Annotated in this window: 52 protein-coding genes, 1 tRNA gene and 1 riboswitch (2 of these 54 running past the window's edge); of the genes, 39 read left to right on the top strand and 14 right to left on the bottom strand. The window is 71.8% G+C overall.

All coding sequences use genetic code 11. The features are described 5' to 3' along the window. Window positions 1-1,381: the 3' portion of an NAD-dependent malic enzyme gene (locus tag ACGFZF_RS30135; protein WP_356604988.1), read on the top strand. The gene continues 56 nt to the left of window position 1, outside the view; 1,381 of the gene's 1,437 nt are visible here — the last part of the coding sequence; its start codon lies off the left edge, out of view; it ends in the stop codon at window positions 1,379-1,381. A gap of 310 nt (window positions 1,382-1,691) precedes the next feature. Then, window positions 1,692-1,973, top strand: a complete 282-nt coding sequence (locus tag ACGFZF_RS30130; protein ID WP_017237029.1) for an HU family DNA-binding protein — start codon at window positions 1,692-1,694, stop codon at window positions 1,971-1,973. Window positions 1,974-2,066: 93 nt separating this feature from the next. Here the strand turns inward: ACGFZF_RS30130 and murA are convergent, their stop codons facing one another. Further along, window positions 2,067-3,407: a UDP-N-acetylglucosamine 1-carboxyvinyltransferase gene (gene murA, locus ACGFZF_RS30125; RefSeq protein ID WP_356604986.1), complete on the bottom strand. Its 1,341-nt coding sequence runs from the start codon at window positions 3,405-3,407 to the stop codon at window positions 2,067-2,069. Window positions 3,408-3,672: 265 nt separating this feature from the next. Here murA and ACGFZF_RS30120 point away from each other — a divergent pair, with 265 nt between their 5' ends. The 16 genes from ACGFZF_RS30120 to ACGFZF_RS30045 all read left to right on the top strand — a co-directional run bounded on the left by ACGFZF_RS30120 (window position 3,673) and on the right by ACGFZF_RS30045 (window position 21,897). After that, entirely contained in the window at window positions 3,673-4,233 is a 561-nt protein-coding gene (locus ACGFZF_RS30120; protein WP_393559243.1) for a YqgE/AlgH family protein, read from the top strand. 74 nt (window positions 4,234-4,307) lie between these two features. Then, entirely contained in the window at window positions 4,308-4,598 is a 291-nt protein-coding gene (locus tag ACGFZF_RS30115) for a DUF3039 domain-containing protein (RefSeq protein WP_147978194.1), read from the top strand. 229 nt (window positions 4,599-4,827) lie between these two features. Next, entirely contained in the window at window positions 4,828-6,135 is a 1,308-nt protein-coding gene (locus ACGFZF_RS30110) for an extracellular solute-binding protein (RefSeq protein WP_393559240.1), read from the top strand. 2 nt (window positions 6,136-6,137) lie between these two features. Beyond that, entirely contained in the window at window positions 6,138-7,178 is a 1,041-nt protein-coding gene (locus ACGFZF_RS30105; RefSeq protein WP_393559237.1) for a carbohydrate ABC transporter permease, read from the top strand. Next, complete coding sequence (locus tag ACGFZF_RS30100) at window positions 7,175-8,023, top strand: carbohydrate ABC transporter permease (RefSeq protein WP_393559235.1); 849 nt, start codon at window positions 7,175-7,177, stop codon at window positions 8,021-8,023. The genes ACGFZF_RS30105 and ACGFZF_RS30100 overlap by 4 nt, the downstream gene beginning before the upstream one ends. A gap of 101 nt (window positions 8,024-8,124) precedes the next feature. Then, window positions 8,125-9,786 carry a beta-N-acetylhexosaminidase gene (locus ACGFZF_RS30095; protein ID WP_393559233.1) on the top strand — a complete coding sequence of 554 codons (1,662 nt, stop codon included), beginning with the start codon at window positions 8,125-8,127 and terminating at the stop codon, window positions 9,784-9,786. A gap of 223 nt (window positions 9,787-10,009) precedes the next feature. Further along, window positions 10,010-10,885: an FAD binding domain-containing protein gene (locus ACGFZF_RS30090; RefSeq protein WP_393559231.1), complete on the top strand. Its 876-nt coding sequence runs from the start codon at window positions 10,010-10,012 to the stop codon at window positions 10,883-10,885. Then, the gene (locus ACGFZF_RS30085) at window positions 10,882-12,147 is read left to right on the top strand and encodes a 2Fe-2S iron-sulfur cluster-binding protein (RefSeq protein ID WP_393559229.1); all 1,266 of its coding nucleotides are present in this window, start codon (window positions 10,882-10,884) and stop codon (window positions 12,145-12,147) included. The genes ACGFZF_RS30090 and ACGFZF_RS30085 overlap by 4 nt, the downstream gene beginning before the upstream one ends. Then, a complete protein-coding gene (locus ACGFZF_RS30080; RefSeq protein WP_393559227.1) occupies window positions 12,144-14,453 on the top strand; it encodes a xanthine dehydrogenase family protein molybdopterin-binding subunit in 2,310 nt (769 codons plus the stop codon). The genes ACGFZF_RS30085 and ACGFZF_RS30080 overlap by 4 nt, the downstream gene beginning before the upstream one ends. A gap of 123 nt (window positions 14,454-14,576) precedes the next feature. Further along, window positions 14,577-15,068 carry a hypothetical protein gene (locus ACGFZF_RS30075; RefSeq protein ID WP_393559225.1) on the top strand — a complete coding sequence of 164 codons (492 nt, stop codon included), beginning with the start codon at window positions 14,577-14,579 and terminating at the stop codon, window positions 15,066-15,068. Between the two features lie 102 nt (window positions 15,069-15,170). Next, window positions 15,171-16,670, top strand: a complete 1,500-nt coding sequence (locus ACGFZF_RS30070) for a hypothetical protein (RefSeq protein WP_393559223.1) — start codon at window positions 15,171-15,173, stop codon at window positions 16,668-16,670. A 14-nt stretch (window positions 16,671-16,684) separates the two neighbouring features. Next, window positions 16,685-17,908 (top strand): type VII secretion-associated serine protease mycosin, encoded by a 1,224-nt coding sequence (gene mycP, locus ACGFZF_RS30065; RefSeq protein WP_393559221.1) that lies wholly within the window; start codon window positions 16,685-16,687, stop codon window positions 17,906-17,908. Window positions 17,909-17,918: 10 nt separating this feature from the next. Continuing rightward, window positions 17,919-18,488, top strand: coding sequence for a hypothetical protein (locus tag ACGFZF_RS30060; protein ID WP_393559219.1), 570 nt, complete (start codon window positions 17,919-17,921; stop codon window positions 18,486-18,488). Between the two features lie 108 nt (window positions 18,489-18,596). Next, entirely contained in the window at window positions 18,597-18,974 is a 378-nt protein-coding gene (locus ACGFZF_RS30055) for a hypothetical protein (RefSeq protein WP_393559217.1), read from the top strand. 23 nt (window positions 18,975-18,997) lie between these two features. Next, window positions 18,998-21,271: a DUF6571 family protein gene (locus tag ACGFZF_RS30050; protein WP_393559215.1), complete on the top strand. Its 2,274-nt coding sequence runs from the start codon at window positions 18,998-19,000 to the stop codon at window positions 21,269-21,271. A 2-nt stretch (window positions 21,272-21,273) separates the two neighbouring features. After that, complete coding sequence (locus ACGFZF_RS30045) at window positions 21,274-21,897, top strand: hypothetical protein (RefSeq protein ID WP_393559213.1); 624 nt, start codon at window positions 21,274-21,276, stop codon at window positions 21,895-21,897. 118 nt (window positions 21,898-22,015) lie between these two features. On the opposite strand, the gene ACGFZF_RS30040 is transcribed toward ACGFZF_RS30045, so the two are convergent. The 4 genes from ACGFZF_RS30040 to ACGFZF_RS30025 all read right to left on the bottom strand — a co-directional run bounded on the left by ACGFZF_RS30040 (window position 22,016) and on the right by ACGFZF_RS30025 (window position 27,636). After that, entirely contained in the window at window positions 22,016-24,109 is a 2,094-nt protein-coding gene (locus ACGFZF_RS30040) for a serine/threonine-protein kinase (protein WP_393559343.1), read from the bottom strand. A gap of 80 nt (window positions 24,110-24,189) precedes the next feature. After that, window positions 24,190-26,376: a PQQ-binding-like beta-propeller repeat protein gene (locus ACGFZF_RS30035; RefSeq protein WP_393559211.1), complete on the bottom strand. Its 2,187-nt coding sequence runs from the start codon at window positions 26,374-26,376 to the stop codon at window positions 24,190-24,192. A gap of 3 nt (window positions 26,377-26,379) precedes the next feature. Then, entirely contained in the window at window positions 26,380-27,261 is an 882-nt protein-coding gene (locus ACGFZF_RS30030) for a serine/threonine protein kinase (RefSeq protein WP_393559209.1), read from the bottom strand. A gap of 303 nt (window positions 27,262-27,564) precedes the next feature. Next, window positions 27,565-27,636, bottom strand: a tRNA-Cys gene (locus tag ACGFZF_RS30025). 191 nt (window positions 27,637-27,827) lie between these two features. On the opposite strand from ACGFZF_RS30025, the gene ACGFZF_RS30020 reads away from it, so the two are divergent. From ACGFZF_RS30020 to ACGFZF_RS30000, 5 genes are all read left to right on the top strand, one after another. Then, entirely contained in the window at window positions 27,828-29,294 is a 1,467-nt protein-coding gene (locus ACGFZF_RS30020) for an MFS transporter (RefSeq protein WP_393559207.1), read from the top strand. Window positions 29,295-29,317: 23 nt separating this feature from the next. Continuing rightward, a complete protein-coding gene (locus ACGFZF_RS30015) occupies window positions 29,318-29,506 on the top strand; it encodes a hypothetical protein (protein WP_393559205.1) in 189 nt (62 codons plus the stop codon). A 108-nt stretch (window positions 29,507-29,614) separates the two neighbouring features. After that, entirely contained in the window at window positions 29,615-31,405 is a 1,791-nt protein-coding gene (locus tag ACGFZF_RS30010; protein ID WP_356604947.1) for a DEAD/DEAH box helicase, read from the top strand. 426 nt (window positions 31,406-31,831) lie between these two features. Continuing rightward, window positions 31,832-32,473 (top strand): helix-turn-helix domain-containing protein, encoded by a 642-nt coding sequence (locus tag ACGFZF_RS30005; RefSeq protein ID WP_356604945.1) that lies wholly within the window; start codon window positions 31,832-31,834, stop codon window positions 32,471-32,473. Window positions 32,474-32,712: 239 nt separating this feature from the next. Further along, window positions 32,713-33,507, top strand: coding sequence for a S16 family serine protease (locus ACGFZF_RS30000; protein ID WP_393559203.1), 795 nt, complete (start codon window positions 32,713-32,715; stop codon window positions 33,505-33,507). On the opposite strand, the gene ACGFZF_RS29995 is transcribed toward ACGFZF_RS30000, so the two are convergent. The 4 genes from ACGFZF_RS29995 to ACGFZF_RS29980 all read right to left on the bottom strand — a co-directional run bounded on the left by ACGFZF_RS29995 (window position 33,440) and on the right by ACGFZF_RS29980 (window position 36,316). Then, window positions 33,440-34,759 carry an MFS transporter gene (locus ACGFZF_RS29995; RefSeq protein ID WP_393559201.1) on the bottom strand — a complete coding sequence of 440 codons (1,320 nt, stop codon included), beginning with the start codon at window positions 34,757-34,759 and terminating at the stop codon, window positions 33,440-33,442. The genes ACGFZF_RS30000 and ACGFZF_RS29995 overlap by 68 nt on opposite strands. Continuing rightward, complete coding sequence (locus tag ACGFZF_RS29990) at window positions 34,756-34,941, bottom strand: hypothetical protein (RefSeq protein ID WP_393559199.1); 186 nt, start codon at window positions 34,939-34,941, stop codon at window positions 34,756-34,758. The genes ACGFZF_RS29995 and ACGFZF_RS29990 overlap by 4 nt, the downstream gene beginning before the upstream one ends. Before the next feature lie 176 nt (window positions 34,942-35,117). After that, the gene (locus ACGFZF_RS29985; protein WP_393559197.1) at window positions 35,118-35,699 is read right to left on the bottom strand and encodes an ArsR/SmtB family transcription factor; all 582 of its coding nucleotides are present in this window, start codon (window positions 35,697-35,699) and stop codon (window positions 35,118-35,120) included. Window positions 35,700-35,839: 140 nt separating this feature from the next. Further along, window positions 35,840-36,316: an Lrp/AsnC family transcriptional regulator gene (locus tag ACGFZF_RS29980; RefSeq protein ID WP_393559195.1), complete on the bottom strand. Its 477-nt coding sequence runs from the start codon at window positions 36,314-36,316 to the stop codon at window positions 35,840-35,842. A gap of 136 nt (window positions 36,317-36,452) precedes the next feature. Between ACGFZF_RS29980 and hppD the strand changes: the two genes are divergently transcribed. Then, the gene (hppD, locus tag ACGFZF_RS29975; RefSeq protein ID WP_393559341.1) at window positions 36,453-37,592 is read left to right on the top strand and encodes a 4-hydroxyphenylpyruvate dioxygenase; all 1,140 of its coding nucleotides are present in this window, start codon (window positions 36,453-36,455) and stop codon (window positions 37,590-37,592) included. Window positions 37,593-37,694: 102 nt separating this feature from the next. Here hppD and ACGFZF_RS29970 read toward each other — a convergent pair whose 3' ends face one another. Then, window positions 37,695-39,317: a tetratricopeptide repeat protein gene (locus tag ACGFZF_RS29970; protein ID WP_393559193.1), complete on the bottom strand. Its 1,623-nt coding sequence runs from the start codon at window positions 39,315-39,317 to the stop codon at window positions 37,695-37,697. Window positions 39,318-39,425: 108 nt separating this feature from the next. On the opposite strand from ACGFZF_RS29970, the gene ACGFZF_RS29965 reads away from it, so the two are divergent. Next, window positions 39,426-40,805: an FAD-binding oxidoreductase gene (locus ACGFZF_RS29965; RefSeq protein WP_393559191.1), complete on the top strand. Its 1,380-nt coding sequence runs from the start codon at window positions 39,426-39,428 to the stop codon at window positions 40,803-40,805. A 10-nt stretch (window positions 40,806-40,815) separates the two neighbouring features. On the opposite strand, the gene ACGFZF_RS29960 is transcribed toward ACGFZF_RS29965, so the two are convergent. After that, the gene (locus ACGFZF_RS29960; RefSeq protein WP_393559339.1) at window positions 40,816-41,286 is read right to left on the bottom strand and encodes an SsgA family sporulation/cell division regulator; all 471 of its coding nucleotides are present in this window, start codon (window positions 41,284-41,286) and stop codon (window positions 40,816-40,818) included. A 566-nt stretch (window positions 41,287-41,852) separates the two neighbouring features. Between ACGFZF_RS29960 and ACGFZF_RS29955 the strand changes: the two genes are divergently transcribed. Together ACGFZF_RS29955 and ACGFZF_RS29950 are read left to right on the top strand one after the other, a co-directional pair. After that, a complete protein-coding gene (locus ACGFZF_RS29955; protein ID WP_393559189.1) occupies window positions 41,853-43,313 on the top strand; it encodes an RDD family protein in 1,461 nt (486 codons plus the stop codon). Window positions 43,314-43,436: 123 nt separating this feature from the next. Beyond that, a complete protein-coding gene (locus tag ACGFZF_RS29950; RefSeq protein ID WP_393559187.1) occupies window positions 43,437-44,216 on the top strand; it encodes an RDD family protein in 780 nt (259 codons plus the stop codon). A 13-nt stretch (window positions 44,217-44,229) separates the two neighbouring features. On the opposite strand, the gene ACGFZF_RS29945 is transcribed toward ACGFZF_RS29950, so the two are convergent. Further along, complete coding sequence (locus ACGFZF_RS29945; RefSeq protein ID WP_393559185.1) at window positions 44,230-44,517, bottom strand: hypothetical protein; 288 nt, start codon at window positions 44,515-44,517, stop codon at window positions 44,230-44,232. 414 nt (window positions 44,518-44,931) lie between these two features. Here ACGFZF_RS29945 and ACGFZF_RS29940 point away from each other — a divergent pair, with 414 nt between their 5' ends. Both ACGFZF_RS29940 and ACGFZF_RS29935 read left to right on the top strand, forming a co-directional pair. Beyond that, window positions 44,932-47,361, top strand: coding sequence for an immune inhibitor A domain-containing protein (locus tag ACGFZF_RS29940; protein WP_393559183.1), 2,430 nt, complete (start codon window positions 44,932-44,934; stop codon window positions 47,359-47,361). A gap of 122 nt (window positions 47,362-47,483) precedes the next feature. Next, window positions 47,484-47,789, top strand: a complete 306-nt coding sequence (locus tag ACGFZF_RS29935) for a hypothetical protein (protein WP_356604916.1) — start codon at window positions 47,484-47,486, stop codon at window positions 47,787-47,789. Window positions 47,790-47,857: 68 nt separating this feature from the next. Here ACGFZF_RS29935 and ACGFZF_RS29930 read toward each other — a convergent pair whose 3' ends face one another. Together ACGFZF_RS29930 and ACGFZF_RS29925 are read right to left on the bottom strand one after the other, a co-directional pair. After that, window positions 47,858-48,454: an isochorismatase family protein gene (locus ACGFZF_RS29930; RefSeq protein ID WP_147978170.1), complete on the bottom strand. Its 597-nt coding sequence runs from the start codon at window positions 48,452-48,454 to the stop codon at window positions 47,858-47,860. Window positions 48,455-48,577: 123 nt separating this feature from the next. Continuing rightward, the gene (locus ACGFZF_RS29925; RefSeq protein ID WP_356775840.1) at window positions 48,578-49,906 is read right to left on the bottom strand and encodes a nicotinate phosphoribosyltransferase; all 1,329 of its coding nucleotides are present in this window, start codon (window positions 49,904-49,906) and stop codon (window positions 48,578-48,580) included. A 102-nt stretch (window positions 49,907-50,008) separates the two neighbouring features. Here ACGFZF_RS29925 and clpS point away from each other — a divergent pair, with 102 nt between their 5' ends. The 10 genes from clpS to ACGFZF_RS29875 all read left to right on the top strand — a co-directional run. Further along, window positions 50,009-50,314 carry an ATP-dependent Clp protease adapter ClpS gene (gene clpS / locus ACGFZF_RS29920; RefSeq protein ID WP_147978168.1) on the top strand — a complete coding sequence of 102 codons (306 nt, stop codon included), beginning with the start codon at window positions 50,009-50,011 and terminating at the stop codon, window positions 50,312-50,314. Continuing rightward, complete coding sequence (locus tag ACGFZF_RS29915) at window positions 50,314-50,892, top strand: DUF2017 domain-containing protein (RefSeq protein ID WP_393559179.1); 579 nt, start codon at window positions 50,314-50,316, stop codon at window positions 50,890-50,892. Before clpS ends, ACGFZF_RS29915 begins: the two co-directional genes overlap by 1 nt. Window positions 50,893-51,330: 438 nt before the next feature. Then, window positions 51,331-52,767, top strand: a complete 1,437-nt coding sequence (locus ACGFZF_RS29910) for an amino acid permease (RefSeq protein ID WP_147978166.1) — start codon at window positions 51,331-51,333, stop codon at window positions 52,765-52,767. A 77-nt stretch (window positions 52,768-52,844) separates the two neighbouring features. Then, entirely contained in the window at window positions 52,845-53,285 is a 441-nt protein-coding gene (locus ACGFZF_RS29905) for a Mov34/MPN/PAD-1 family protein (RefSeq protein WP_147978165.1), read from the top strand. Between the two features lie 28 nt (window positions 53,286-53,313). Beyond that, a riboswitch (cobalamin riboswitch) is annotated at window positions 53,314-53,451 on the top strand. Between the two features lie 41 nt (window positions 53,452-53,492). Continuing rightward, the gene (locus ACGFZF_RS29900) at window positions 53,493-54,461 is read left to right on the top strand and encodes an ABC transporter substrate-binding protein (protein ID WP_393559337.1); all 969 of its coding nucleotides are present in this window, start codon (window positions 53,493-53,495) and stop codon (window positions 54,459-54,461) included. Beyond that, window positions 54,458-55,567 carry a FecCD family ABC transporter permease gene (locus ACGFZF_RS29895; RefSeq protein WP_393559176.1) on the top strand — a complete coding sequence of 370 codons (1,110 nt, stop codon included), beginning with the start codon at window positions 54,458-54,460 and terminating at the stop codon, window positions 55,565-55,567. Before ACGFZF_RS29900 ends, ACGFZF_RS29895 begins: the two co-directional genes overlap by 4 nt. After that, window positions 55,564-56,346, top strand: coding sequence for an ABC transporter ATP-binding protein (locus tag ACGFZF_RS29890; protein WP_393559174.1), 783 nt, complete (start codon window positions 55,564-55,566; stop codon window positions 56,344-56,346). Before ACGFZF_RS29895 ends, ACGFZF_RS29890 begins: the two co-directional genes overlap by 4 nt. 60 nt (window positions 56,347-56,406) lie before the next feature. Beyond that, a complete protein-coding gene (locus tag ACGFZF_RS29885) occupies window positions 56,407-56,580 on the top strand; it encodes a putative leader peptide (protein WP_315986594.1) in 174 nt (57 codons plus the stop codon). A gap of 103 nt (window positions 56,581-56,683) precedes the next feature. Continuing rightward, a complete protein-coding gene (locus ACGFZF_RS29880) occupies window positions 56,684-56,962 on the top strand; it encodes a MoaD/ThiS family protein (RefSeq protein WP_147978162.1) in 279 nt (92 codons plus the stop codon). 5 nt (window positions 56,963-56,967) lie between these two features. Next, on the top strand, window positions 56,968-56,990 hold the start of the coding sequence (locus ACGFZF_RS29875) for a PLP-dependent cysteine synthase family protein (protein ID WP_147978161.1). Its footprint extends 928 nt past the window's final position; 23 of the gene's 951 nt are visible here — the first part of the coding sequence; the start codon lies at window positions 56,968-56,970; the stop codon falls past the right edge of the window.

Raw genomic sequence — 56,990 nt, 5'->3', positions numbered from 1 at the left:
GAGCGGGACCGCGGTCTCCCAGCTCACCACGGCGGTGGAGTCCCACGGCGGTTCCGTCACCGGCCTCGATGTGACCGCCTCCGGCCACGAGAAGCTCCGGATCGACGTGACCATCGCCGCGACCTCGACCGGGCACGCCGACGAGATCGTCGAGCAACTGCGGGGCATCGAGGGCGTCGTCCTCGGCAAGGTCTCGGACCGTACGTTCCTGATGCACCTCGGCGGCAAGATCGAGATGGCGTCGAAGCATCCCATCCGCAACCGTGACGACCTCTCCATGATCTACACCCCGGGCGTGGCCCGGGTGTGCATGGCGATCGCCGAGAACCCCGAGGACGCCCGGCGCCTGACCATCAAGCGCAACTCCGTCGCAGTCGTGACGGACGGCTCCGCGGTCCTCGGCCTGGGCAACATCGGCCCCATGGCCGCGCTGCCCGTCATGGAGGGCAAGGCGGCCCTCTTCAAGCGCTTCGCCGGCATCGACGCCTGGCCGATCTGCCTCGACACGCAGGACACGGACGCCATCGTCGAGATCGTCAAGGCGATCGCCCCCGGCTTCGCGGGCATCAACCTCGAGGACATCTCGGCGCCCCGCTGCTTCGAGATCGAGGCGCGGCTGCGCGAGGCCCTGGACATCCCCGTCTTCCACGACGACCAGCACGGCACCGCGATCGTCGTCCTCGCCGCGCTGACCAACGCCCTGCGCGTGGTGGGCAAGGGCATCGGCGACGTACGGGTCGTCATGTCGGGCGCCGGAGCGGCCGGTACGGCGATCCTGAAGCTGCTGATCGCGGCGGGCGTCAAGCACGCCGTCGTCGCCGACATCCACGGCGTGGTCCACGCGGGCCGTACGGACCTGGTCGACGCGGCCCCCGGCACCCCGCTGCGCTGGATCGCCGACAACACCAACCCCGAGGGCGTCACCGGCACTCTCAAGGAGGCCGTGGTCGACGCGGACGTCTTCATCGGCGTCTCGGCCCCGAACCTCCTGGGCGCGGACGACGTCGCCGCCATGGCGGAGGGCGCGATCGTGTTCGCGCTCGCGAACCCGGACCCCGAGGTCGACCCGGCGATCGCCCGTCAGACGGCCGCCGTGGTGGCCACCGGCCGTTCGGACTTCCCCAACCAGATCAACAACGTGCTGGTCTTCCCGGGTGTCTTCCGCGGTCTGCTGGACGCTCAGTCCCGGGCCGTCAACACGGACATGATGCTGGCGGCGGCCACCGCCCTCGCCGACGTCGTGACCGAGGGCGAACTGAACCCGAACTACATCATCCCCTCGGTGTTCAACGACAAGGTCGCGGGCGCCGTCGCGGGTGCCGTCCGCACGGCCGCGAAGGCGGCCGGCGCGGGTGGGGAGACCTCCTCGAACGGGCTGTGACAGGCCCCACGTCAGCCCGGTGGACGGCGCGTCGCGAGTCGCCGCGCCGTAAACCCGCCTTTAGGGTGGCTGTTCGGCTCCAAAGAGTTTCGGCGGAGTCGACGGAACGTCACCATGCCGGAGGCCGTGGCGCTTTTCGTGTGACCCCAGAGGGTGCCGGATTGGCGTTCCCGCCGCTGGTGGGGGCAGGATGCCTATTCGGGCGCGAGGGTCTGTACAGCAGACCCGGGTCCGGGGACTGTCCGAGGGCCCTGGCAGCATCGGCTTCGATCTCACGCCTCACAGGCAAGAAGAACACGGGAGTAACAACATGAACCGCAGTGAGCTGGTGGCCGCCCTGGCCGACCGTGCCGAGGTGACCCGCAAGGACGCCGACGCCGTGCTGGCCGCTCTCGCCGAGACCGTCGGCGAGGTCGTCGCCAAGGGCGACGAGAAGGTCACCATCCCCGGCTTCCTGACCTTCGAGCGCACCCACCGTGCCGCTCGCACCGCTCGTAACCCGCAGACCGGCGACCCGATCAACATCCCGGCCGGCTACAGCGTGAAGGTCTCCGCGGGCTCGAAGCTCAAGGAAGCCGCCAAGGGCAAGTAAGTGCCCGAGGGCCTCTGAGCGGGTCTGAAGGCGACGGAAGGGCGGCCACCCTGTCAGGGGGTGGCCGCCCTTCCGTTCGTCCGCGTACGGGCCCTACACCAGGGCGCTGCCCGGCAGCTCGACCTTGGCGCCGAGCTCGACGAGCTTCTCCATGAAGTTCTCGTAGCCGCGGTTGATCAGTTCGATCCCGTGGACGCGGCTCGTGCCCTGCGCCGCCAGGGCCGCGATCAGGTACGAGAAGCCGCCGCGCAGGTCAGGGATGACCAGGTCCGCGCCCTGGAGCTTGGTCGGTCCGGAGACGACCGCCGAGTGCAGGAAGTTGCGCTGGCCGAAGCGGCAGTCCGAGCCGCCCAGGCACTCGCGGTACAGCTGGATGTGCGCACCCATCTGGTTGAGCGCCGAGGTGAATCCGAGCCGGGACTCGTAGACCGTCTCGTGCACGATGGAGAGGCCGGACGCCTGGGTCAGGGCCACCACGAGCGGCTGCTGCCAGTCCGTCTGGAAACCGGGGTGCACGTCCGTCTCCAGGTGGATCGCGTTCAGCGAGCCGCCCGGGTGCCAGAAGCGGATGCCCTCGTCGTCGATCTCGAAGGCGCCACCCACCTTCCGGTAGGTGTTCAGGAAGGTCATCATCGAGCGCTGCTGGGCGCCGCGCACGTAGATGTTGCCCTCGGTGGCCAGCGCCGCCGACGCCCAGGACGCCGCCTCCAGGCGGTCCGGGAGCGCCCGGTGGGTGTAGCCGTCGAGCCGGTCGACACCGGTGATCCGGATCGTCCGGTCGGTGTCCATCGAGATGATGGCGCCCATCTTCTGCAGGACGCAGATCAGGTCCTCGATCTCCGGCTCCACCGCCGCGTTGGAGAGCTCGGTGACGCCCTCCGCGAGGACGGCCGTGAGCAGCACCTGCTCGGTCGAGCCGACCGAGGGGTACGGCAGGCGGATCTTGGTGCCGCGCAGTCGCTGCGGGGCCTCCAGGTACTGGCCGTCCTCCCGCTTCTCGATCGTCGCGCCGAACTGGCGCAGCACGTCGAAGTGGAAGTCGATCGGCCGGCCGCCGATGTCGCAGCCGCCCAGGCCCGGGATGAAGGCGTGGCCGAGGCGGTGCAGCAGCGGGCCGCAGAAGAGGATCGGGATCCGCGAGGAACCCGCGTGGGCATCGATGTCAGCCACGTTGGCGGACTCGACGTGCGTCGGGTCGAGGACCAGTTCACCGGGCTCGTCGCCGGGGCGGACCGTGACGCCGTGCAACTGCAGCAGGCCGCGCACCACCCGGACGTCCCGGATGTCGGGCACGTTGCGCAGCCGGCTCGGACCGCTGCCGAGCAGGGCGGCGACCATTGCCTTGGGCACGAGGTTCTTCGCGCCGCGAACGCGGATCTCGCCCTCCAGCGGGGTTCCGCCGTGGACAAGCAGTACATCGTCTGTGCCGGTCATGGATCTCGCGTTCCGGAGTCGTCGGGCAGGGGCCAGGGAAATAGGGTAAGGGCCGATCACCCCCGTTCCGGTAGAGCGAGGGGCCCCCGCAGATGTAATGAATTCGGCACAACACACTCTGTTCACGCGATCTTGCGGAGTGTCACCGTCCGTTTATGGATCTTCGCGGCCGTCGCAGCCGCCCTGAGCTGCGCCGGGTGCGCGCCGTCCGCCCGTCGTGCCCGAGAAGCTCCGCGAACGCCGAAGATGCGGGATCATGTGTCGCATGACCGAGGTGTCCTCGCTCACAGGGCGACTGCTCGTCGCCACCCCCGCCCTGGCGGATCCGAATTTCGACCGCGCGGTGGTGCTCCTCCTCGACCACGACGACGAGGGGTCGCTCGGCGTGGTCCTGAACCGGCCCACTCCGATCACGGTCGGTGACATCCTCGCGTCCTGGGCCCCGCTCGCCGGCGACCCGGGCGTGGTCTTCCAGGGCGGCCCGGTGTCGCTCGACGCCGCACTGGGGCTGGCGGTGATCCCCGGCGACGAGGGGCCGCTGGGCTGGCGCCGGGTGTACGGGGCCATCGGCCTGGTGGACCTGGAGGCCCCGCCCGAGCTCCTCGGGCCCGCCCTCGGCTCCCTGCGGATCTTCGCCGGCTACGCGGGCTGGGGCCCCGGCCAGCTGGAGACGGAGCTCGGCGAGGGCGCCTGGTACGTCGTCGAGTCCGAGCCGGGCGACGTCTCCTCGCCCTCCCCGGAGACCCTCTGGCGCTCGGTGCTCCGCCGTCAGCGCGGGGAGCTCGCGATCGTGGCGACGTACCCGGACGATCCCTCGCTGAACTGAGCCGGCGCGGCCCTCCGACCCCGTCGGACCGGCCGGGCGCGGGTACCCGGGGAGCCCCAGTACCCTTGGCTGTTATGAGCACTCTCGAGCCCGAGCGCGGGGCAGGTACGGGAACCCTCGTCGAGCCGACGCCGCAGGTGTCCCACGGTGACGGCGACCACGAGCGCTACGCCCACTACGTCCAGAAGGACAAGATCATGGCGAGTGCCCTCGACGGCACTCCCGTGGTGGCACTGTGCGGCAAGGTCTGGGTACCGGGGCGCGACCCCAAGAAGTACCCGGTCTGCCCCATGTGCAAGGAGATCTACGAGTCCATGGGTCCCGGCGGGGACAAGGACAAGGACAAGGGCGGCAAGGACAAGTAGCACTTCCCTCCGCCACGGGGACGGCCCCCGGCACGCGTACTTCGGTACGTGTGCCGGGGGCCGTTCTCGTGGGGCGGCCGCCTGTCGCGCGTTGCACGGGGTGCGTCGGCTGGTCACAGAGTGGTTGAGACCACTTGTCGGGTAGGGGGCACGGCTCTAACCTCCAGCGTGTTGTGCAGCACGAAACGCCCGTTGCGCATGCTGCAACGATGATTGGTGGGAGCCCCGTATGAAGCTTGCTGCCCGAATCGCCGCTCCGGTCACCGCACTTGTGCTGGCCGGCCTCACCGCCACCGCCTGCGCCCCGCAGACCTCCGACGGCGGGGCCGCCACGGACGAGAAGTCCGGCACCCTGCGCGTCTGGCTCTTCCAGGAGGTCAACAACAAGCCCAAGGAGCAGGTCGTCGACGCGGCGATCGCCGCCTTCGAGCAGCGGCACGAGGGCACCGACGTCCAGGTCGAGTACATCCCCGTCGACACCCGCGCGCAGCGCATCAAGGCCGCTTTCAACGACCCCGGGTCCGCCCCCGACCTCGTCGAGTACGGCAACACCGACACCGCCGGCTACGTGAAGGACGGCGGACTCGCCGACATCACCGCCGAGTTCGGCGCCTGGGCCGACGCCAAGGACACCGACCCCACCGCCAGGTCCTCGGTCACCGTCGACGGGAAGATCTACGGCGCCCCGCTCTTCGTCGGCGTCCGCGCGCTCTACTACCGCACCGACGTCCTCGGCGCGCTCGGCCTCACCGCCCCGAAGTCGCAGGCCGAGCTGATCTCCACCGCCAAGAAGATCCGCAAGGCCAGGCCCGAGCTGTACGGCCTCGCCGTCGGCGGCGCCTACACCTACGGCGCCATGCCGTTCGTGTGGGCCAACGGCGGCGAACTCGCCACCGGGAACGGCGGGTCGTACAAGGCCGCCGTCAACAGCGAGTCCGCGCGCAAGGGCATCGCCGCGTACACCTCCCTGTTCGGCGACGACAACTGTCCGGCCGCCAAGTGCGCCCAGATGGGCGGCAACGCGACCGTCACCGCCTTCGCCTCCGGCAAGGCCGCCATGGCCATCGGCGGCGACTTCAGCCACGCGGCCGTCGAGGCGGGCACCGTGAAGGGCAAGTACGCCGTGGTGCCGCTGCCCGGCGTCACGCCCGGCTCGATCGCCCCCGCCTTCGCCGGCGGCAACAACCTCGGCGTCCTGAAGAGCACCTCGCACCGCACCCTCGCCGTCGACCTCATGAAGTCCCTGACCGGCAAGGAGACCCAGGGCAGGCTCTTCGACGCCATGGGCTTCCTGCCGACGTACAGCGACGTCCGCGCGGACGCGGCCCGCAAGCAGCCCTTCGTGAAGCCGTTCATCGACTCCCTCGGCGCGGGCGCCAAGTTCGTCCCCGCCTCGCCCGGCTGGGGCCAGATCGACGCCTCGCTGGTGCTCCCCACGATGTTCCAGGAGATCGTCAGCGGCCGGAAGGACGTCGCCGCGGCCTCGGACGACGCCGCCCGGAAGATGGACGCCGCGTTCACGGCCGCGGGCAGCTGACGATGAGCGCCCCGAACGGCACGAAGCCGGCCGCCGCGGCCGGGGACGACACCCCGTCCCGCGCGACCGTGACACCCCCCGCCGTCGCGGCGGGCGGCCCGGTCCCCGGCCCCCGCAAGGGCTCCGGGGGCCCGGCCGGCCGGCCCCGCACCACCACCGGCCCACGCTCCCGGTCCGGCTGGACCCCCTGGCTCTACCTGCTCCCCGCGCTCGTCGTCCTCGGCGGGCTCCTGATCTACCCCCTCTACCAGCTCGGGCTGATCTCCCTCCTGGAGTACACCCAGGCCCAGGTCAGCGGCGGCGCCCCGACCTCCTTCCAGGGCCTCGGCAACTACACGGCCCTCTTCTCCGACCCCCAGTTCTGGCAGGTCCTCCTCGCCACCGTCCTGTTCGCCGCCGCCTGCGTCGTCACCACGCTCGCCGTCGGCTGCGCCCTCGCGGTGCTCCTGACCCGCGTCCGGGCCGTGCCGCGCCTGGCCCTGATGCTGGCCGCGCTCGGCGCCTGGGCCACCCCCGCCGTCACCGGCTCCACCGTCTGGGTCTTCCTCTTCGACCCCGACTTCGGACCGGTCAACCGGGTCCTCGGCCTCGGCGACTTCTCCTGGACGTACGGGCGCTACAGCGCCTTCGCGCTCGTCCTCCTCGAGGTCGTGTGGTGCTCGTTCCCGTTCGTCATGGTCACCGTCTACGCCGGCGTCAAGGCCATCCCGTCCGAGGTCCTGGAGGCCGCCGCCCTCGACGGCGCCTCGCAGTGGCGGATCTGGCGCTCGGTCACGGCGCCGATGCTCCGGCCCATCCTGGTCGTCGTCACGATCCAGTCGATCATCTGGGACTTCAAGGTCTTCACCCAGATCTACGTGATGACGGGCGGCGGCGGCATCGCCGGCCAGAACCTCGTCCTCAACGTGTACGCGTACCAGAAGGCGTTCGCCTCGTCCCAGTACAGCCTGGGCTCCGCGATCGGCGTCGTCATGCTGCTGATCCTGCTCGCCGTCACGCTGGTCCACCTCCGCCTGATGCGACGCCAGGGAGAAGAACTGTGAGCGCACCGCACCTCCGGCTGCCCCGCCGCCCGGGGCGGCTCGCGGCGGAGGCGGCCGCCCTGCTCGTCGCGGCCGCCGTCGCCTTCCCGCTCTACTGGATGGTGCTCTCGGCCTTCAAGCCCGCCGGCGAGATCCAGTCGACGCACCCGAGACCGTGGACCCTGTCCCCGTCCCTCGACTCCTTCCGGCGCGTCTTCGAGCAGCAGGACTTCGGCCGGTACTTCCTCAACTCGCTCGTCGTCGCGGGCTCGGTCGTCCTCGCCTCCGCCCTCATCGCCTTCCTGGCCGCCACGGCCGTGACCCGTTTCCGGTTCCGCTTCCGGACGACGCTGCTCATCATGTTCCTGGTCGCCCAGATGGTCCCGATCGAGGCGCTGACGATCCCGCTGTTCTTCCTGATGCGGGACTTCGGCCAGCTCAACACCCTGGGCTCGCTGATCCTGCCGCACCTCGCGTTCTCCCTGCCGTTCGCGATCTGGATGCTGCGCAGCTTCGTGAAGGCCGTCCCGGAGGCCCTGGAGGAACAGGCCCAGATCGACGGGGCGAGCCGCACCCGGTTCCTGTGGCAGATCCTCTTCCCGCTGGTCCTCCCCGGGCTCGTGGCCACGAGCGTCTTCTCGTTCATCTCGACCTGGAACGACTTCCTCTTCGCCAAGTCGTTCCTCATCAGCGACACCTCGCAGTCCACGCTGCCGATGGCGCTGCTGGTCTTCTTCAAGCCCGACGAGAACGACTGGGGAGGAATCATGGCGGGATCGACCGTGATGACGATCCCGGTGCTCGTCTTCTTCGTCCTCGTCCAGCGCCGGCTGGTCTCGGGACTGGGCGGCGCCGTGAAGGACTGACAGGAAGGGACGCGTCCGCGTTCCCCGCCGTCCCCGCGCCCGTTCGTCCCCGCGCCCCGGCCGCCCCCGTGGGCCGGGCCCCGCTCCGAAAGGCCGATGCCATGCACGACGACCACCAGCCGCCGCTGATCCCCGCGCCCTCCCACGTCGGCACGTACGGGACCGCGCCCGGCCGGATCGCCCTGGACGCCGGTACCCCCCTCGACGCCGGACCCGGCACCGAGGGCGTGGCCCGGTGGCTGCGCTCCGCGCTCGGCGCGGCCACCGGCCTGCCGTTCGCCCCCGGCGACGGACCGCGCGCCGTCCGGCTGCGCGTCGACCCCGGGATCGAACGGGCCTCGGGACCCGAGGGCTACCGGCTGTCGACCGACGGCTCCGTCGAGGACGCCGCCGTCCTCGTCGAGGGCGGTGGCGCCGCCGGCGTGTTCTGGGGCGTCCAGACGCTCCGTCAACTGCTCGGGCCCGACGTGTACCGCAAGGCGCCGGCCGGCCCCCACGGGCGGGTCTGGGACCTGCCCCGGCTCACCGTCACCGACGCCCCCCGCTTCCGCTGGCGCGGGCTCATGCTCGACGTCTCCCGGCACTTCATGCCGAAGGACGACGTCCTGCGCCAGCTCGACCTCCTCGCCGCCCACAAGCTCAACGTCTTCCACTTCCACCTCACCGACGACCAGGGCTGGCGCATCGAGATCCGGCGCCACCCCCGGCTCACCGAGATCGGCTCCTGGCGGGCGCGCACGAAATGGGGCCACCGGGCGTCGCCGCTGTGGAACGAGACGCCGCACGGCGGCCACTACACCCAGGACGACATCCGCGAGATCGTCGCGTACGCCGCCGAGCGGCACATCTCCGTCGTCCCCGAGATCGACGTCCCGGGCCACTCGCAGGCCGCCATCGCCGCGTACCCCGAACTCGGCAACAGCGACGTCGTGGACACGTCCTCCCTCGCCGTCTGGGACACCTGGGGCGTCAACCCGAACGTCCTGGCCCCCTCCGAGACCACCCTGCGCTTCTACGAGGGCGTCCTCGAGGAGGTCCTCGACCTCTTCCCGTCGACCTTCGTCCACATCGGCGGCGACGAGTGCCCCAAGGACCAGTGGCGGCGGTCCCCGGCCGCCCAGGCCCGCATCGCGGAACTCGGGCTCGCCGACGAGGACGAGCTCCAGTCCTGGTTCGTCCGCCACTTCGACCGCTGGCTCGCCGACCGAGGCCGCCGCCTCATCGGCTGGGACGAGATCCTGGAGGGCGGCCTGGCCCCCGGCGCCGCGGTGTCCTCCTGGCGCGGCTACGCGGGCGGCATCGCCGCGGCCGAGGCCGGCCACGACGTCGTCATGTGCCCCGAGCAGCACGTGTACCTGGACCACCGGCAGGCGCCGGGCGACGACGAGCCGATGCCCATCGGCTACGTGCGCACCCTGGAGGACGTCTACCGCTTCGAGCCCGTACCGGCGGGCCTCTCGCCCGAGGCGGCCGCCCACGTCCTCGGCACCCAGGCCAACGTCTGGACCGAGGTCATGGAGAACCGGGCCCGCGTCGACTACCAGGTCTTCCCGCGCCTCGCCGCCTTCGCCGAGGTCGCCTGGTCGGCGCTGCCCGCGCCCGCCGACCGCGACTTCGCGGACTTCGAGCGGCGCATGGCCGCCCACTACCGGCGTCTGGACGCCCTCGGCGTCGACTACCGCCCGCCCGCCGGCCCCTCGCCCCGACAGCAGCGCCCCGGCGTGCCGGGGCGGCCCATCGAGGGGGCGCCCCCGAACGTGTGAGGCTCCCCGGGCAGCCCTTCACCCAACGGCGGCAAAACGGATGTTCCACTCCCTGGAGGACGTCCTGGACGGAACCGTCCTTCGCGGACCCTCGCGTCGGACGGGTCGGAAGATGTGCCAGAGTTGCCACGTCCGGGCTGTGTGCACGTACGGTACGGCCACACAGGCGCGACAGCCGGGGACGAGTCGGGGACCGCCGGGGACACCGGGAAGGGGCAGCGGGTTGACCACGCACGCACCACAGACGGCGCAGTCCGTGACGCTGCCCGCCTCGCTCGACGAGGCCGTGGCGGCGCTCACCGCCATGCCCGCGGCCGTGCCCGTCGCGGGTGGCACGGACCTGATGGCGGCCGTCAACAAGGGCCAGCTCAGGCCGGCCGGACTCGTCGGCCTCAGCCGGATCAACGAGCTCCGTGGCTGGCAGTACCAGGACGGCCACGCCCTGCTCGGTGCGGGCCTCACCCACTCCAGGATGGGCCGGCCCGACTTCGCCGCCCTGATCCCCGCCCTGGCCGCCGCCGCGCGGGCCGCCGGCCCGCCCCAGATCCGCAACGCGGGCACCCTCGGCGGCAACATCGTCACCGCGGCCCCCTCGGGCGACTCGCTGCCCGTCCTGGCCGCCCTGGAGGCCGACCTGGTCGTCATGGGCCCGCTGGGCACGCGCGAGATCCCCGTCTCCCACCTGCTGGCCGGCCGCGACCTGCTGGCGCCCGGCGAGCTGGTCGCCTTCGTGCGGGTGCCGCTGCTGCACGCCCCCCAGGTCTTCCTGAAGGCCACCGGCCGCACCGGTCCGGCCCGCGCCACCGCCTCCGTCGCCGTCGTGCTCGACCCCGCCCGACGCGGGGTGCGCTGCGCGGTGGGGGCGATCGCGCCGATGCCGCTGCGCCCGCTGGAGGCCGAGCACTGGATCGCCACCCTGGTGGACTGGGACGGGGACCGGGGCCTCGCACCGGAGGCGTTGACGGCGTTCGGCGAGTACGTCGCCGCCGCCTGCATCCCCGACCCGCCGGGCGACGAGCAGCTGCCGCCCGCCGTACTGCACCTGCGGCGCACGGTCGCCGCGCTGGCCCGACGGGCACTGGGGAGGGCGCTGTCGTGAGCAACGACCGGCACAGCAACGAGCACCACGACGGCGGGGACGAGTACGGGGGCGGCTGGCAGCCGATCCCGCAGAGCGAGGGCTACGACGGCGAGGCCACGGCCTTCGTGCAGCTGCCGCCCGACTTCATGCTCGACGGCGTCCCGCTGGAGGCGCCCGGCCACGGCTACGTACCGCCGATGATCACGCCGCTGGTGCCCCTGAACCCCGACCCGGGGGCGACGGGCCAGTGGAACTTCACCACCGACGCCCCCGAGGCGCCGTCCGAGCCGGAGCGTGACCCGCAGGCGACGGGCCAGTGGAGCTTCCCCGAGGCGGCCGAGGCCGAGTCGGCGTCCACCGGACAGTGGCGCATCCCGGTCGTCTCGGACTCCTCGGACGAATCCGGCGAATACACGGCGTCGATGCTCGCGCAGTACGCGAGCAGCGCGCCCGCGACCCTGCCGGGCGGCGCCCCCGCCCCCTGGGCCGTGCCGGACGCGGAGGCGGCGGACCCCGAGAACGCACCCGACCACGACGCCGGACACGCGCCGGAACCCGCCCACGAGCACGCCACCGACCCGGCGGAGCGCCAGGACGGCCTCACGGCCGAGCCCGCGGCGGAGTTCGCACCCGAGCCCGCGGCGGAACCGTCGTACACCGAGGAGCCCGCCTTCTCGGACGACGTCCCCGCCGCCCTCCCCACCACCAGCAGCGCGGACAGCGACGAGCACCCGCACACCTCGTACACCCTGCGCGTCAACGGCGCCGACCGGCCCGTCACGGACTCGTGGATCGGCGAGTCCCTGCTCTACGTCCTGCGCGAGCGCCTCGGCCTGGCCGGGGCCAAGGACGGCTGCTCGCAGGGCGAGTGCGGCGCGTGCAACGTGCAGGTCGACGGCCGGCTCGTCGCCTCCTGCCTCGTCCCCGCGGCGACCGCGGCCGGCAGCGAGGTGCGCACCGTCGAGGGCCTCGCCACCGACGGGGAGCCCTCCGACGTCCAGCGCGCCCTGGCCCGCTGCGGCGCCGTCCAGTGCGGCTTCTGCATCCCCGGCATGGCCATGACCGTCCACGACCTGCTGGAGGGCAACCACGCCCCCACCGAGCTGGAGGCCCGCCAGGCCCTCTGCGGCAACCTCTGCCGCTGCTCGGGCTACCGCGGCGTCCTCGACGCCGTGCAGGAGGTCGTCGCCGAGCGCGAGGCCGCAGCGGCGGCCGAGTCGACCGACGAGGCGCGCATCCCGCACCAGATCCCGCACCCGCACGACGGAGGCATGGCGTGAGCATCGACGCGACCACCGCCACCACCACGGCGCCCGACCCCCAGCAGGAGCTCCCGCCGCACGGTATCGGCGCCTCGCTCCCGCCGTCCGACGCGCGGGCCAAGGCCGAGGGCACGTTCCCGTACGCCTCCGACCTCTGGGCCGAGGGGCTCCTGTGGGCCGCGCTGCTGCGCTCGCCCCACCCGCACGCCCGGATCGTCTCCGTCGACACCACGGCCGCCGCCGAGATGCCCGGCGTCCGCGCCGTGGTCACCCACGCCGACGTCCCGGGAGCGGCGACCTACGGCCGCACCGTCGCGGACCGGCCGGTCTTCGCCTCCGACCTCGTACGCCACCACGGCGAGGCCATCGCCGCCGTGGCCGCCGACCACCCGGACACGGCACGCCTCGCCGCCGCCGCCATCGCCGTCGAGTACGAGATCCTCGAACCCGTCACCGACCCCGAGAGAGCCTTCGCGGCCGAGGCCCTGCACCCGGACGGCAACCTCATCCGCCACATCCCGCTGCGCTTCGGCGACGCGGAGGCGGCCGGCGAGGTCGTCGTCGAGGGCCTGTACCGGATCGGCCGCCAGGACCCGGCACCGATCGGCGCCGAAGCCGGACTCGCCGTCCCGCGCCCCGACGGCGGCGTCGAGATCTACACCGCCTCCACCGACCCGCACACCGACCGCGACCTCGCCGCCGCCTGCTTCGGCCTCTCCCCGGACCAGGTCAAGGTCGTCGTCACCGGCGTCCCGGGCGCCACCGGAGACCGCGAGGACCCCGGCTTCCAGATCCCGCTCGGCCTGCTCGCCCTGCGCACCGGCTGCCCCGTCAAGCTCAGCGCTACGCGCGAGGAATCCTTCCTCGGCCACGCCCACCGCCACCCCACCCTGCTGCGCTACCGCCACCACGCCGACGCCGAAGGCCGGCTGGTGAAGGTCGAGGCACAGATCCTGCTCGACGCGGGCGCGTACGCCGACGCCTCGTCCGAGTCCCTGGCCGCCGCCGTCTCCTTCGCCTGCGGCCCCTACGTCGTCCCGCACGCCTTCATCGAGGGCTGGGCCGTCCGCACGAACAACCCGCCGTCCGGCCACGTCCGCGGCGAGGGCGCCCTGCAGGTCTGCGCCGCCTACGAGGCGCAGATGGACAAGCTCGCCTCGAAACTCGGCATGGACCCGGCCGACCTCCGCCTGCGCAACGCCCTGGCGACCGGCGACATCCTGCCCACCGGCCAGACCGTCACCTGCCCCGCACCCGTGGCCGAACTCCTCTCCGCCGTACGGGACTTCCCGCTCCCCGCGCTGCCCAAGGACTCTCCCGAGGACGACTGGCTGCTGCCGGGCGGCCCGGAGGGCGCGGGCGAACCGGGAGCGGTGCGCCGCGGCGTCGGCTACGCCCTGGGCATGGTCCACATGCTCGGCGCCGAGGGAACGGACGAGGTCTCGACCGCGACCGTCAAGGTCCACGACGGGGTCGCGACCGTCATCTGCGCGGCGGTGGAGACGGGCTCCGGCTTCTCGACCCTGGCGCGCCAGATCGTCCAGGAGACCCTCGGCATCGAGGAGGTCCACGTCGCCTCGGTCGACACGGACCAGCCCCCGGCCGGCCCGGCGACCCACGGCCGGCACACCTGGGTCTCGGGCGGCGCCGTCGAGCGCGCGGCGAAGATGGTCCGCACCCAGCTTCTCCAGCCGCTGGCCCACAAGTTCGGCATGTCCACCGAACTCCTCCAGATCACCGACGGCAAGATCACCTCGTACGACGGCATCCTGTCGATGACGGTCGCGGAGGCCATGGACGGCAAGGAACTCTGGGCCACCGCCCAGTGCCGCCCGCACCCCACCGAGCCGCTCGACGAGTCGGGCCAGGGCGACGCCTTCGTCGGCCTCGCCTTCTGCGCCATCCGCGCGGTGGTGGACGTCGACGTGGAGCTGGGCTCCATCCGCGTCGTGGAGATGGCGGTCGCCCAGGACGTCGGCCGCGTCCTCAACCCCGCCCAGCTCGCCACCCGCATCGAGGCCGGCGTCACCCAGGGCGTCGGCGCGGCCCTCACGGAGAACCTCCGCACGGCCCGCGGCCTGGTCCGTCACCCCGACCTGACGGGCTACGCACTCCCGACATCCCTGGACGCCCCGGACATTCGCATCGTGAAACTCGTCGAGGAGCGCGACGTCGTGGCCCCCTTCGGCGCCAAGGCGGCGAGCGCGGTCCCGGTGGTCACGGCCCCCGCGGCGGTGGCTTCAGCAGTGCGCGCCGCGACCGGACGCCCCGTCAACCGCCTCCCGATCAGGCCGCAGGCGGCGGTTGCCGTACCCAATTCGTAACCATGTGATCCGCGTTGCTTGTGCAACCGGGAGGTGCGTCCTGACACTCCTTCTCGGTACAGTGAACTCCTAGGCTCGACTCGGCCTTTGCTGGTTGTCGGTACACGGGGGAGGGTGGTGCACATGCTGGCACCGATGGCGGACGGAGGCGGCGGCGCGTACATGCGCGCCGTGGCCTACAACTCCGAATCCATGCTGGAGTTCAAGAAGGGGATCGACGAGCTGATCGTCTCGCTGACCGAATCCCCCGCGGGCACGAAGAACATGGCGGCGGACCCGGTCTCCCGCAGCCAGTTCGGCGGTGGCGGAGGCGCGTGGATCGAGGCGTCCGGCATCTTCTCCTCGTACGACAACGTACTCAGGGAGCTGACCAAGCTCTCGGGTCTGCTGGGCGACTGCCTCGAAGGCATGGGGATCGCCGTGACGATGTCCAAGGACGGCTTCGAGCAGACGGACGACGACATCCGCCGGCGGATGCTGGCGATCAGTCAGCGCACGCAGACCGCCAAGGAAGAGGCCGACAAGGCCGCGGGCCGCACCACGGGCACGACGGACGGCTCCGGGACGGCGCAGCCGGGCAGCGAGACGACGACGGGCGACGGTTCGCTCGGCTAGTCCGCGGACACGGACTTCGAGGACGACGGGGACACGGGGAAGAGGCGACAGATGATCCCATCAGACGGCGGCGGAGGCGGCAGCGCGACCAACTTCCGTTCCATGCCACACGAGCAGATGCTGGCCTGGGTGGACGAGGCCAGCAGCTTCTACGTCCAGGACGCGGCCGACCGCCTGACCAAGGCGGCGACCAAGATGCGCGACATCGCCAAGACCCTTCGCGACCGCCCGGGCCGGGTGGAGTGGAAGGGCGAGGCGGAGAAGGCGTTCATGGAGTGGGCGGACAGCCTGGCCAGCAGCACGCACAGCCTCGCCGACTACAGCGACGACGCGTCGTTCTGGATGAGCCAGGCGTCGGACGCGATCGCCCTGGCGCAGAGCGCCATCCCCCGGTACACCTCCCACGCGCAGGCCAAGGAGAACCTGGAGGCGGCGCGCAAGTTCCACAACGACCCCGACTCCCAGCAGATCGCGGCCAACGCCCGCTCCCAGATGGCGGACGTCGAGGGGAAGGCCCTGACGCCGGAGGAGGTCGCGCAGCGCCTCGCGGCGAAGGCGGAGGCGAACCGGCAGGCGGCCGCCGACGAGATGGAGAAGCTGTCGGGGTCGTACCAGTGGTCCGACCACCAGATGCAGAACTTGGTGGTGCCGGTGTTGCCGCCGCCGCCGGCTGCGTTTGTTCCGGATCAGGGTACTGATAGCGGCTACCAGACTCAGTATGTTGGTTCCTCTGCCAGCAGTGACGGCCGGTCCTCGGTGGAGTCGGGCACTGCGACAGTTCCGTCATCGGACTCAAGATCTATTGCCGACGTTCGCACAACTCCGCCGCCTGGTGACAAGACCGGACCGACTCAGGTAGTGCGCCCCGAGGTTCCCGCTGATCTTGGGATCGACACTGTCGGTACCCTGCCGCCTCCGACGACGACCACTCCTCCGCAGACTTCGGTGACGCCGCCCGTCAGCAAGCCTGACGGCTTCACGCCTCCGATGACCACGCTGCCTGGGCAGATCCCGCCGGCAGTGACGGGCGGTACCCGGGCTAACACGCCTCCCATGGCCTCGCGTGCACCGGTGGGCCCTGGTCGCACGGGCCCCGGAACCACCGGACCGCTCGGGATGCCGCGCGAGGGTATCAGTGGCGGACGCGCGGTTCCTCCCAGCAGTGGTCGGGCGACGACGGGCATCCCGCGCAGCACCGTGATCGGTACTGAGCGGGGCACGGGACCGAACTCGGGCATGGGGCGCGGCCCCATGGGCGGAATGGGCGGTACTCATCCCATGGGCGGTCAGAACGGCATCAGCGGCGGACGTCGCCTCGCCGTCGAGACCGGTGGTGTCGTCGGTGGCCGACCGCAGCAGCCTGGGGCTGCCGGCTCTCGTCCCTTCACGCCCGGAGGCTCCGGACTGGTGCGTGGTGGTGCGCAGGGCGAGTCCGGCCATGGCGCCGGCCAGACCGGGCGAGGCGGCATGATGCACGGCGGCTCGCAGGCTGCGGGATCCCGCCGTGACGAACGTAATGGAGAGCGCCCGGACTACCTCGTCGAGGACGAGGAGACCTGGCAGCAGGGTGGCCGGCCTGTCGCCCCGCCCGTCATCGACTGAGTCAGAGGAAGTAAATGCGCGCCAGCAGTATTCGTTGGGGTAGTGGTCGGTCTGTCGCATCGGCCGCCTTGGGGATGCTGCTGGTGGGCATTGCATCCGTCCCTGCCCATGCCGAGTCCGTCCGTGCTCAGCAGTGGCACCTCGACACCATGAAGGCCGAAGAGATCTGGGCCATCAGCAAGGGTGAGGGTGTCACTGTCGCGGTCATCGACAGTGGTGTGGACCGGAAGAATCCAGACCTCGTGGGTCAGGTGGTTAGTGGCAAGGACTTCGCCCCGGATCGGCCGGGCGACGAGTACACCGATTACACCGGTCACGGTACGGGCATGGCCGGTTTGATTGCGGGTACGGGGGCACGGGACGGAGGAAACGGGGCATTTGGCTTGGCGCCAGCTGCCAAGATCATTTCTCTCCGCTTGCCTGGGACTGACCGAGGCAAGGGAAGTCAGCAGGCCGCCAACGATGAATTCAACAGGGTGGTACCTCAAGCGATTCGGTTCGCCGCCGATTCCGGCGCCAAGGTGATCAACCTCTCTCAAGGGGCCACTGCGGGCTCGCAAGAGCTTACGGATTCCGTGAAGTACGCCTTGGGTAAGGGTTCGCTGATCTTCGCTGCCGTCGGGAACGGCGCGAGTGAGGGCAACCAAGCGGAATACCCGGGTGCAACTCCGGGCGTGGTGGGTGTTGGTGCCATCGACAAGAAGCTGACGCGAGTCAAGATCTCACAGTACGGCCCCCAAGTCGACGTCATGGCTCCCGGGGATGAGACTGTCCATGCATGTGGTGGAGGCACCGGCTTGTGCCGGTCGAGTGGAACGAGTGAGGCCACCGCCCTCGCCTCCGCCGCCGCCGCTCTCGTCTGGTCCAAGCACCCCGACTGGACCAACAACCAGGTGCTCAAGGCGATGCTCAACACCATCGCCGGTCCGAACACCGGCGAGAAGCGCAACGACTTCATCGGCTACGGCGCCATCCGGCCCCTCCGCGCGCTCAAGACCCCGGGTGACGTCGGGCCCGCGGACGTCCGGCCCATTCCCGACCTCGACGCCGCCGGCAGTGCGTCGCCGTCCGCCGCGCCGTCCGCGTCGGCCTCGAAGGCTCCCGCGCCCGGGCCCGTCGCGCAGGCCGAGAGTGACGAGGGCGGCAACACCGGCCTCTGGATCGGTCTCGGTATCGGCGCCGCCGTCCTCATCGGCGCGGCCGTGGCCGTTCCGGTGGTGCGTTCCCGGCGGAGCTGATCATCCGGTCATGGTCGGTGTCATAGCCCTCTTCTTCGTTCTCGCGGCCGTCTTCGTCGTCCTCGGATGTGTCGACCAGCGGCGCCTGTACTGGCGCCTCAGCGCGTGGCGGTATCGCGATCCCGCGGCCAACGAGCCCTCGGACGCGGCGAATCGGGTGGGACGGTTCGCCGCGCTCCTCCTCGCCGGTGTGTGGGTCTTCGCCGGATGCCGGGCGATGGACTTCGCCGACGGCGACTCGTGGACGCGGCAGGAGATGCGGACCGTCGTCGTGGCCGCCGCCGAGACGATCGAGGCCGACGCCCATCCGTCCGGTGCGACCGATTCGATGCTCACGGAGGCGCTGCGGGACGCCTCGGAGGGCGAAGGCCCGTACTACCGGCTTGATGTGAAGACGGCGGACGCCCGGGAGGGCGAGGGCGACCGTTTCCAAGTCAGCACCACCGAAGGGGAGTTCCCCTTCTGCGTCGCCTTCACGAAGAAGGAGTCGGGCGGGTTCGCCGTACCCGGGGCCGACGGATCCACCACGGTCGTGCCCGAGTACGACCTCACCTCGTCGGTCGACGAGGGCACCTGCTGAGCGCCAACTGAAACGAATTCGCAGCGATCACCGGAACGGAAGATCATGTCGTTCGACGAAGAGTGGGCAAGCGCACGAGCCAGCGCGGTACAGCATCAGGAATCCCGCATGAGACTCAACGGGATCCCGCCCGAGGACGGTCCGACGGGCAAGAAGCTGCACGTCGACTCGTCGGAGCTGCGCGGCAGAGCGGGCAAGGCCGACATCGTGCGAACGGACTTCGCCAAGGCCGACAACGATGCGACCAAGGAGACGGGGCAGATCCAGGCCGGTCTCAAGGGCTTCAGGTCCGGGCCCGCCTTCAAGACGTTCTCCACGCGGTGGGAATCGCAGATGAAGTACGTCGACGGTCTGCTGCTGAACGGTGTCGCGGGGAAGCTCCGCGAGTCCGCCGCCGAGTTCGACGCCCGTGAGCGGACCGAGAAGGCGCGGCACAGCAAGGACGACGGCAAGGCCGGCAACGACTCCAACCGCAATCTCGCCTGAGCGATCGAGGAGATCCTGGATCCATGCTCGACTACAAGACCCTTCTTGATGCCGATCTCAACGAGCTGTCGGAGGCGGTGGGGAAGTGGAGCAAGCTCCCGGAGGAGTTCCGGAAGGCCGGCAGACTCTACGACAACACGGTCGAGAAGGGGCTCGCCGAGTCCGACTGGAAGGGCGAGACCCGCGATGCCGCGCTTGAGCAGGTCTCCCTCGTCGGCAAGCAGATAACGGCCGCGGCGGACGAGGCGGCGGACGTGCACCGGCTGCTGAGCGACGCCTACGACGTCTTCTCCCAGGCGCAGTCCAAGCTCAAGACGATCAGGTCGGACGTCGAGAAGGACAAGAACCTCTCGATCAAGCCGGACGGCGAGGTCTGGTTCGACCCGCCGGCGGACACCCCGACCGAGCACCTGGCGTCCATGAACAAGGGGTACCAGGAGACGATCCAGGCGTACCGGACGAGCATCCGCAACCAGGTGACGGCCGCGCAGGAGGCGGACGACATCCTCTACTGGGCGCTGAGCCAGGACTACAACGGCCGTGGCAAGGGCTTCGACTCGAACACGTACGACAGCCTGAAGGGCGCCAAGGAGGGCAAGGCGCAGGCCGACAAGGACCGCGACGCGCTGACCGAGCTCGCCAACGTCAAGCGCCCGTACACCCTCGACGAGATCAAGAAGATCAACGGTCTCCTGTCGAAGCACGAGGGCGACCCGTACTTCGCCGAGCAGTTCGCCACCGGCCTGGGGCCGAAGAAGACGCTCGAGTTCTGGACCCGGATCGCCGACCGCCGGCAGTTCGGCGACGACATGACCAAGGAGTCGGCCAAGATCCAGAAGAGCCTGGGGTACACCCTGGCCACCGCCTCGCACTCCGACAGCAAGGCGATGGAGGAGTGGAAGAAGGGGATGATCGACCTCGGCGGCAAGCGCGTCGACATGGTCGACATGAACATGGGGACGATGACCAAGGGGCCCTACGGCTACCAGGTCATGAGCAGCCTCATGCGCAACGGCGAGTACGAGAAGGACTTCCTGCACGACTACGGCAAGAGCCTGATCGACTTCGAGAAGGACCACAAGGGCACCGATCCCAAGAAGCTCTGGCAGCCCGACGGCTACGAGACGTTCCTGAACTTCGGCGCCGGCACGGACCACGGTCTCGACCCCGTGGCCGGGTACATGGAGGCCCTGGGCCACAATCCCGACGCGGCGAAGGAGTTCTTCGGCGCCAAGGGCTGGGAGAGCTCGGGCAAGGACCCGGACGACATGGATCCGGAGCTCAAGTACATGCTCGAGGACCGCAAGTGGCCGGACATGCCCAACAACAAGGGCAGTGACGACTTCGACGAGCTCGGGCACGCCATCGAGGCGGCGACCCTGGGCGTTCCGTACGACCAGCCGGACCTCGGTCTCCGCCGTGACGACATGACGGCGAACGTCGCCGAGCAGGTGATGGTGTACGTGGGCGACCAGCCGAAGTACCTGGACGACCACAAGGGCATGGCCGACAGCCTCGCCAAGATGGGCGCGGGGTACATCGACGACCTCAACTGGGCCTCGTCCAACTTCGGCAACGCCTACACGGGCCAGGACCTGCGGGACACCGCGTTCGGCCACAACGGGCCCGGGCACATCGACCTGTCGCACGACACTGCGGCCTCCTTCCTCGCCGTCGCGGGCGGGGACGAGGACGGATACAAGATCCTCTCCATGGCCCAGCAGGAGTACACGGCCAGCGGTCTGCGCGCGCACCCCGAGCCCAACGGCGAGGTCGCGCAGGTCATCGAGACGGGCGCCAAGATGCACGGCATGCTCGACCAGGCCCGCGCGAACGACATCCACGCCCACTACGGGGAGGCCACGAAGGCGGCGGAGCAGAAGCTCGCCGAGGCCGCGGAGTGGAAGAAGTTCGGCGTCGGCGCGGCCGTGGCCGTGGGCGTCGGGGTCGTGGCCCTCCCCTTCGCCGGAGCGGCGGCGGGCGGCGCGGCCGTGGCCGCCTTCGCCGTCCCCCAGGTGGCAGGGGCGGTCGCCGGTGCCGGCATGACCCAGTTCGGCATCGACATCAACCGGGAGCTGGAGAAGAACGGCCCCGACTTCTCGGTGCAGGAGCACATGAAGCTCCGGGAGTACGGCGAACTGGGCTCGGCCCGCGCGGTGACGCCGATGGACGCGTACATCGCCGCCAACAACCTCGACGGCACCGAGTGGGCGCGGAAGATGCACAGCGGCGTGGAGGGCAAGTACAACGACGGCGGGGACGCCGTCAGCCGTGTCACCCCGGACCCGAAGGGATGACGGTGCGGCGTCACGTCCCCCGGCGATCCCGTCTGCTCGTCGGGGGTCTCGTGCTCGTGCTCGCGTCGGCCGGTTGCGGAGGCGGCGGCGAGGAGGCCGGGGCCGGGAAGGACACCGTGCCGGCGGCCCGGGTGTGCGGCGGGCTGTCGGCCAGGTCCGCGCAGGCGCTGGAGCAGATCTCCGAGACGAAGGCGTTCACGTACCGCTCCCACGGGACGGCGCCGACGCTCAAAGGTCTCCTCCACGATCCCGAGCGCCGCGGCGGCGGCGAGCTGACCGAGTGCGTGATCGAGCCGGACGTCGCCGACCCCGACGAGAGCCCGTCGAAGATGACCGTGCTCTTCGAGGAGGTCGAGAGCCTGCCGGCGCCCCAGCCCGCGGAGGTCGCGCTGGCCCGCCTCCCGGTCGGCCTGCGCGCCTACGGCGACTCCGGGAGCGCCGAGCTGTGGTTCGCCTGCGAGGTGCCGGGGGTCGGCAAGCCCCTCGTCCACGCGCAGCTCGTCTACGGGTCGCGCCCCAGGGAGAAGAGCCCCAAGGAGGCGAACGTCCGGGTCCTGCAGGACCTCTCCCGCAGGTACGCCGTCGCGTTGGGCTGTCCCGACGCCGGTGGTGTGCCGGCCTACTGAGGCCGAGGGAACGCCGGCGGACGTGACCGGCGGTCACCCCGGGCGGGTGCGGGGCACCGCACCCGCCCGGGGAGCGCCGTCGGTCCGGCCGCGGCGCGGACACCCGGCGCGAACGCCGTCAGACCTTGCCGAACACCGGCATCGCCATCACCCGGCCGCCGCGGTCCACGAAGACGCGGTTGCCGTCGCTCGCCATGGCGTACGGGCCCTCGCGCTGCATGGTCAGGGTGAAGAGCCAGTCCTGGGTCTTCTTGTCGACGACCCGCACGTAGTCCTCGTCCGGGCCGGGGAGCCAGGCCGTCGTGCCCTCGACGGCCGGGGCCGTCACGGTGCTGCCCACGCCGTCCAGGACCTCGTACCACTCCGTGGTCGGGGAGTTGCTGTTGAAGAGGGTGCCGTAGCGGTAGGCGTTGTAGCTGTCCACCGCGTAGACGCGATCCTCGTCGACCGTCGGGCTGCCCCAGCCCACGCCGGCCTTCCTGGAGCGCTCGTCGGCGCTCTCGGTCCACACGACGTCGCCCTTGTCCAGCTTGCGCGCGGTCAGGGAGGAGCCGCCGAGGTACACGGTGTCGTCCGAGATCACCGGGACCGGGCCGTTCGTGCCCTGGTTCTTCAGGCTCCACATGGTCTTGCCCGTCGCGGTGTCCACGCAGGTCACCTGGCCGGTCCGGTCGTGCACGACCAGCCGGCCGCCGCCTGCCGCCGCCCGTGCGGGGATCGACGAGCGGGGGGACGGCATCGGGCGGGACCAGGTGACGGCGGGGTTCCAGGCGTCGACGGCGCGCAGTTCGTTGTCGCCGGTGATCAGATAGACGTGGGTGGCGTCGGCCGCCAGCAGGTGGTCGGCGTCGGCGTCCGTCGACCAGACGTGCCGGCCCGTGGCCGCGACGAAGGCGTGCACGGCCCGCTCGTCGTCCACGGCCACGACCAGCCGGTCGGCGACGGAGACGAATCCCGCGTCGGCGTCGATGTCCTTCGCCCGCCACCGCTCCTTGCCGTCCGTGACGGACAGGGCGAGCAGACCGCCCGTCTTGGCCTGGACGATCACCACGTCGCGGACGGGCAGCGGGACCTGTCCGTTCGCCGCGGTCACGTCGAGCGGCCCCCACAGCGCGGCCGGTGCCTCACCCGGCTTGACGTCGATCAGCGAGAGGAACGCGGCGGCGGGGGTCGGGACGGCCTGCGGCACGTCGTGCGTCGGGCTCCGCTCCTCCCGGGTCAGCCACCAGGCCGTGCCGCCGCCACCCGCCGCGACCACACCCGCGCCCGCGGCGGCCAGGCCGAGGAAGCGCCGCCGGGTCGGGGTGCCCGACACGACCGTGTGCGCGGACGCGGTGAGCCCCTTGGTCGCGGCCTCGCGGCGGGCGATGTCCTCGGCGAGGGGGCCCTTGCGCCAGGCGCGGCCGGCGCCCTTCGGCGGGGCGAAGGCGGCGGCGATCTGTGGCGGCGCCGGCCGCAGCGCCGGGTCCTTGGCCAGGCAGGGCCCGATCAGGTCCCGCAACACCGGCGGGACCCCGTCCAGATCGGGCGTCCCGTGCACGACCTCGTACTGGACGGCGGCCACGTGCGTCGCGTCGAACGCGCGCCGGCCGCTCGCCGCGAAGACGAGGACGGCGCCGAGCGAGAAGACGTCCGAGGCCGGGCCGACGCGTTGGCCGAGGACCTGCTCGGGGGCGCCGTAGCCGGGCGTCACGGGGATCTGGCCCGTCGTCGTCAGCGTCAGGCCGTGCTCCGGGCGGGCGATGCCGAAGTCGATGACGCGGGGGCCCGAGGACGTCAGCACGATGTTCGCGGGCTTGAGGTCGCGGTGGACCAGGCCGGCCGCGTGGATGTCGTGCAGCGTGCGGGAGAGGAAGTGGGCCAGGGCGCGGACCGTGGGCTCGTCCATCGGCCCGTACGCGCGGACCGCCTCGTCCAGGGTCGGGCCGGCCAGGAACTCGGCCGCGATCCAGGGCCGTCCGCCCTCGGTCTGCGCGCCCAGGACCCGCGCCACGCCCTTGCCGGTGACGGCGCGGGCCATCTCCGCCTCGCGGACGAACCGTTGGGCGAGGTGTCGGTCGTGGGCGAGGTCGGGGCGGAGCACCTTCACGGCGGCGGGACGGCCGGAGCCGTCCCGGCCGAAGTACACCTTGCCCATGCCGCCCTCGCCGAGGACGCCGAGGAGGCGGTACGGGCCGAGCCGGAGCGGGTCGCCGGTGGCGAGGGACTGCATGGTCACTGCGTTGCCTTCTGCTTCGAAGTCGTCCGGTGGGGAATCGGCCGCCCGGCGTGGTCCGGCGGCCCGGGGGCGGGTCACGCCAGCGGCAACGCGACCACCGACGTCTCGCCGGCGCCGAAGATCCGCGTCCGCTGCCTGTCCACGAGATAGCGGGTGGCGTCGGTGGGGAAGACCCAGGCCGACTGCCGGGTGCCCAGGTCGATCGCGTTCAGGCCGCCGTTGACCGGGGCGTACACGTACGCCTTCCCCACCACCGGCCGGGCACCGAGCACCGGAGTGAGGTCGCGGGTGGGCGGCTTCTCCTCCCACAGCCGCCGGCCGGTGCCGGCGTTCACGCAGATCAGGCCGCGGTCGCCCTCGGTGGCGTAGACGGCGTCGCCGGAGACGGCCGGCACGCCGTAGAGCGTCTTGGCCTTGCCAGTCTCCCAGGCGAGGCCGCCGTCGCCGATGCGCACGGCGCGCAGCTTCTGCCCGCCGAGGTACACGTGCCGGCCGTCCAGGGTGAGTTCGCCCGGGATGAGGGAGTAGTCCTCGTCGGCCATGGGGAAGCTCCGCTGCCACAGCGGCCGCCCGGTCCGCAGGTCCAGGGCCTCCAGCCGGAAGGTGCTGAAGTCGCCGCTGCGCCGCCCGATGATCAGCCGGCTGCCGGAGACCTGCGCGAGGAACCGGCGTACCCCCTCGTACGAGACGGGCCGCCGCCAGGCCTCCTTGGCGGTACGGAGGTCGATGCCGACGAGGTGACGGTTCCGCTCCCGTTCGTCCAAGCTGTCGTCCCCCTTGCCCAGTCGGCTGTACGCGACGACCATTCCGGCGCCGGCCGTCAGCAGGTACGTGCTGAGCGCGGAGCCGTCGAATCCCTTGATATGGACGGGGCGTGCGGCCTCGGCACCGTCCCGGGGGCGGAAGGCGCGGATCGCCAGACCGTTCTCGGAGTCGATGTTCTGCGAGTCGTAGTAGTACGTGCCGTCCGTGGTCACCTGCTGCGGTTCGATGGCCAGGTTGTCCTCCCAGAGCTCCCGGCCGGTCTTCGGGTCCAGCACCCGGAAGGAGGACGTCTCCTCGAAACCGACGACGTCGCCCGCGAGCATCGGGAAGGTCATCTGCTCGCGGTCGAAGGAGTCGACCTGCCAGAGCGGCCGTGGCGAACCGTCCGAGCCGTTCGGGGCCGGCGTGGTCGTCGTCGCCGTCGGGCCGGGCGTGCCCTCGCCCTGGCCTCCGCCGCCGTCACGGGACGACAGCCAGGCCCAGGCCCCGACACCCGCTCCGGCCACGCCCAGCACGGAGCCGCCGGCCGTGGTGAGCAGGCGGCGGCGGGACGGGCCGGAGCCGGGCGCGGTCGGGGTGAGCGCCGAGTCCGCGGGGGGCGGCAGCCGGTACGGCTGGTGCAGCCAGACGTCCGTGGCGCGGCGCGCGATGTCGGCCAGGACGAGCGGCGGGAGGTGGTCCGCGAAGTCGCCGTGGCCGTCGTGGAGACGCGCGGCCAGCTCGGCCGTGGCGGGGCGGGCCGCCGGGTCCTTGGCCAGGCAGTCCGCCAGTACGGGCGCCAGGTCCGGCGGGACGCCGTCGAGGTCGGGATCGGCGTACCGGACGCGGTAGATCAGGTCCGCCGGGGAGCCCGTGCCGAAAGGGCCGTGGCCGGCGGCCGCGAACAGCAGGACGCCGGCGAGCGCGAAGACGTCGCCGGCCGGGGTGTGCTCCTGGCCACCCGCCTGCTCGGGCGACATGAAGGCGGGGGTGCCGGCCGCCGCGCCCGTACGGGTCAGCCGGTCGTCGCCGGCCGCGCGGGCGATGCCGAAGTCGATGATCTTCGGCCCGTAGGCGGTGACCAGCACGTTGGACGGCTTCAGGTCGCGGTGGACGACGTCCGAGGAGTGGAGCTGGCCGAGTGCCCCGGCCAGCGCCGCGCCGAGGGCGCGCACCGAGGGTTCCGGCAGCGGGCCGCACAGCGAGACGGCGTCGTCGAGCGGCGGCCCGAGGACGTACTCGGTGGCCAGCCAGGGCGTCTCGGCCCGCGGGTCCGCGTCGAAGACGGCCGCGCCGTGCCGGGCGCCGATGATCCGGGCCGCGTCCGTCTCCAGTCGGAAGCGGGTGCGGAAGTCGGCCTCGGTGGCGAGCCGGGCGTGCATGGTCTTCAGCGCGACCGTGCGGCCGCCGGGCGAGCGGGCCAGGTAGACCGTGCCCATGCCGCCGGAGCCCAGGCGGGCGAGGAGGCGGTACGCGGCGATCGCGACCGGGTCGTCGTGGGTGAGGGGTGACAGCATCGGCTAGTTCCCGGGCAGTTCGGCGGCGAGGATCTCGGACGACTGGCGGGCGAGCGCCGCCACGAGCCGGCCGGGCAGCCAGCCGGGACTCAGCAGTGACGTCGCCGAGCCGAGGACCGTCTCGTGCGGGGCCGGCGGCGCCAGGTCGGCGAGCAGGGCCGCGGCGGCCGGTCGGGCGGCCGCGTCGCGGGTGAGGCAGGCGGACACGAACGGGCGCAGGGCGGGCGGGAGTTCGGAGCGTTCCGGCACGGTGTGCCCGGTGGCGGCGTACGCGAGGACCGCGCCGAGCGCGTAGACGTCGCCCGCCGGCCGGGGCCGTCCGCCCGCCGTCTGTTCCGGCGCCAGGGTGCCGGGTTCGAGACCGGGCAGTCCGCCCCGCGGCTCTCCCTCCGGCGCGGCCGCGCGGACCGCGCCGAAGCAGCCGAGCCGCGGCCCGTCGGCCGCGAGGAGGACGGCGGCCGGCGAGACACCGGCGTGCGTGACGCCCTGCGCGTGGGCGGCGGCCAGGGCCTCGGCGAGCGCGGTGCCGACGGCCCGCACCGTTCCCTCCGGCAACGGCCCGCCGTGGACGGCGAGGGCGACGGGCAGCGGGAGCGCGGGCAGGTAGGGCGTCGCGTACCAGGGGGAGGCGGGGGTGTCGGACACCTCGGTCACCGGGGCGATCCAGGGACCGAGCAGCCGCTGCCCCGCCTGTGCCTCCGCCAGGAAGCGCGCGGGATCGGCGCCGGGCAGCGGGGCGTTGAGCAGCACCGTACGGCCGCCGTCGGCACTGCGGGCGACGAACCGGCGGCAGGGCGTGTGGCCTTGGGGCGGATCGAGACGGGTGATCAGCCGGTACGGGCCGATCCGCCGCGCGGACTCCTCGTGCGGGCGCGGCCGTTCCACGTGCGAATCCCCCCTGTCGGTCGCCCTGCCGGTTGCGAGGGCAACAGGAGCCTACTCAAGGGGAGGGAGGGGACAGGCGGCGGTGGGGGAGGAGCCCTGTGGAGAGGGCGCGGGAGCGCCCCGGTGGGTCCGCGGCGCGGGCCGGGAACGGCGGGTGCGGTCGGTACGCCCACGTCGGGCGCCGAGGGACCGGCGGCGGGTACAGCGGCGGCCGGTTCGGGACGTACCGGCCGCCGCCGGGTCGACGCGCGCCTGCCGGCGGGACTCCGGCACACGCGCAGCGGTCCTGCGCGGATCCTCCAGAGACCGTGATCGGAATCGAACCGACGTAACTCGAGTTGCAGTCGAGCCCCTGAACCACTCGGGCACACGGTCGTGTTGTGCTCTGGAACGACCGTAGGGCGGGGGCGGAAGGGGCTCAAGGGATCCGGGCGGGCCGCAACACGACTGCCACACGCCGTTCACGACCGTCCCGGCCGGGACGGGGCCGGCCTACGACCAAGGGACGAGGGGATCGCGACTCCCGACAGGGGCCATTTGCTCGTTCGGCCCTTACTCTGAAGGGCATGAGCGCCTTGGAACCCCGCGACGCCGACGTCGCCCCGATCAGAGAAACCGCAGGTCCGGTCCTTGCGGACGGATCAGTGCTGGACCGGGGGCACCGGGCGCTCAGTATCGGCATCGTCTCCGTCGTCCTGCTCATCGCCTTCGAGGCGACCGCCGTGGGAACGGCCATGCCCGTCGCCGCGCGCGAGCTGCACGGCATCCCCCTCTACGCCTTCGCCTTCTCCGCGTACTTCACCACCAGCCTCTTCGGCATGGTCCTGGCCGGGCAGTGGTCCGACCGCGCCGGGCCGCTCGCGGCGCTCACCACCGGCATGTCCGCCTTCGCCGCCGGCCTCCTGCTCTCCGGCACCGCGGGCACCATGTGGCTGTTCATCCTCGGCCGCGCCGTACAGGGCCTCGGCGGGGGACTGGTGATCGTCGCGCTCTACGTGATCGTCAGCCGGGCGTACTCCGAACACCTGAGACCCGCGATCATGGCGGCGTTCGCGGCGGCCTGGGTCGTCCCCTCCGTCGTCGGTCCCCTGGCCTCCGGGACGATCACCGAGCACCTCGGCTGGCGCTGGGTCTTCCTCGGCATCCCGGCCCTGGTGGCCCTCCCGCTGGCCCTCGCCCTCCCGGCGATCCGCCGCACCGCCTCGGGCCCGGCCGATCCGGCCGCTCCGGTCCCGCCGTACGACCGGCGGCGCATCCGGCTCGCGCTCGCGCTGTCCGTGGGCGCCGGGCTGCTCCAGTACGCGGCGCAGGACCTGCGCTGGCTCTCCCTGCTCCCGGCCGCCGCAGGGGCCGCGCTCCTCGTCCCCGCCGCGCTCGGACTGCTGCCGCCCGGCACGTACCGGGCGGTGCGCGGGCTGCCGTCCGTGGTGCTGCTGCGGGGCATCTCGGCGGGCTCCTTCATCGCCGCCGAATCCTTCGTACCGCTGATGCTGGTCACCGAGCGCGGCCTGAGCCCGACGCTGGCCGGCCTGTCGCTCGCGGTCGGCGGCGCGACCTGGGCGCTGGGTTCCTACGTGCAGTCCCGGCCGTGGACGGAGCCGTACCGCGAACGGCTCGTGGTGATCGGCATGCTGCTCGTGGCCGCCGCGATCGCGACCGCGCCGACGGTCCTGAGCCACTCGGTGCCGGTCTGGATCGTCGCAGTGGCCTGGGCCTTCGGCTGTCTCGGCATGGGACTGGTGATCGCGTCGACGAGCGTGCTGCTGCTGAAGCTGTCCGCCCCGGAGGAGGCGGGCGCGAACTCGGCGGCCCTCCAGATCTCGGACGGCCTGTCCAACGTGATCCTGCTGGCGGTGGGCGGCGCGGCGTTCGCGGCCCTCGGCGGCGGGGCGCTCGGGCACGGGGTGGTGGGCGAGCCGGGGGCGGTCTCGCACCCCGCGGCGTTCGCGGCCGTGTTCCTGCCGATGGCGGGCGTGGCGGCGGCCGGGGCATGGGTGGCGACCCGGCTGGGCGGCCCGGCCCCACGGGGGTGACGCCCGGCGGGGGGACCACCGGCGTGGTGGGCTCACGCTCGCCGAGGTGCGACAAGCGCGCGGCCCGGCTCTCGGCCGCCGTCTTCCCGGCGGTCGACGGAGTCGATCTCGCCGACCTGGACCGGCACCGGGCGTATGCCCTGGTCATCGACGTGGCCGGCGGCACGCCGGGGGACATTCCGGGCATCGCGAGGCGTCTGCGGGAGCTGTGAGGACGGTCTCACGACCCCCCGCCACGGCCTCGTCCGGGCGGGGTCGCGGTGGCCGCACCGGTAAGGTGGCCCGGTTGTCATATCTGGACGAGCGTCGAACCGGAGACCGTGACTACTACCGCCACCTCCTCCCATCACCTCTCTCCCGCCTTCCCCGGCCGCGCCCCCTGGGGCACCGCCAACAAGCTGCGAGCCTGGCAGCAGGGCGCCATGGAGAGATACATCCAGGAGCAGCCCCGGGACTTCCTCGCGGTCGCGACCCCCGGAGCCGGAAAGACCACCTTCGCGCTGACCCTCGCGTCCTGGCTGCTGCACCACCACGTGGTGCAGCAGATCACCGTCGTCGCACCGACCGAGCACCTGAAGAAGCAGTGGGCCGCGGCGGCCGCGCGGATAGGGATCAAGCTCGATCCCGACTACAGCGCCGGGCCGCTCAGCAAGGAATACCAGGGCGTCGCCATCACCTACGCCGGTGTCGGCGTCCGCCCCATGCTGCACCGCAACCGCTGCGAGCAGCGCAAGACCCTCGTCATCCTCGACGAGATCCACCACGCCGGTGACTCCAAGTCCTGGGGCGAGGCGTGCCTGGAGGCGTTCGACCCGGCCACCCGCCGGCTCGCCCTGACCGGTACGCCCTTCCGCTCCGACACGAACCCGATCCCCTTCGTCACCTACGAGGAGGGGAACGACGGGATCCGGCGGTCCTCGGCGGACTACACCTACGGCTACGGCAACGCCCTCGGCGACGGCGTCGTGCGCCCCGTGATCTTCCTCAGCTACAGCGGCAACATGCGCTGGCGCACCAAGGCCGGCGACGAGATCGCGGCGCGCCTCGGCGAACCGATGACCAAGGACGCCATCTCCCAGGCATGGCGCACCGCGCTCGACCCGCGCGGCGACTGGATGCCGAACGTCCTGCGCGCCGCCGACCGGCGACTCACCGAGGTCCGGAAGGGCATCCCGGACGCCGGCGGGCTCGTCATCGCCTCCGACCAGGACTCCGCCCGCGCCTACGCCAAGCTGATCCGCGAGATCACCGGCACCAAGGCCACGGTCGTCCTCTCCGACGAAGCCGCCGCGTCCAAGCGGATCGACGAGTTCAGCGAGAACAACGACCGCTGGATGGTCGCCGTCCGCATGGTGTCCGAGGGCGTCGACGTGCCCCGCCTCGCCGTCGGCGTGTACGCCACCACCATCTCGACCCCGCTCTTCTTCGCCCAGGCCGTGGGACGTTTCGTGCGTTCGCGCAGGCGCGGCGAGACCGCGTCGGTGTTCCTTCCCACGATCCCCAACCTCCTCGGATTCGCCAACGAGATGGAGGTCGAGCGCGACCACGTCCTCGACCGGCCGAAGAAGGACGGCGAGGAGGATCCCTACGCCGAGTCCGAGAAGGAACTGGCGGAGGCCGAAAAGCAGCAGGACGAGGACACCGGCGAACAGGACATGCTGCCCTTCGAGGCGCTGGAGTCCGACGCCGTCTTCGACCGCGTCCTCTACGACGGCGCCGAGTTCGGCATGCAGGCCCACCCGGGCAGCGAGGAGGAGCAGGACTACCTCGGCATCCCCGGGCTCCTCGAACCCGACCAGGTGCAGCTGCTCCTGCAGAAGCGCCAGGCCCGGCAGATCGCGCACAGCCGAAAGAAACCGGACACCGAAGCGGATCTCCTGGAGCTGCCCGCCGAGCGACGGCCTGTCGTTTCGCACAAGGAACTGCTGGAGTTGCGCAAGCAGCTCAACACGATGGTGGGCGCGTATGTCCACCAGAGCGGCAAACCGCACGGCGTCATCCACACCGAACTGCGCCGGGTCTGCGGCGGTCCGCCGAGCGCCGAGGCGACGGCCGGACAGATCCGGGAACGGATCAAGAAGGTGCAGGAGTGGGCGACCCGCATGCGCTGACCTGCGGAAACTCTGAGAGTTGTGGACATGTGGGGCCCGTGCGCGCGACTGCGCACGGGCCCCGTTCGTCACTCGGTGAACAGGCCCGGAGGGTCCGTGACACCGCTCGCGCGGGGGGTTCGCGGGCGCCGCGGAACACGGGACCGACATAGTCGATCTTGTCCACCGAAGTCGTCGATCCGACCGACTTGGATCCCGAACCGTCTCTATCCGGTCGCCCGCGCCCGGATTCTGGACGAGGTCTTCCGCTGAGCGGAGTGGGTCGCTACTGTCCCCCGCAATGCAAACGCCCCGTGGCAGCGCCGCCGCGGAGCGCAGCCGGTGCGCATGGCCTGCCGGCGGCCTCTGACGTGCGTCGCCGACGGGACCGGTGTCGCAGCTTTCGTTTGAAGGACCGCCGTCACTCACTCCGAAGGAGAGGGCGTCGTGACCGCGGAAACCTCCCAGACGCTCGACCGGGGCCTCAGGGTCCTCAAACTGCTCGCCGACACCGACCACGGCCTGACCGTCACCGAGTTGTCCAACAAACTCGGTGTCAACAGGACCGTCGTCTACCGTCTGCTCGCCACACTCGAACAGCACGCCCTCGTACGACGCGACCTGGGCGGCCGGGCCCGCGTCGGCCTCGGCGTGCTCCGGCTGGGCCGCCAGGTCCATCCGCTGGTGCGCGAGGCGGCGCTGCCCGCGCTGCGCTCGCTCGCCGAGGACATAGGGGCGACGGCCCACCTGACCCTGGTCGACGGGGCGGAGGCGCTCGCGGTCGCGGTCGTCGAGCCGACCTGGACCGACTACCACGTGGCCTACCGGGCCGGATTCCGGCACCCGCTGGACCGGGGCGCGGCGGGCCGCGCCATCCTCGCGGCGCGCCAGGGCAGCCTGATCGACCCCGGCTTCACCCTCACCCACGGCGAGCTCGAGGCGGGCGCCAGCGGCGCCGCGGCGCCGCTGGTCGGGATCACCGGCATCGAGGGCAGCGTGGGCGTCGTGATGCTCGCGGACGCGGTGCCCGAGCGCGTGGGCCCCCGCGTCGTCGACGCCGCCCGCGAGGTCGCGGACGCACTGCGCTAGGGGGCGTCTTGCCCCTGGGCTTCTGTCCCGGGACCCGCCTGGCACGGCCTCTCGGACAGGCCCTGCCAGACCCCGCCCGGATCAGGGATTCCGGCCCGCACGGTGATGGACCCCGGCCGCGGTCGACTCCGGCGCGCACCTGGACGTCGGCCCGCCCGGGTCCGCCTCCGGCGGCGGCCTGGCCCCGGCCGCCCGTGGCTCCCCGGCGACGGCCACGGGGCGCCCAGTAGATTGGTGGCGTGCTCTCCAGTCTCACGCGTCCCCGTGCTCTCGCGCTCTGCGCCCTGCCCGTCGCCGCGCTCTTCGCGGTCGCCGGTCTGGCGCCGCTGCCGTACGCCATCGCGCAGCCCGGCTCGACGGCCGATGTGCTCGGGGTGGACAAGGGCCGGCAGGTGATCACCATCAGCGGCGCGCCCGTCCGTCAGACGGAGGGCAAGCTCCTGATGACGACCATCGTCGCCACCGGGCCGAGCGTGGACAACGGCCTCGCCGCGGTCGCCGACGCCTGGTTCCGCACCGACCGGGCCGTCCTGCCGCGCGACTCCGTCTACCCGCCGGGCAAGTCGGACGCCGAGGTCGAGAAGCACAACCTGGGGCAGATGAAGGAGTCGCAGGACGCCGCGGTCCTCGCCGGCCTGGGCTATCTGAAGCTGGACCCCAAGGACGTCAAGGTGACCCTCCACCTCGCCGACATCGGCGGTCCGAGCGCCGGGTTCCTCTTCTCGCTCGGCATCGTCGACAAGCTCGACGGCGACGGATCCGGCGGCGACCTCACCGGCGGCCGGACCATCGCCGGCACCGGGACGATCGAGCCGGACGGGACCGTCGGCGCCGTCGGCGGGGTCTCGCTGAAGACCCAGGCCGCCGGACGGGACGGCGCGACGGTCTTCCTCGTCCCGAAGGCCGAGTGCTCCGACGCGCAGGCGGAGCTGCCCCACGGGATGCGGCTGATCCCCGTGTCCACGCTCAGCGACGCGGTGACGTCCCTGAAGGCGCTGGAGCAGGGTCTGGAAGACAAGATTCCGAGCTGCTGACCGAGGCGGCCGGGGGCGGCGGGCTCGCGTCCATCCCACGCCAGGACGGGAAGACCGCCGGGGCGAGCGTCGCCAGGAAGTAGATCCCGCCGACCGTGAGCAGCGCGGGGGCCGGCCCCACCCGTTCGATCAGGAAGCCGGCAGCGAGTCCGCCCAGCGGCGTCGTCAGGAGCACACCGGCCGTGCTGGCACCGGAGACCCGGCTGCGCAGGGCGTCGGGGACCTGCTCGTAGACGATCGTCGTGAGGATCGGGTTCAGCACGCCGGCCCCGAACCCGGCCAGGGCCATGGTGACGAGCAGGGGCGGTGTGGTGTCGCTGAACGCCGCCACGACGAACGGTGGCGCGCCGCACAGCAGGAAGCCGGCGGTGAACACGGGCCGACGCGGGAGCCGGTGCCCGACCGCGCCGTAGAGCAGGGCGCCGAGCAGCGCGCTGCCGGCGAAGACGGCGACGAGCAGCCCGAGCGCGGCGGAGCCGCCGAGCTCCTCCCGGGCGTGCACCGGCAGGAGGACCGAACTCCAGCTCTGGTTCAGGCCGTTGGTGACCATCACCATCAGCGTGATGCCGAGCAGCAGGCGGGAACGGAACAGGAAGGCGTACCCCTCGCGCAGGTCCGCGCGGTAGCCGGAGAGCGAGAAGCCGGTGGCGTCGCGCCGTGGCTCGGCGGCGGCCACCTTGCGTATGCCCGCCAGGACGAGCGCGGCGGAGAGCGCGAAGGTCGCGGCGTCGACGAGCAGGACCGTGTCCGCCCCGATGAGGGCGACCAGGACGCCGGCGAGGGCGGCGCCGGTCATTCTGGCGCCGCGTGCCACGGCGTCGTACAGGCTGGCGGCACGGGGGAGCGGGGTCCCGGCGAGGCGGGCCAGGTCGGGGATGAGGACGTAGCGGGACATCTCGCCAGGAGCATGGCACAGGCCGGTCACGGCCATCAGCGCGCACAGCATCCAGAACTCCAGCAGCCCCGTGTGGTGCAGGAGCGGGATCGCGGCGAGTGCGAGCGCGCAGACGAGGTCGGAGCCGGCGCTGACCCGGCGGCGGCCGATCCGGTCGATGACCGGGCCGCCGACGATGGCGGAGACGACGACGGGGACGGCCGCGCAGAACGCGACCAGACCCGCCTTCCCCGGGCTTCCCGTGAGGTCGAGCGCGAACCACGGGACACCGATCAGGGTGAGTGAGTTGCCCGTGATCGATATGGCGTTGGCGGCCAGGAGGGCCGTCAGCGGAGTGCGTCCCCCCGGCGCGTTCATGCCGCGACCGTGTATACCCCGGTGCCCTGGCGGGTGGGGGTCACGGCGAGCTTGAGTCCCCACTCGACGAGCTTCCAGCCCAGCTGGACACGGACGGGGGTGGACGGCAGCGAGACGGCCGCCTCGTGGTGCAGTGCGGTGGCGTTCAGGTGGTGCAGCTGGAGGTGAATGTCGGCGTGCATGACTCCGGGTCCTTCCGTGCATGACTGAGGTGCCCGTGACCGCGCCGGCCACGGATCGGTACGCGTGCTGCGTGCTGCGTGCTGCGTGCTGGGTGCGGAGGTCGCGGGGGCTTCACGCCCCGTGACCTGTCGCGAGGCGCGTGACCGGCGCCCGGACCGCGCCGCGGGAGCGTGGCTCAGTGCTCCCGCTGGGGGAAGGCGTGCAGGTGCATCCGTACGCGGTGGGCGTCGGGGGCCTCCGCATCGGCGTCGTCGCGGTAGCTGTCGATGAGCTCGTGGACCTTCTCGTTGAGCTCGCGCAGCTTCTCGGGCGCCAGGCGCAGCGTGAAGTCGCTCATGTCCGAGGCGCCGGCCCACACGTCGTCCCAGTCGCGGCGCGTCCCGAGCCAGGTCGACAGCTCCTGCGTGTGGATCGTCGCTATCTCGTGCAGGAAGATCTCCACCGCGCCCTGCACCTCGGGATCGGGGTTCTTGTAGAGCGCCGCGTCGAAGGCCGTCCCCTGCTGGGCCGCCTTCCACCACCGCTCCCGGCCCTTCCCCTGGGACGGGTCGTCCTCGACGAAGCCGTGGGCGGCGAGCTGGCGCAGGTGGTAGCTGGTGGCACCGCTGGACTCGCCCAGCCGATCGGCCAGTTGGGAAGCCGTGGCCGGCCCGTGGTGCCGGAGGGCGCGCAGCAGCTGTATGCGCAGCGGGTGCGCCAGTCCGCGCAGGGATCGCGGATCCAGTGTGCGGCTCAGGAACTCTTCGGGCTTGGACATGGCTCAAGCGTAGAGTTGCAAAGAAGTAGTTGCAAGAGGTTCTTTGCATAGAATCTTTGCATGTTCCGCCGAGGCGTCCGGGCAGGCGCCGGCGCCCCGTCCCGGACGCCGCCCCACCGCCCCGCCGTCCGGCCGACGGCCTACGGCGACTCGTCTCCCGCCGCCTGCTCGACCAGCGGGATGATCCGCAGCGGCACCGGGTTCTCCATGACGATCGCGGTGGACGCCCGCACGATCCCCTCGAAGCCCACGACCCGGTCGATCACCCGCTGCAGGTCCGCGTTGGAGCGGGCGACCAGCCGGCAGAGCATGTCCCCGTGCCCGGTGGTCGTGTGCAGTTCGAGCACCTCGGGCACGGTCGCCAGATGCACCCGCACGTCCTGTCCCTGACCCTGCTTGATCTCCAGCGTCGCGAACGCCGTCACGGGATAGCCGAGGGCGGCCGGATCGACCTGCGGTCCGAACCCGCGGACGACGCCGTTGGACTGCAGCCGGTCGAGACGGGCCTGGACCGTCCCGCGTGCCACGCCGAGCCGGCGCGACGCCTCCAGGACGCCGATCCTCGGTTCCTGCGCGAGCAGCACGATGAGACGGCCGTCCAGATGATCGATCGCCACGGCGACCTCCCGATGGTCATGATGTACAGATAGCCCGCCCATACTGACCAGTCGCTGTGCAGATTGCCCACCCCTGTGACGAACTATTGCGCAGCTTGTGGATCGGCGGGACTCTGCCGTCATGGCAGACAACTCGATGACCATCGACCCCACCCCTTCCACGGCGCGGCAGGCCGATCCCTTCCCCGTGAAGGGAATGGACGCGGTCGTCTTCGCCGTCGGCAACGCCAAGCAGGCCGCGCACTACTACTCCACGGCCTTCGGCATGAAGCTCGTCGCCTACTCCGGACCGGAGAACGGCAGCCGCGAGACCGCCAGCTACGTCCTCACGAACGGCTCCGCCCGCTTCGTCTTCACCTCCGTCATCAAGGCCTCGACCGACCGGGGCCGCTTCCTGGCCGAGCACGTCGCCGAGCACGGTGACGGCGTGGTCGACCTCGCGATCGAGGTGCCGGACGCGCGCGCCGCGTACGCCTACGCCGTCGAGCACGGCGCCACCGGCATCACCGAGCCGTACGAGCTGAAGGACGAGAACGGCACCGTCGTCCTCGCCGCCATCGCCACCTACGGCAAGACCCGCCACACCCTCGTCGAGCGCTCCGGCTACGACGGCCCGTACCTCCCCGGCTTCGTCTCGGCCGCCCCGATCGTCGAGCCGCCGGCCAAGCGCACCTTCCAGGCCATCGACCACTGCGTGGGCAACGTCGAGCTCGGCCGGATGAACGAGTGGGTCGGCTTCTACAACCAGGTCATGGGCTTCACGAACATGAAGGAGTTCGTGGGCGACGACATCGCCACCGAGTACTCCGCCCTGATGTCGAAGGTCGTCGCCGACGGCACGCTGAAGGTCAAGTTCCCGATCAACGAGCCGGCGATCGCGAAGAAGAAGTCGCAGATCGACGAGTACCTCGAGTTCTACGGCGGCGCCGGCGTCCAGCACATCGCCCTCGCCACCAACGACATCGTCGCGACGGTCCGCGCGATGCGGGCTGCGGGCGTCGCGTTCCTCGACACCCCGGACTCGTACTACGACACCCTCGGCGAGTGGGCGGGCGAGACCCGCGTGCCCGTCGAGACCCTGCGCGAGCTGAAGATCCTCGTCGACCGCGACGAGGACGGCTACCTGCTGCAGATCTTCACCAAGCCGGTCCAGGACCGCCCGACCGTCTTCTTCGAGATGATCGAGCGCCACGGCTCCATGGGCTTCGGCAAGGGCAACTTCAAGGCCCTGTTCGAGGCGATCGAGCGCGAGCAGGAGAAGCGCGGCAACCTCTAGGTGTGTTGTCCGGGGAGTCCCGCCCGGAACACCCGCGGCCCCCACGGAATCCCTTCCGTGGGGGCCGCTTCCGTGCCCGTGCGTGCCGTGCGTGCCCGCGCCCTACGGCGCCTTCGGGCTCCGCTGCGGAGTGGCCGGCTCCGCCCCGGGCGCGCTCTCGTCCGACGGCGTACCCGCGGACGCCGCACCGCCCGTCGCACCCCCGGATCCCGAGCTTCCACCGGATCCCGCGCCTCCACCTGACCCCGAGCCGCCACCCGACGCCCCGGAGGACGGACTCCCGGCCGCCACCGTCGCCCCGGACGGCTTCGACGCGGACGACTTCGGCGCCGGGCGCAGCTCCTCCGGCAGCTCGTCCGGCGGGTCGCCGAGCGCCGCAACCGCCTCCCGCGCCCGCGGCGCGAGCAGCGGCGAGAAGTGCGGGTTGATGCGCATCGCCTCCTTCAGGTGCCGACGGGCCGGCCCGTACTGCTCCACCTCGCGCTCGATCACACCCCGGTGGTACGCGAAGAGCGCGCTGCGCATGCCCTCGTCGGTCGCCCGCTTCGCGTACGGCAGGGCCTCCTTCGGCTGTCCCGCCCGGTACAGCGCCCAGCCCAGCGCGTCGGCCACGTGCATGGACCCGTGCCCGCGCGCCCACTCCGCCTTCAGCCGCCGCACCGCCGCCGCCGGGTCGCCGTGGTCCGCCTCGTACAGTCCGAGCACCACCAGGCCGTTGGCGCCGTTGCGCCAGGCCGTCGTCCGCAGCCGCTCGTACGTCGCCCGGGCGTCGCCGTCCAGGCCGATCGACTCGTACAGCTCGCCGGCCTCCAGGACGTACTCCGGCAGGGGCAGCTTCTCCAGCACCGTGCGGTAGTCGCGCACGGCCTCGTCGGTCCGGCCGAGCGCGGCGAGCGCCCGCGCCCGGCCGGCCAGCGCCGGCCCGTGGTCCGGCGCGAGCCGCAGCGCCACGCCGTACTGGCCGAGCGCCTCCTCCGGCTCGCCCCGCTCCCACGCCAGGTCACCGAGCCGGGCGAGTGCCGCCGCCTTCTCCGGCACCGCGCCCGCCCGCGCCACGGCGTCCTCCCCGTCCGCCCAGGCGTCCTCGCGCCAGCCGTGGTTGCGGTGGACCTGGGAGGCGCGCGCGCTGACCGTCGCGCCGCGGTGCAGCTTCTCCAGCGTGTCCATGGCCTTCTGCGCGGACTTGTAGTCCCCGATGCCGTTGTACGCGTCGATCAGCACGGGGTACGTCGACCAGCGCTCGGGGTTCGCCGTACGGACCTTCTCGGCCCAGGTCCGGGCGGTCTTCCACTCGCCCCGGGCGTTGGCCAGTGCTCCGAGGCCCAACTGCGCGTCCAGGTTCCCGCTCGCGGCCGACCGCACGTCCAGCGAGCGCCGCAGGGCCCGCTCGGCCCGCGGATAGGACGCGGCGTCGCCGAGGCGGGCGGCCCGCTCCGTGTACGCCGCCCCGAGTACGGCCCACGAGGCGTCGTCGTCCTCGTGGTCCGACAGCCACTTCTCCCGGTCGGCGATCAGCGCGGTCAGGTCGGGCAGGGCCGCGGGCGCCCCGGCCTGGGCCGCGATCATCGCCCGCCCGGCGGGGCTGGAGGCGGACGGCGGGCCGTCCTCGAACAGATCCGATAGGAGTGCGGGGAGGTACATCAGTCCCGTGGCCGCGACCGCCGCGCCCAGCCCGGCGACGAGGACCGTCCTCGACAGGTTCTCCCTCTTCATGGCGCGCTTCATGGCGTCACTGTGGGGCAGTACGAAGAGCACACGAAGCGTCCACTCCGCTTGGTGAAGCCGAAGGCCCGGCGGGTTCACACCGATGGCCCCGGGTGCCAGGCTGGACGCATGGACGATCTTCTGACGCGGCTCCACGAACGACTGCGCGCGGGCCTGCCGGCCGAGGCGCTGCACACCGACCCGGACGTGACCGGCTCCTACGCCCGGGACATGGCGAGCTTCTGCGACGCGGGCACTCCCGCCGCCGTCGTGCTCCCGCGCACCGTCGAGCAGGTGCAGCACGTCATGCGCGTCGCGACCGACCTGCGGGTGCCGGTCGTCCCGCAGGGTGCCCGCACCGGCCTGTCCGGGGCGGCGAACGCCTCCGAGGGCTGCATCGTGCTCTCGCTCGTCAAGATGGACCGGATCCTGGAGATCAACCCGGTCGACCGGATCGCGGTGGTGGAGCCGGGCGTGGTGAACGCCGTGCTGTCACGGGCCGTGAACGAGCACGGCCTCTACTACCCGCCGGACCCGTCCAGCTGGGAGACCTGCACGATCGGCGGCAACATCGGCACCGCGTCCGGCGGACTGTGCTGCGTGAAGTACGGGGTGACCGCGGAGTACGTCCTCGGCCTGGACGTCGTCCTCGCCGACGGCCGGCTGCTCTCCACCGGCCGCCGGACCGCCAAGGGCGTCGCCGGGTACGACCTGACCCGGCTGTTCGTCGGTTCCGAGGGCAGTCTCGGCATCGTTGTCAGGGCGGTCCTGTCGCTCCGGCCCCAGCCACCGCAACAGCTGGTGCTCGCCGCCGAGTTCCCCTCGGCGGGCGCCGCCTGCGAGGCGGTCTGCGCCATCATGGAGCGCGGCCACACTCCTTCGCTACTGGAGATCATGGACCGCACCACTGTGCGTGCGGTCAACAAGATGGCGAACATGGGGCTGCCGGACACGACCGAGGCACTGCTCCTGTGCGCCTTCGACACTCCCGATCCGGGCGCGGACCTCGCCGCCGTCGGGGAGCTGTGCGCGGCGGCCGGCGCGACCGAGGTCGTACCGGCCGAGGACGCCGCGGAGTCCGAACTGCTGCTGCAGGTGCGCAGGCTGTCCCTCACCGCCCTGGAGACGATCAAGACGGCGACGATGATCGACGACGTGTGCGTGCCGCGGACGAAGCTGGCCGCGATGCTCGACGGCACGTCCGCCATCGCGCGCAAGTACGACTTGACCATCGGCGTCTGCGCGCACGCGGGCGACGGCAACACCCATCCGGTGGTCTGCTTCGACCACACCGACGAGGACGAGTCGCGACGGGCGCGGGAGTCCTTCGACGAGATCATGGCGCTGGGCCTGGAGCTGGGCGGCACGATCACCGGCGAACACGGCGTGGGCGTGCTGAAGAAGGAGTGGCTGGCCAGGGAGTTGGGGCCGGTCGGGCTCGAACTCCAGCGCGGCATCAAGCGGACCTTCGACCCGCTCGGCCTGCTGAACCCCGGCAAGCTCTTCTGAGGCTCTCGGCTCACTCCTCACCGTCCCGCGACTCGTCCGACGGCCACGGATCGCGCAGCCACAGCTCGTCGGCCACCACGGTCGTCGCGAGCAGTCCGGCGAGCCCCTCGTCCATGCCGAGCCGCTCGGACTCGGTGCCCGGGGGGACGGCGCGCAGGGTCCGCTCCAGCCAGGCGGACACCTGCGTGGCGGGGGCTTCGAGCAGCGCGTCGCCGTCGGGTGACGACAGGGCCATCAGCACGACGTCGCGGCCGTCCACCTTCGTGGGCCAGATCCGCACGTCCCCGTGACCGCAGGGCCGGAAGACGCCCTCGACGAGCAGCTCGCGGGCGAACGTCCAGCCGACGGGGTGGTCCGAGCCGATGTGGAAGACGACGTGGACGGCATAGGGGTCGTCGGTGCGGTAGGAGAGCCGGACGGGCACGGGGACGCTGCGCTCGGGCGAGAGCACCAGCTTCAGCTCCAGCTCGCGCTCGACCACGGAGTGCCCGGTGGTGTCGGTCCGCCCGGCGGCCGCGGTGTCCTCCGCGCGCGAGACGTTCCCCGCGTGCGTGGCGTTCTCGGCCTGCCCGGCACGGTGCTCGCCGTTCTCGGCGTGCTTGTCGTTCTCGGTGTTCTGCACGGTGCGACGTCCTCTCCGGTACGGGGCCCCGCGTGGGCCCGTACCGGAAGAGACAGCGGTGGCCGCCGGCCATGACGCGACTTCGGGAACTTTTCTCGGGAAGTTTCCCCGCGGCCCGCGACGCGGGATCCGCGCAGGGTCCGCACAGCCTCCGCACAGGGTCCGCACGCCGAGCGGGCGGGTCCCGGGGGCGGACTCGCCTCCGGCTCCCGCCACGCTGTGTGACGGGGCGTGGGCCGCGCCGGAGACCCACCGGAAAGCCCCGGCCCGAACCTGACGCTGAGTCGCGGGAATCGCGGTATGTCCCTCGAAGGCGGGCTTTCTCTCGGGCTCTATCTTCCCAGGGCCGCGTTCTTCGTTACTGTCCTCCTTGGGCCGGCGGCCCGATGGTCGAAGCAGCGTTGTAACGGAACGGAGTCGGGGCAGTGGCTACTCCTCCTGGAGGCGGCGGAGAGGTACCGCAGGCCGGGTACTACCCGGACCCGTCCATTCCCGGGTACATCCGGTACTGGAACGGGGCCGCCTGGGTGCCCGGGACGAGCCGGCCCGCGCCGGGGGACGGCGAGGCCCTGCCGTCGGCGCCCGCGCCGTCGGCCGCGGGACCCGTACCGATGCCGAGCCCGGCACCCGCACCGGCACCGGCACCCGTGCCGGCGGTCGAGGAGACCGGTCCCTATTTCTTCGACGAGGATCCGCTCGCCCCGGAGCGCCCGGTGCCCGAGCCGGCCTCCGCCTGGCAGGCGGACGTCAACCGCCAGACCGGTTTCGGCGGTGAGCGCGACCAGCGGGTCTCGTGGGGCTCCCCGGAGGCCGACCCCCGCAGCCCGTCCGCGAACCCCGGCCCGGCGCAGGGCGACGACCCCCGGATCCCCGGTCAGGACCCGCGGGCGGCCGCGGAGCCCGAGGCGCGCCCCGCGACCGGTCCGGCCGGGCACCGGGCACCCTCGTCGCCCGCCCGGCTGGGCGGCATGCCGGTGACCCCGGCGTCGGCCGACCCGACGGGCGGCGCGCTGCCCGGCGTACGGCAGGCACAGCCCCGCCCCGCGGGCGAGGGCGCCATGACGATGCGTTCCCTCGGCTCCCAGGGCGCCCAAGCGGCCCAGGGTCTCCAGGGAGCGCAGGCACCTCAGGCGCCGGAGGCTCTCCGGACGGCGCAGCCGTCGCCCCGCCCCGAGCAGGCGGCGCAGAGCCCGGCGGCGCAGGCCGGTCCGTCCCCGGCGCCCGTCACGACCGGCACCGGCGGCGGCGCCCCGTCCTGGCCCCAGCAGGTGCACCGGCTGGCCCAGCCCACCCCCCAGGCGTCCCCGGCGGCCGGCGCCCGGGCGGCCGACCCCGAGCAGCCCGTCCTGCCCTGGAAGCCGCCCGTCGAGGACCCGTTCCTCCAGGCCGCGCGCGCCCAGGCCGCCGCCCGTCCCGCCGGTCTCGGCAAGCGGCTGGCCGCCCGGCTCGTCGACACGATCCTCTTCGGGGCGATCACCGGGGCGGCGGCGTTCCCCTTCGTCACCAAGGCACTCGACCACATCGACGGCAAGATCGAGGCGGCCAAGCAGACCGGCACCACCGTCCAGGTGTGGCTCCTGGACGGCACGACCTCCCTGAACCTCGGGATCGCGCTCGCCCTCTTCCTCGTGCTGGGCGTGTTCTACGAGGCGCTTCCCACGGCCAAGTGGGGGCGCACGCCGGGCAAGAAGCTCTTCGGCCTCCAGGTGCGGGACATCGAGGCCCACGAGCCGCCGACCTTCGGAGGGGCCCTGCGCCGCTGGCTCGTCTACGGCGTCCTCGGGCTGCTCGTCCTGGGCGTGCTCAACGTCCTCTGGTGCCTCTTCGACCGCCCCTGGCGGCAGTGCTGGCACGACAAGGCGTCCCACACCTTCGTGGCCGCCTAAGGGCCTGTCCGGGGCCCGTCTGACGGTGTCCCGCAGGGGGGCGCGCACGACGGCCCGTTCGGCGGTCCCCCGGACGGGCGGCGAATCGTTGCGGGGCCCCGGCCTGCGGGATGCACTGCCCCCATGAGCAACGACCAGCCGACGTCCGGCCAGCCGCCCGAGGACGACCCGTTCCTCAAGAAGCCGCAGGACCCCACGCCACCGTCGGCGGGGTCGGGTTCCCCCTACGGGAGCGGGCCATCCGAGGGGCAGGGGCCCGGAGGTCCGCCTCCGGAAGGCCCGCCTCCGGACGGTCCACCGCCCGGGGGTCCGCCGCCGGGCAGCCCGTACGGATCCCCGTACGACAACGCTCCGCCGCCGCCCGGGCCGTACGGCTCCCAGCCCTACGGCGGCGGAGGAGGCTACGGCGGCGCCGATCCGCTCGCCGGGATGCCGCCGCTCGCCGACTCCGGTCGGCGCATCCTCGCCCGTCTCATCGACTGGCTGATCGTCGCCATCCCGCTCGCGATCATCGGCATCCCGTTCGACGTCTACAAGCGGGCGACCGACAACGACGCCGACTTCAGCGACACCGTCAACAGTTTCAACGGCGGTAGTCAGCTCGTCTTCCAACTCATCACCATCGTGGCGTATGTCGCCTACGACACATTGATGGTCGCCAAGGGCGGGCAGACCCTCGGCAAGAAGTGGCTGAAGCTGCGGGTCGCGATGCTCAACGACGGCTCCACACCACCGACGAACGCCTCGCTGATCCGCGCCTCGGTCCTGTGGCTGCCCGCGCTGATCTGCTGCGCCTGCCTGTGGCCGCTGCTCCTGCTGATCCTGATCCTGGTCGACAAGCCCTACAAGCAGGGCCTGCACGACAAGGCCGCCAAGACCGTGGTCGTCACCGTGCCGCAGTAGGCCGACGGCGGAGCTACGAACCGATCCGGGTATCGGCCCCCGCGCCCGCGTGGACGGCCGGCACCCGGATCTCGGCGTTCCGGGGGGCCCGCTGGGCGGGTACGGACGGCTGCGGCACCGCGGGCACCTGGCGCCGCACCGGCACGGCCACCACCACGAGTACCCCGATGAGCAGTCCGGCCACGCTGATCGCGATGATCCCCAGGGTCGTCGTGGTCCTGGACAGCAGGAGCAGTGCGGCGGTCGAGAAGACGACGGTGGCCGAACCGTAGGCGAGCTGTGCGGTGTTCGGACGCGGCATGACGGGTACCGTCCCTCGAGGCATCGGGTGCGTCGGTTGCATCGGTGGTGGATCGCTCTCCCGGGCCACCGCAGGGCGGTGCCCTCGGTCGAGCGACTCTACGACGGTGGATGCCCGAGAGGAACCGTTGGTAAGCGTGACCTAACCCACGGTGCCGGTGCACGGGGGGCGCACGGAGTCACCGAATCCGCCAACCGGCCGCCGGGGTGCGCCGGTTGCCTGCTCGGGGGAGGTTCGGATGGCGTTCGGTATCCGGAAAGGCGCTCCTGCATAGTGCAGTTGGCCTGTTCAAGTCAAGATCTGTCTTTTCTCTCTTAACTCCGGTCGAATGTCGTCACTTGTGACGCGCGACCCCGCCCGCGGACACCCCACCTCAGGTCTGCGGACATCGGGCGCCGGGGAGGACAACATCAAGTGACCAACAGACGACGGGCGATCAGAGCGTCCGCAGTCGTCGTGGCGCTCGCGGCTACCGCCGCCACCGCCTCGACCTTCACGACCGCCTGGGCGGGCAGCAACGCCCAGGTGAACCCTGCCGACGTGCGGCAGGACCCGGCACCGGGCAACGGTGCGGACAAGACCAAGGTCGACCACGACCTCGACGGTCCGTTCAGCAAGCAGCAGGAGGCGCAGCGCAAGGCCGCCCTCGAGCAGGTGCTGAGCGGCGAGTCCAAGGTCGAGCGCCGCGGCGGTTCCCAGGTCGTCAAGCTCGACAGCAAGAAGTACGTCGAGCTGGGCCGCGAGAAGACCGACAAGATCTTCACGATCCTGGTCGAGTTCGGCGACAAGGTCGACACCAGCACGCTGGTGAACCGCGCCGACGACGACACGGACGAGCTGAAGCCGAAGTTCGGCGGCACGCCCGGCCCCCTGCACAACCAGATAGCCGCGCCGGACCGTGCGAACGACAACTCCACGGCCTGGCAGAAGGACTACAACCAGAAGCACTTCCAGGACCTGTACTTCGGCACCGGCAAGGACGCCAAGGGACAGCCCAAGCAGTCGCTGAAGACCTACTACGAGAAGACCTCGTCCGGCCGGTACTCGGTCGAGGGCGGCGTCTCCGACTGGGTCAAGGTCGAGTACAACGAGGCCCGCTACGGCTCGAACTACTGCGGCCAGTCCAACTGCGCCAACGTCTGGGACGCCGTCCGCGACGGTGTCACGGCGTGGACCGCGGACCAGAAGGCCAAGGGCCGTACCGACGCCCAGATCAAGGCCGACATGGCGCAGTACGACCAGTGGGACCGGTACGACTTCGACGCCGACGGCAACTTCAACGAGGCCGACGGCTACATCGACCACTTCCAGATCGTCCACGCGGGCGAGGACGAGTCGGCGGGCGGCGGCGCCCAGGCGACCGACGCCCTGTGGGCCCACCGCTGGTACGCCTACGGCACCAACGCGGGCAAGACCGGTCCGGAGAACAACAAGGCCGGCGGTACCCAGATCGGTGACACCGGCATCTGGGTCGGCGACTACACGATGCAGCCCGAGAACGGCGGCCTCGGCGTCTTCGCCCACGAGTACGGTCACGACCTCGGTCTGCCGGACCACTACGACACCGCGGGCGGCGAGAACTCCACGGGCTTCTGGACGCTGATGTCGTCCGGTTCGTGGCTCGGCACCGGCAAGGACGCGATCGGCGACCTGCCCGGCGACATGAACGCCTGGGACAAGCTGCAGCTCGGCTGGCTCAACTACACCAAGGTGAGCAACACCCAGCGCGGCAAGAAGAGCACCCACACCCTGGGCGTCTCCGAGTACAACACCAAGAACCCGCAGGCGCTCGTCGTCGAGCTGCCGAAGAAGCAGGTCACCACCGAGGTCGTGCAGCCCGCCGAGGGCGCCACGCAGTGGTGGAGCAACATGGGTGACGACCTCAAGAACACCCTGACCCGCTCCGTCGACCTGACCGGCAAGACCTCGGCCTCCCTGGCGCTCCAGGGCTGGTACGACATCGAGCTGGACTACGACTACCTCTACACCGAGGTGTCGACGGACGGCGGCGCCAACTGGACGGCCCTCGACGGCACCGCCGACGGCAAGGCCATCCCGCGTGACGCGAGCGGCGCCCCGGCGCTGACCGACGTCTCGGGTGCGCACAAGAGCCTCGTCTACTCGCTGGACGCCTACGCGGGCAAGAAGTTCGACCTCCGCTTCCGCTACCAGACGGACGGCGGCGCGGGCGGCAAGGGCTTCACGGCCGACGCCATCACCCTCACCGCCGACGGTGCCCCCGTCTTCGCCGACAACGCGGAGAACGGTGACAACGGCTGGGTCGCCAAGGGCTTCTCGCGCGTCGGCAAGGGCTTCACGAAGGAGTACGAGCAGTACTACCTCGCGGAGAACCGCCAGTACGTCTCCTACGACGCGACCCTCAAGGTCGGCCCGTACAACTTCGGTTTCACGGGTGACAAGTCGAGCTGGGTCGAGCACTACCCGTACCAGAACGGCCTGCTCATCTGGCTGTGGGACACCTCGCAGAAGGACAACAACACCTCGGTCCACCCGGGCCAGGGTCTCGTCCTTCCGATCGACGCCCACCCGACGCCGCTGAAGTGGACGGACGGCACCCTGCTGCGCAACCGCGTCCAGGCGTACGACTCCACCTTCGGCTTCGCCCGGACCGACGGCATCACGCTGCACAAGGCCGACGTCGCGGTGAAGATCAAGTCGCAGGCCGGTAACCCGGTCTTCGACGACCGCAAGGGCACGTACTGGTTCAAGGAGACCGAGCGGGCCGGTGTCCAGGTAACTGACACCAACACCAAGATCGCGGTCGTCAAGGAGCCGAAGAACGGCCAGACGATCACCGTCCAGGTGGGTCCGTCGACGAAGTAGTTCGTATCGTCGCAGGTCAAACCATGATCGGCCGTCGCCCTCTAGCGGGCGGCGGCCGATCGTGTTTAGGTGCGTCAGACGGATTTCTTATTGACAGTGGTTCACGGGGGAGTGGTCTCGGCATGCCCGGTGGAGGGTTCTGCAAGTTGCCAGGCGGGAGTGTCGTCGTCGCGATAGGGCTGCCCAGCCCGGCCGGCGACGGTGCCATGGTCCGCTTCCTGGTCCACGCCTCGAACCGGTCCCGCGCCCTGACCAGGCTGCGGAACCTGGGGCTGCGCGCGGTGTACCTCCGGGGGAACGCCGAGCCGCCGACCCCGGACGAGATCACGGCGGTGCTGCACCATCCGGACGGCCTGCTCTGGAGGTCCAACCCGGGCACGGCCCAGGAGCTGTGGCACCCGGTACGGTCCCTGCCGACCGCGAGCTGAGGTCCGTCCCGGACGATCCCGCCCGGTTCGCGGGGCCCCGGTACGCACGAGCGCGGGACGCCCGGCGGTCAGACCGTCGGCGTCCCGGTCAGCTCGACCCCGGCGGCGCGCAGCTCGCCCAGCGCCTTCTCGGTCGTCTCCTTGGCCACCCCCGCGGTCAGGTCCAGCAGGACCTGCACCCGGAACCCCTCGCGCGCCGCGTCCAGCGCCGTGGCCCGCACGCAGTGGTCGGTGGCGATCCCGACCACGTCGACCTCGCTCACCTCCCGCTCCCGCAGCCACTGCGCCAGCGTCATGCCGTTCTCGTCGCGCCCCTCGAAGCCGCTGTACGCCGCCTCGTACGCGCCCTTGTCGAACACCGCCTCGATGGCGCCGGAGGCGACCGCCGGAGCGAAGTTCGGGTGGAAGCCGACGCCCTCCGTGCCCGCGACGCAGTGCACCGGCCAGGAGGTGACGTAGTCCGGCTCCTGGCCCTCCGGGGCGAAGTGGTCGCCCGGGTCCACGTGGTGGTCGCGGGTCGCCACCACGTGCTGGTACGCCGCACCCGCCGCCTCGCCGACGAGGTCGGTGATGGCGGCGGCGACGTCCGCGCCCCCCGTCACCGCGAGGCTGCCGCCCTCGCAGAAGTCGTTCTGAACGTCCACAACGATCAATGCGCGGTGCATGGCGGGTGTCCTTAGCCGGTGGGTGGGAGGGGGTGTCGGCGGGTGGGGCGAGGGGCGGGTTCGAGCCTAGAGACTTCCCCGCCCCTTCGGGAGGGGGCGTTCCGTCGCGGCGCGCGCGGATCGCTACACGTACTCCGTCGGGAGCACCGGCTCGCCGCGCGACAGCTGGATCGCCGACATCGGCAGCCCGGCCCGGGCCGCGATGTGCCGCGACCTGGCCGCCTCCAGCGGTTCCCGGGCCACCACGTCGCCGCCCTTGACCAGCTCCACCAGCAGCCGGTTGTCGGCGAGCTCCGGCGGGACCGCGCCCGTGCCGATGACCTCGGTCTCGGCGATCCCGTCCGCGTCCGTCCGCCGCGCCGCCCACTTGCGCCCGCCGATGGACGACTTGCCGCCCACGGACTTCTTCGCCACGGCCGTCAGCGGCGCCTTCGGGTCGGCCGAGGTGGCACGGGCGACCAGCTTGTAGACCATCGAGCACGTCGGGTGCCCGCTGCCGGTGACCAGCTGGGTGCCGACACCGTAGGCGTCGACCGGCGCGGCGGCCAGCGAGGCGATGGCGTACTCGTCCAGGTCGGAGGTCACCACGATCTTGGTGTCACGGGCCCCCAGCTCGTCGAGCTGCGCCCGCACCCGGTGCGCCACGAGGAGCAGGTCGCCGGAGTCGATCCGTACGGCCCCGAGCTCCGGCCCGGCGACCTCGACGGCGGTGCGGACGGCCTCGGCGACGTCGAAGGTGTCGACGAGCAGGGTCGTCCCCCGGCCCAGCGAGTCGACCTGGGCGCGGAAGGCGTCCCGCTCGCTGTCGTGCAGCAGGGTGAAGGCGTGCGCGGAGGTGCCGACGGTCGGAATGCCGTAGCGGAAGCCCGCCGCCAGGTCGGAGGTGGAGTCGAAACCGCCCACGTAGGCGGCCCGGGAGGAGGCGACGGCGGCCAGCTCGTGGGTGCGCCGCGCGCCCATCTCGATCAGCCGCCGGCCGCTCGCGGCCGCCGACATCCGGGAGGCCGCGGCGGCGATCGCCGAGTCGTGGTTGAGGATCGACAGGATCACGGTCTCCAGCAGCACGCACTCGGCGAAGCTGCCCTCGACCCGCAGGATCGGCGAGCCGGGGAAGTACACCTCGCCCTCGGGGTAGCCCCAGATGTCGCCGGAGAAGCGGTAGCCCGCGAGCCACTCGAGGGTGGGCTCGTCGACGATGCCCTGTTCGCGCAGGAAGCCGAGGACGGCCGGGTCGAACCGGAAGTTCTCGACGGCGTCCAGGACGCGCCCGGTGCCGGCCACCACTCCGTAGCGCCGCCCCTCGGGCAGCCTCCGGGTGAAGACCTCGAAGACGGAGCGCCGGTCGGCGGTGCCGGCCCGGAGGGCCGCCTGGAGCATGGTCAGCTCGTACTGGTCGGTGAAGAGCGCGGTCGACGGCACGTCCACCGGGAGCCCAAGGTCCGCAGCGTTCATGTCAGCGATGCTACCCCGAATACTCGTCAGAGTGACGATTTCTAGGGGCGCGCCCGTGACCCGTTTGTGCGACAGGCCACGGAGAGTGGCAGCATGGGGTGAGTGAGCGTCGCGCCTATTGAGATCGAACAGACGGAATCGGCTGAAGAGACCTTCGCCGTCGTCGAGCCGGACGTCCCGTGGGTCACCCTCGTCCACAACGACCCGGTCAACCTGATGAGCTATGTGACCTACGTCTTCCAGACGTACTTCGGTTACTCCAAGGACAAGGCGCACAAGCTGATGCTCGACGTGCACCACAAGGGCCGCGCGGTGGTCTCCAGCGGCACCCGCGAGGAGATGGAACGGGACGTGCAGGCGATGCACGGCTACGGACTGTGGGCGACCCTCACCCAGGACCGCGGCTGATGGCCGGCCGGTTCGAGACGCTGCCCGGCGGCGGCGCGGCCGTCGCGCTCGACGAGGTCGAGATCTCCATCCTCCGCTCCCTCGCGGTCCAGCTCATGGAGCTGATCGGACCGGGCGACGAGCCCGTCGAGGGTGAGGACCCGCTCGCCGCGCTCTTCGCCGAGGGCCCGAGCGAGCCCCCCGCCGATCCCGCCCTCAAGCGGCTCTTCCCCGACGCGTACGGCGACGCGGACGAGGAGCAGCGGGCGGCGGCGGCCGACTTCCGCCGCTACACCGAGAAGGACCTGCGGGCCCGCAAGCGCGAGGACGCCCTCGCGGTCGTCCGCAGCCTGGACACGCTCACCCCGGTCGACGAGGGCGGGGCCGTCCTCAAGCTGACCGCGGACGAGTCCCGGGCCTGGCTCGGCGCGATCAACGACCTGCGGCTGACCATCGGGACCCGCCTGGAGGTCACCGACGAGGACGGGGGAGAGGGGCTGTACCGGCTCCCGGACTCCGACCCGCGCAAGCCGATGGTGATGGCGTACCTGTGGCTGGGCGCGCTCCAGGAGTCGCTCGTCGAGACGATGATGCCGTAGGGAGCGCCCTGGGGGAGCCCGCCTGGCGCGGCGCTCCCGGGTGCCCCGGCGGCCCGTGTTCCGTCCTGGCCGCCGCAGCCGTCCCGTCGGTCCGAAGCCGGGTCGACGGGACGCTTCCGTCCCCCCGCGCGGACCTCTTCCGTTCGCTCAGCGGACGCTCAAATCCGGATAACGAATACGTCACCAAAGTGTTCTAGCTTGCCGTGTTGAGTCCTCTTTGTCTGCTTCTTCCTGTGGTGTGCGCCACAGTGGTGCCCGTCGATCGACGTTTCACGCGTGATAGATCTTCACGACCGCCCGGGGACGCCACCCCTGTTCCCGGGGGCGCTCGAGCCGGCTGACCGCCGGTAGCACTCCATTCCACATCCGGGGGGATCAGGACCTGATCCGCAGCCAGACGCAGTCGGCGCGGGTCAGCATGGAGAAAGGCGCACCACCATGACCTCAGTGCAGGTCGACAAGCAGCACGACGGCACCGACGGGGCCGTGGGCGGCGGCGAGGGCTACCAGCGTGGCCTCGGCGCCCGGCAGATCCAGATGATCGCCATCGGCGGTGCCATCGGCACCGGACTCTTCCTCGGCGCGGGCAAGGCCATCTCCAAGGCCGGCCCCAGCCTGATCCTGGCCTATGCCATCGCGGGCCTGGTCATCTTCTTCATCATGCGGGCCCTGGGCGAACTGCTCATGTACCGCCCGGTGTCGGGCTCCTTCTCGGAGTACGCCCGCGAGTTCGTCGGCCCCTTCTGGGGATACGTGACCGGCTGGACGTACTGGCTCTTCTGGGTCGTCACCGGCATCACCGAGGTCACCGCGGCCGCCAAGTACATGGCGTTCTGGACACACGGGAGTTTCCCGCAGTGGGCCTTCGCGCTGATCTTCACCGTCATCCTCTACGGCGCGAACCTGATCTCCGTGAAGCTCTTCGGTGAGCTCGAGTTCTGGTTCTCGATGGTCAAGGTCACCGCGATCGTCGGCATGATCCTCATCTGCGCCGGCATCCTCACCATCGGCTTCTCCGACGCGGCCGAGACCGCCTCCGTGGCGAACCTCTGGAACGACGGCGGCTTCTTCCCCAAGGGCCTCGGCGGCACGCTGATGACCCTGCAGATCGTGATGTTCGCCTTCCTCGCGGTCGAACTGGTCGGCGTCACCGCCGGCGAGTCCAAGGACCCCAAGACCGTCCTGCCCAAGGCGATCAACACCGTCCCGTGGCGCATCGCCGTCTTCTACGTCGGCGCCCTCATCATGATCCTCTCGGTCGTGCCGTGGTCGGAGTTCCAGCCGGGCGTCTCCCCGTTCGTCGCCGCCTTCGAGAAGATGGGCCTCGGCATCGGCGCCGCCATCGTCAACTTCGTGGTGCTGACCGCCGCCCTGTCCTCCTGCAACTCGGGCATGTACTCCACCGGCCGGATGCTGCGCGACCTCGCGCTGAACGGCCAGGGGCCGAAGTTCCTCACCAAGCTCACCGGCAACGGCGTCCCGCTGCTCGGCACGACGGTCTCCGCCGCGCTGATGCTGGTCGGCGTGTGGATCAACTACGTGGCGCCGGGCAAGGCCTTCGACTACGTCGTCTCCTTCGCCACCATCTCCGGCATGTGGGCCTGGATCATGATCCTGGTCTGCCAGATCCGCTACCGCGCCAAGGCGAACCGCGGCGAGCTGCCCGAGTCCGGCTTCAAGGCCCCGGGTGCCCCGTTCACCAGCTGGTTCGCCCTCGCCTTCATCGGCATGGTCATCGTGATGATGGGAATCGACCCCGACTCCCGCGTCGCACTGTGGCCCGGCGCGCCGGTGTGGGCCCTGATCATGGGCGTCTCGTACCTCGTGCTGAAGGCCCGCAACCCGCAGGGCGCGGCGTTCGTCAAGCGCTCCTGATCTCCGCCGTCTCGGCATTCGGGCCGTCGCGTACCACTCCTCGGTACGCGGCGGCCCGCCCGCTTATCCTGTCGACCATGCTGACCATCACCCGGGCCCTGTACGACCAGATCGTGGAACACTCCCGCGCGGACCACCCCGACGAGGCCTGCGGCGTGGTCGCGGGCCCGGCCGGCACCGGCCGCCCCGAGCGCTTCATCCCGATGCTGAACGCCGCGCGCTCGCCCACGTTCTACGAGTTCGACTCGGCCGACCTGCTGAAGCTGTACCGCGAGATGGACGACCGGGACGAGGAGCCCGTGGTCATCTACCACTCGCACACGGCGACCGAGGCCTACCCGTCCCGCACGGACATCTCCTACGCGAACGAGCCCGCCGCCCACTACGTCCTCGTCTCCACCGCGGACACGGACGACGCCGGCCCCTTCCAGTTCCGCTCCTTCACCATCGTCGAAGGCGTCGTCACCGAGGAAGAGGTCCAGGTCGTCGAGGCGTACGCGCAGACCCCCGGAGCCTGAAGCGCCTCACGCCCTCCGCACGCCGACGACGTGATGAGAGACTGATGGGACATCAGGGCGGCAGGACCCAGGAAGCCGGTGCGAATCCGGCACGGTCCCGCCACTGTGACCGGCTCCCGCCCCGGGAGCCGGAAGCCAGGAACTGACCTGCCGCCTTCTCACCACCGACCGGGGACGTGGAAATCCCCGTCAGGAGGCACGTCCGTGTTGACCCGGCGCCGTACACCGCTGCCCGCCCTCGCCCTTCTCCCGCTGCTCGCCGCCTGCTCCGCGCCCGCCGCGCAGCCCCCGGACCCGAAGACCGCCCCGGGATTCCCCTACACCGTCGCCAACTGCGGTGTGCAGACCACCTACCAGGCCCCGCCGCGACGTGCCGTGACGATGAACCAGCACGTCACCGAGGTCATGCTGGCCCTCGGCCTGGAGAAGTCCCTCGTCGGCACCGCCTACCTCGACGACCGCGTGCTGCCCGCCTACAAGAAGGCGTACGACACCGTCCCGGTGCTCGCCGAGGAGTACCCGTCGAAGGAGGCGCTGCTCGCCGCCGACCCCGACTTCGTCTACGGCGGCTACGCCTCCGCCTTCGACGCCAAGGCCGGCCGCGGCCGCGACGACCTCAAGGCCGCGGGCATCGGCACCCGGCTGAACACGGAGTACTGCCCCTCCGGCGCCTCCTCGCTCACCGACCTCTACCGGGAGGTCGACGAGGTCGCCCGCACCTTCGGCGTCCCCGAACGAGGCCGGGAGTGGACCGCCCAGGCCCGCCGGACCGTCGCCGCCACCGAACGCCGCCTGAAGGACGTGCCCCCCGTCTCCGTCTTCGTCTACGACAGCGGCGACAAGACCGCGTTCACCGCCGGCGGCACCGGCATCGGCAACGAACTGATCACCCGCGCCGGCGGCCGCAACGTCTTCGCCGACATCGCCAAGCCCTTCGGCGACGCGACCTGGGAACAGGTCGTCGCCCGCCGGCCCGACGTGATCGTCATCTACGACTACGGCTCCACGACCGTCGAACAGAAGAAGAAGCGCCTGCTGGAGGACCCCGCCCTCCGCGACGTCCCCGCGATCAGGAACCAGCGCTTCGCCGTCATGCCGCTCTCGGACACGGTCCTCGGCGTCCGCGTCCCCGCCGCCGTCGACAAGCTCGCCGCCCAGCTCCACCCGGACCGGTGACCGCGCCCCCGAAGGGGGACGTCCGGCAGCCCGCGCACCCGCCCGTCCGGGTCGGTGCGCGGGCCGCCGCACGCCCACCCGCCGCCGCCCCCGTCCCGTACGGCCTCGTCGTCGCCGGCCTCCTCGCCGCTCTCGCGAGCGCCGTCGTCGCCGGGGTCGCGCTCGGATCCGTGACCATCCCCGTCGCCGAGGTCACCCGCATCCTCACCGGCAACGCCGACCCGTCCCCGTTCCGCACCATCGTCCTCGACGTCCGGCTGCCCCGCGTCCTGCTCGGCGCGGTCGTCGGCGCCGGCCTCGCCGTCGTCGGCACCGTCCTGCAGGCACTGGTCCGCAACCGCCTCGCCGACCCCTTCCTCCTCGGGATCTCCTCCGGGGCCTCCACCGGCGCCGTCCTCGTCCTGGTCCTCGGCATCGGCAGCGGCGCCGGCATCACCTCGACGCTCGCCCTGCCCGCCGGCGCCTTCGCCGGCGCCCTGCTCGCCCTGGTCCTCGTCTACGCGCTGGCCCGCCGCGGCTCCACCATGACCGGCGCCCGGCTCGTCCTCGCCGGCGTCGCCGTCTCCTACATCCTGTCCGCGCTGACCACCCTGCTCCTGGTGCTCGCCGGACGGCCCGAGCACTTCCAGGAGGCGATGTTCTGGTCCCTCGGCGGCCTCGGCAGCGCCCGCTGGGACACCCTCCTGCTGCCCGCCGCCGCCCTCGCCGTCGGCGTCGGCGCGCTGCTCACCCTCGCCCGCCCCCTCGACCTGCTCCTCGTCGGCGAGGAGGACGCGACCGTCCTCGGCCTGGACACGGCCCGCTTCCGCGCCGCCGTCTTCGTCCTGGCCTCGCTCGTCACCGCCGTCATGGTCGCGGCCAGCGGAGCCGTCGGCTTCGTCGGGCTGATGGTCCCCCACGCCGCCCGGACGGCCGTCGGCGCCCCGCACCGCCGCCTCCTCCCGGTTGCCGCGCTCGGCGGCGCGCTCGCCCTGGTCCTCGCCGACCTCGCCGCCCGGACCGTCGCCGCGCCCCAGGACATCCCCGTCGGCGTCCTCACCGCCCTCACCGGCGGCCCGTTCTTCCTCTGGCTGATGCGCCGCCGCCCGGAAGGGAGCCCGCTGTGACCGAACTGCGCACCGAGGCACTGTCGTACGGGACACGGCTGCGGGCCGTCGACGTACACGCCCGCCCCGGCGAGACCGTCGGCCTCGTCGGCCCCAACGGCAGCGGCAAGACCACCCTCCTGCGCTGCGTCTACGGCACCCTGCGGCCCACCTCGGGCCGGGCGCTGCTCGACGGCGACGACCTGCACGCCCTCACCCCCAAGGCCCGCGCCCGCCGGATCGCCACCGTCCCGCAGGACGCCTCGACCGAGTTCGAGCTGACCGTCCGTGAACTCGTCGCCCTCGGCCGCTCCCCGCACAAGCGCTTCTGGGAGGGCGACACCGGCGACGACCTGGAACGGGCCGAGGCCGCCCTCGCCCGGGTCGGCATCGCGGACCTCGCGCAGCGCCCGTACCCCGGCCTCTCCGGCGGCGAACGCCAGCGGGCCCTGGTCGCCAGGGCCCTCGTCCAGGACCCCGCCCTGCTGGTCCTCGACGAGCCGACCAACCACCTCGACATCCGCTACCAGCTGGAAGTCCTCTCGCTCGTACGCGACTTGGGCACCACCAACCTGCTCGCCCTGCACGACCTCAACCTCGCCGCGGCCTACTGCGACCGGCTCTACGTCCTGCGGGACGGCCGGATCGTCACCCACGGGCGGCCCGCGGAGGTCCTCACCCCCGGCCTGCTCGCGGGCGTCTACGGCGTGGACGCCGAGGTCGTCCCGCACCCCGTCACCGGCACCCCGACCGTCCTCTACCTTCCGGCCGGGCACCCCGCGTCCACCAGCCGAGCATGAGATGTCCGTCATGTGAGATCACATTCCGGAACCCGGACCGGGAATCGATACGATGACCGCATGGTTTCCCATGACGTGAGCGAACAGACGCCGGGCACACGCCTGCCCGCCTCGGTCGCTGACGCTCCCTTCGCCTCCGCGTTCCTCGGAGTCTTCGGAGGCGGAGCGGCGCGACTGCACGTCGACCTGTGCCGCGTCGCCGGCGCGACCTGTACGTCCCGCGCTGCGCTCTGACCCGACGAGAACCCGGCCCGAGCGCACATCCCCGCACCACCCCCTCCGCGCGGGGGCCCCAGCCGCGCGCCCACCACGCCCGTTCCCGACAGGAGCCCACGCCATGGCCATCGAGGTCCGCATCCCGACCATCCTCCGCACCTACACCGACGGCGCCAAGGCCGTCGAGGGCAGCGGTGAGACCCTCGCCGAGCTCTTCGCCGACCTGGAGTCCCGCCACACCGGGATCGAGGCCCGCATCGTGGACGGCGGCACCCTGCGCCGCTTCGTCAACGTCTACCTGAACGACGAGGACGTCCGCTTCCTGGACGGCATCGACACCAAGCTCACCGACGGCGACAACGTCACGATCCTGCCGGCCGTCGCCGGCGGCATGGTCTGATCCACATGCGTTACGACTCCCCGCTGGC

Source organism: Streptomyces sp. NPDC048338, assembly GCF_043201055.1.
Taxonomy (GTDB): Bacteria; Actinomycetota; Actinomycetes; order Streptomycetales; family Streptomycetaceae; genus Streptomyces.
The sequence above is the reverse complement of the archived record's forward strand: the minus strand, read 5'-3'. Positions and strand labels throughout refer to the sequence as shown.

What these genes read in the sequence shown, in the direction of transcription:
- ACGFZF_RS29935 (WP_356604916.1), top strand. Translation starts at nt 47,484, where the DNA reads ATGCCCGGTGGAGGGTTCTGCAAGTTGCCAGGCGGGAGTGTCGTCGTC.
- ACGFZF_RS30095 (WP_393559233.1), top strand. Translation starts at nt 8,125, where the DNA reads ATGCACGACGACCACCAGCCGCCGCTGATCCCCGCGCCCTCCCACGTC.
- ACGFZF_RS29885 (WP_315986594.1), top strand. Translation starts at nt 56,407, where the DNA reads ATGGTTTCCCATGACGTGAGCGAACAGACGCCGGGCACACGCCTGCCC.
- ACGFZF_RS30050 (WP_393559215.1), top strand. Translation starts at nt 18,998, where the DNA reads ATGCTCGACTACAAGACCCTTCTTGATGCCGATCTCAACGAGCTGTCG.
- ACGFZF_RS30105 (WP_393559237.1), top strand. Translation starts at nt 6,138, where the DNA reads ATGAGCGCCCCGAACGGCACGAAGCCGGCCGCCGCGGCCGGGGACGAC.
- ACGFZF_RS29970 (WP_393559193.1), bottom strand. Translation starts at nt 39,317, where the DNA reads ATGAAGCGCGCCATGAAGAGGGAGAACCTGTCGAGGACGGTCCTCGTC.
- ACGFZF_RS30075 (WP_393559225.1), top strand. Translation starts at nt 14,577, where the DNA reads ATGCTGGCACCGATGGCGGACGGAGGCGGCGGCGCGTACATGCGCGCC.
- ACGFZF_RS30070 (WP_393559223.1), top strand. Translation starts at nt 15,171, where the DNA reads ATGCCACACGAGCAGATGCTGGCCTGGGTGGACGAGGCCAGCAGCTTC.
- ACGFZF_RS30115 (WP_147978194.1), top strand. Translation starts at nt 4,308, where the DNA reads ATGAGCACTCTCGAGCCCGAGCGCGGGGCAGGTACGGGAACCCTCGTC.
- ACGFZF_RS30040 (WP_393559343.1), bottom strand. Translation starts at nt 24,109, where the DNA reads ATGCAGTCCCTCGCCACCGGCGACCCGCTCCGGCTCGGCCCGTACCGC.
- mycP (WP_393559221.1), top strand. Translation starts at nt 16,685, where the DNA reads ATGCGCGCCAGCAGTATTCGTTGGGGTAGTGGTCGGTCTGTCGCATCG.
- ACGFZF_RS30060 (WP_393559219.1), top strand. Translation starts at nt 17,919, where the DNA reads ATGGTCGGTGTCATAGCCCTCTTCTTCGTTCTCGCGGCCGTCTTCGTC.
- ACGFZF_RS30035 (WP_393559211.1), bottom strand. Translation starts at nt 26,376, where the DNA reads ATGCTGTCACCCCTCACCCACGACGACCCGGTCGCGATCGCCGCGTAC.
- ACGFZF_RS29915 (WP_393559179.1), top strand. Translation starts at nt 50,314, where the DNA reads ATGGCCGGCCGGTTCGAGACGCTGCCCGGCGGCGGCGCGGCCGTCGCG.
- ACGFZF_RS30110 (WP_393559240.1), top strand. Translation starts at nt 4,828, where the DNA reads ATGAAGCTTGCTGCCCGAATCGCCGCTCCGGTCACCGCACTTGTGCTG.
- ACGFZF_RS29990 (WP_393559199.1), bottom strand. Translation starts at nt 34,941, where the DNA reads ATGCACGCCGACATTCACCTCCAGCTGCACCACCTGAACGCCACCGCA.
- ACGFZF_RS30120 (WP_393559243.1), top strand. Translation starts at nt 3,673, where the DNA reads ATGACCGAGGTGTCCTCGCTCACAGGGCGACTGCTCGTCGCCACCCCC.
- murA (WP_356604986.1), bottom strand. Translation starts at nt 3,407, where the DNA reads ATGACCGGCACAGACGATGTACTGCTTGTCCACGGCGGAACCCCGCTG.
- ACGFZF_RS29880 (WP_147978162.1), top strand. Translation starts at nt 56,684, where the DNA reads ATGGCCATCGAGGTCCGCATCCCGACCATCCTCCGCACCTACACCGAC.
- ACGFZF_RS29965 (WP_393559191.1), top strand. Translation starts at nt 39,426, where the DNA reads ATGGACGATCTTCTGACGCGGCTCCACGAACGACTGCGCGCGGGCCTG.
- ACGFZF_RS29945 (WP_393559185.1), bottom strand. Translation starts at nt 44,517, where the DNA reads ATGCCGCGTCCGAACACCGCACAGCTCGCCTACGGTTCGGCCACCGTC.
- ACGFZF_RS30130 (WP_017237029.1), top strand. Translation starts at nt 1,692, where the DNA reads ATGAACCGCAGTGAGCTGGTGGCCGCCCTGGCCGACCGTGCCGAGGTG.
- ACGFZF_RS29995 (WP_393559201.1), bottom strand. Translation starts at nt 34,759, where the DNA reads ATGAACGCGCCGGGGGGACGCACTCCGCTGACGGCCCTCCTGGCCGCC.
- hppD (WP_393559341.1), top strand. Translation starts at nt 36,453, where the DNA reads ATGACCATCGACCCCACCCCTTCCACGGCGCGGCAGGCCGATCCCTTC.
- ACGFZF_RS30020 (WP_393559207.1), top strand. Translation starts at nt 27,828, where the DNA reads ATGAGCGCCTTGGAACCCCGCGACGCCGACGTCGCCCCGATCAGAGAA.
- ACGFZF_RS29930 (WP_147978170.1), bottom strand. Translation starts at nt 48,454, where the DNA reads ATGCACCGCGCATTGATCGTTGTGGACGTTCAGAACGACTTCTGCGAG.
- ACGFZF_RS29985 (WP_393559197.1), bottom strand. Translation starts at nt 35,699, where the DNA reads ATGTCCAAGCCCGAAGAGTTCCTGAGCCGCACACTGGATCCGCGATCC.
- ACGFZF_RS30055 (WP_393559217.1), top strand. Translation starts at nt 18,597, where the DNA reads ATGAGACTCAACGGGATCCCGCCCGAGGACGGTCCGACGGGCAAGAAG.
- ACGFZF_RS29925 (WP_356775840.1), bottom strand. Translation starts at nt 49,906, where the DNA reads ATGAACGCTGCGGACCTTGGGCTCCCGGTGGACGTGCCGTCGACCGCG.
- ACGFZF_RS29905 (WP_147978165.1), top strand. Translation starts at nt 52,845, where the DNA reads ATGCTGACCATCACCCGGGCCCTGTACGACCAGATCGTGGAACACTCC.
- ACGFZF_RS29910 (WP_147978166.1), top strand. Translation starts at nt 51,331, where the DNA reads ATGACCTCAGTGCAGGTCGACAAGCAGCACGACGGCACCGACGGGGCC.
- ACGFZF_RS29950 (WP_393559187.1), top strand. Translation starts at nt 43,437, where the DNA reads ATGAGCAACGACCAGCCGACGTCCGGCCAGCCGCCCGAGGACGACCCG.